This window comes from Polaromonas sp. CG_9.11 (genome assembly GCF_015752225.1).
Taxonomy (GTDB): domain Bacteria; phylum Pseudomonadota; class Gammaproteobacteria; order Burkholderiales; family Burkholderiaceae_C; genus Polaromonas.
The window spans coordinates 1-55816 of record NZ_JADOVE010000010.1; the positions used below are offsets into that span (position 1 = coordinate 1).

Sequence of the window (55816 nt, forward strand, 5' to 3'; positions counted from 1 at the left end):
TCGTTCTTCTTGGGTCAAGTGTTTATTGCGCATCGCGTTTCTTTCGACTGGCTGGTCTGAAGGACGCATGCTATATGCCCTTGGCCCACCCGTTTACTTAACGATGCAGTTTGTTCTTGAATCCGCGATTTGATTGGTTGGAAAAAATTCCGCCAGGCAACGGGTTTTGCGGCGCAGGCCGCATCGCTTGCGTGCTGATGCCGGCCTGATCGCCCCGCTTTAAACTCTGCCCATGCCTCCCATCCTTCAGCGCGCCACCTCCTTTGCCAGTGTGCAATTCCACCGCCTTGTCAGCCTGCTCAGCCAATACCCCGTCCGGGCCGCCCTGGCGCTTCCGGCGCTGATGCTGCTTTACGTGCTGGTGCTGATTCCGTTCACGCCGGGCATCGGCGACCTGCGCAAGGCCAAGTCCGAAACACCGTCGGTGCTGCTGGCGTCCAACGGCACGGTGCTGGCAGAGTACCGGCGCAGCAACCGGCGCTGGGTCACGCTGGACAAGATATCGCCGCATGTGGTCCATGCGCTGATCAGTACCGAAGACCACCGCTTCTACCAGCACCACGGCATCGACTTGCGTCGTACCGCCGGCGCGCTGGTGAGCACCTTGTCTGGCGAACTGCAGGGCGGCTCGACCATCACGCAGCAACTGGCGCGCAACCTGTATCCGGAGGAAATCGGCCGTGCCGCCACCATCACCCGCAAGGTCAAGGAAGCGATCACTGCGCTGAAGATCGAGGCGGTGTATTCCAAGGACGAAATCCTGGAAACCTACCTCAACACCGTGCCTTTCCTCTACAACGCTTTCGGCATCGAGATGGCGGCGCGCACCTACTTCGACAAGTCGGCCGACAAGCTCGACGTGCTGGAAAGCGCCACGCTGATCGGCATGCTCAAGGGCACCAGCTACTACAACCCGGTGCTCAACCCCGACCGCGCGCGCAAGCGCCGCAACCTGGTGCTGGGGCAGATGGCCAAGCATGGCAAGCTCGACCCGGCCCGGCTCGACGCGCTGGAAAAACGGCCGTTGCGGCTGGATTTCGAACGCCAGGTCGAACCCCTGGGCATCGCCCCCCACGTCGCCCAGCACCTGCGCAAATGGCTGATTGCCTGGGCCGACAGCAAGGGCTATGACATCCATGCCGACGGCCTGCGGGTGCGCACCACGATTGACGCCAACATCCAGAAGCTGGCCAACCAGGCGGTGGCGCGGCAGCTGGCGCAGTTGCAAAAGCTGGCGGACGGCCAGCGCAAGGCCGGCGCCGAGCGCGCCCTGCTGCAGGCCGGCTTCCTGGCGCTGGACCCGCGCAGCGGCGCGGTGCGGGCGTGGGTCGGCAGCCGGGATTTTGCGCAGGAGCAGTTCGACCACGTCAGCCAGGCGCGCCGCCAGCCCGGCTCGACCTTCAAGCCTTTCGTGTACGGCGCAGCCTTCATGCAGGGCCTGAGCCCGTCGTATGCCTTCATTGACCAGCCGGTCGCCATCTCGTCGGGTGGCGGTGACGTGTGGTCGCCCAGCGATGCCACGCCGCCCACCGGCCAGCCCACCACGCTGCGCGATGGCCTGGTGTATTCCAAGAACACCATCACCGCCCAGCTGGTGCAGAAAATCGGCCCGGCCAGCGTCGGCCAGCTGGCCCAGGCCCTGGGCGTGCGCCAGAGCAAGCTCGACCTGGTGCCTTCGCTCGCGCTGGGCACCAGTCCGGTCACGCTGCTGGAAATGGTCGCCGCCTACGGCAGCATCGCCAACGGCGGCCACTACCTGCTGCCGGTGCTGGTGGCCAGTGTCGAAGACCACCAGGGCAAACTGCTGGAAACCTTCGCACCGGTCAGGGAACCGTCGCCGGCGATGCCGCGCGCCGATTCCCTGACGCTGGTGGACGTGATGCGCGGCGTGATCGACCAGGGCACCGGCAGCGCGATTCGCCAGCGCTACGGCATTCAGGCCGACGTGGCCGGCAAGACCGGCACCACGCAGGACAACACTGACGGCTGGTTCATCATGATGAATCCGCAACTCGTGGCCGGCGCCCGGGTCGGCTTTAACGACAACAGCGCAACGATGGGCAACTGGGGGCAGGGCGCACGCAGCGCATTGCCCATGGTCGGCGAGGTGTTCCAGGGTGCGTTTCGCAACCGCTGGCTCGACCAGAACGCCGAGTTCGACATACCGCGCCGGCGGCCCACACCGCCGCCGGCGCCACCCCAGCAGCAGCAGCGCAACGATCCGCTGGCAGACATCGTCAATGGCCTGTTCGGCAAGATATTGAAGCAGCTCCAATAGCCGTCCCCGCAAGGTCCGTCCATGTCCTCCAGCGTTTCAAACGCGGCTCCGGCCATCAGCCCGGCCACGCGCCGCTCCATCCTGCTGCTGTCGTTTGCCACCTTCGCCAGCATGGCGGCGCAGCGCATCTGCGACGCCATGCTGCCCGAACTGTCGCGCGTGTTTGCCGTCGGGCTGGCGCAGGCGGCGCAGGTGGTGTCGGTATTTGCCATCACCTACGGCGCCGCGCAGCTTTTCTATGGCCCGCTGGGCGACCGCATCGGCAAGTTCCGCGTCATCACCTTTGCCACACTCGGTTGCAGCATTGGCAGCGCGCTGGCGGTGGCGGCCGGCACGCTGGACATGCTGGTGTTTGCGCGCCTGCTGATGGCGCTGGGCGCCGCCGCCCTGATTCCGCTGTCCATGGCCTGGGTCGGCGACGCGGTGCCCTCCGACCAGCTCCAGGAAATGCTGACGCGCACCGGGCTGGGCAGCACCCTGGGCATCGTCGGCGGCCAGCTGGTCGGCGGCGTGCTGACCGATGCGCTGGGCTGGCGTTGGGCCTTCGTGTTCATGACGGTGCTGTTCGGCGCGGTGGGTTCGCTGCTCTGGCGGGACCTGCGCCGTCAGCGCACGCCGGCCGCGACGGCCCAAGCCCCTGCCGGGGCGGCAGCGCTGCGCCATGGTTTCGTCACGCAGGCGGTGCTGATCGTGACCGGCCCCTGGTCGCGCATCATCTTGCTGATGGCGCTGGTCGAGGGCGCTGCGGGCTTTGGCGTGCTGGCGATATGGGCATCGCACCTGCACCGCTCGCTGGGCTTGTCGCTGTCGCTGGCTGGTGCCATCGTGGCGCTGTTCGGCCTGGGCGGCATGCTCTACATGGCGGTCGGTCGCCACCTGATTCGCCGTTTCGGCCAGCAGGGGCTGGTGCTGTTCGGTGGTGGCATTGTGGGCGTGTGCGCGCTGGTGCTGGCCTACACGCCGCACTGGGGGCCGGCGCTGCCGGCCAGCCTGCTGGCGGGCTTTGGCTTTTTCATGTTCCACAACACCATGCAGGCCAACGCCACGCAGATGGCGCCGCATGCGCGTGGCACGGCGGTGTCGCTGTTTTCCTCGTCCCTGTTCCTGGGCCAGTCGATCGGCGTGGTGCTGGCCGCCAGCCTGATCGACCGGATCGGAACCGGTGCGGTGATTGCACTGGGCGGCGCGGTGATGGCGCTGGAAGGGGTGTACTTTGCCTGGGTGCTGCGGCGGCGCGAGCGGCTGGCCAAAGGCTGATTCCGTTTGCCGATCAGTCCAACAGATCGTTGCTGGGCCTTGGCCGTTACCGCACTGGCTGCGGCTTCGCGTCTGATCTCGGATTGATCTGGCAACGCAAGGGCGCCAGCGCGCTGGCGAATATCTGTTTTAACCCAAACGCACAATTTAAGGCATCAAATATGCAGTTTGCGCAAAGCCCCCTTGCTTTTGCAGCTATGAATTAAATAGCTGCGTGCATTGCTTACCGGCGGCCCATTTCCGGTTCCGCAGCCAGCGTCAGGTCGTCTTCCGTCATGCTGGTGAAGTGGTCCAGCGCCGCTGCATGCAGCGGCGAGTCAACAGCGTTCACAACCCTGTCCAGTGCAGCGTAATGCGCCATGTGGCCGACGCCGGGTACGAGAAACAACTCGCTTTGCGGCAGTTCATCGTGCAGCCGGACCGAATGGGCTTGCGGATCAACGACCACGTCATCTTCTCCGGCAATCAGCGTGACCGGCAGGACGAGTTCGCCGTAGCGTTTCGACAGCGTATTGGCCGCAGGGACCATGAAGGCGGCATCCTCGGCATTGGCGCGCAGCTGCACGGGCCGCAGCATCATCTCGCGCGAAAGGGTCGGAAAGAAATTGTCAGGCAGCTCCCTGGGCACAAACATGCTCTGGGCCATTTTCCTGAGCATGAGCCGCCCCGAAATCGCCGTGACCGTGTAGCGCATCACATCGCCCACGACAGGCAGGGCGACCGGCGCGGTCAGCAGGGCATCGACGCGAAAGCTGGGGTAGAAGTAGCCGCCCACCAGCACCAGGCTGCGCACGTTTTGCGCATGCCTCAGCGCCATGGCCACCGCCACCATCGTGCCCATCGAATGGCCGACGACGACCGGCCGCTCGATGCCAAGGCGTTCCAGTGCGGCGCGGAGCAGGTCGGCTTGCGCGGATGGCGTCCAGAGCCGGTCGCGTGGCCGGCTGCTGTGGCCGAAACCGGGCCGGTCGAAGGCAATCACGCGGTGGTTGCGGGCCAGCCGATCCATCAGGCCGCTGGCAATGAAGTCCGCATGCGTCACGGTATTGCCGTGGATCAGCACGACCGGCGGGCCTTCGCCGCGCTCGACATAGTGCAGGTCAACGCCGTCAATGTCGATGAAGTCGCCGGCGGGCGGGTTGTCGCGCTCGGCACGGCGCGCGCGGGCTTCGACCCAGGCGGCGGTTGCAGCCGCGCCGACAACAGTGGCAATGGCAACCGCGCCGGAACGGGACAAGGTCAGGGGTTTCGTGCTGGAACTGAAACGGTTCATAAAAACTTTCAGGGGTATTGAAAAAAATTACGCCTTGCCGGAATGCAAAACTACAAAATAAAGATTAACGGGAATTGGCGTTTACCCGCGTGACAATGTGTTTTGTTACTACTCGAGCACGTGCCGCAAGCTGCCCAAAAAAAGCATGTGGCATGCCTCCAATGCGGCCTTTGCCTACGCCCGGGTGCGCCACGCGGATTTAATGTTCAGCCTTTGACAAATGAAAAGGAGAAAAAAATGGCGAATGACTTTCTGGGGCAGATCCTGGGCAGTGTGCTTGGCAATGCCAGGTCCGGCCAGCAACGCCCGGTGGGCGGCGGTGGACTCGGTGACCTGCTGGGCGGGCTGATGGGTGGCGGTGCAGGGAAGGCCGGTGGCGGCTCGGGTGGCCTGGGTGACTTGCTCGGCGGAATGTTGGGCGGCCGCGCGGGGCAGGGCGCAAACCGCCCCGGCGGATTGGACGGCAACGTGGCCGGCATGGGACAGGGCGGCACGGGCCTGGGCAACAAGGGCAGCGCGCTGATGCTGCTGCTGCTGCCGCTGGCGATGCAATGGGTGCAGCGCAATGGCGGCATTGGCGGGGTGCTGGAGCGATTCCAGAACAAGGGTTACAGCCAGCAGGCCGCCTCCTGGGTTTCAACGGGAGCAAACGAGGAACTGCAGCCGCAGGCGGTCAATGACGTGGTCGGCGCTGATGAGCTTTCCCGGCTGTCGCAGCAGCTGGGTGTCAGCCAGGAAGAAGTCTCCTCGGGCATGGCGCAAATCCTGCCTGAAATGATGAACCAGCTGACACCACAAGGCGGCGTGCCGGATGACGGCGACGAAGTGCTCAACCGTGGAACGTCGATGCTGGAGCAACTCATGAACGCTGCGCAGCGCCGCTGACGCTGTCGATTCACGGGGCGAAGTGCAAAAGCGTGCCGACCCGCGCCGCCCTAGAATCGCGGCCATGAAAACGCCTCTGCCCCGCTTCGAGCACTACGCCGCCTCCCTTGCCGGGCGGATGTCCCGCCTGACCCGGCGGGACTGGGTCTGGGGTGTGCTGGCCTTGCCTGTCCTGCTGATGCTTTACGCACTGGTCCAGCTTCCGTTCACGCCCAGCATTTCCGACCTGCGCAAGGCCAAGTCCGAAAAGGCGTCGGTGTTGATGACCTCCGACGGCCAGGAACTGGCTGTGTTCAGGCACGCGAATCGTGAATGGGTCAGTTTGGCCGGGATTTCGCCCAAGGTCATCGACGCGCTCATTGCCACCGAGGACCGGCGGTTTTACCAGCACCATGGCATGGACCTGAAGCGGACGGCTTCGGCGCTGTTTCAGACCGTCAGGGGCGATTTGCAAGGCGGCTCGACCATCACGCAGCAGCTGGCGCGCAACCTGTTCCCCGATGAAATCGGCCGTGCGGCCAGCCTGACGCGCAAAATCCGCGAAGCCATCACCGCCCTGAAGATCGAGTCGGTCTATTCCAAGGACGAGATACTGGAAACCTATCTCAACACGGTTCCTTTTCTCTACAACGCGCACGGCATCGAGATGGCGGCGCGCACCTATTTCGACAAGTCGGCCGGCCAGCTCGATGTGCTGGAAAGCGCCACGCTGGTGGGCATGCTCAAGGGCACCAGCTATTACAACCCGGTACAAAATCCCGAGCGGTCGGCGCAGCGCCGAAACACCGTGCTTGCGCAGATGGTGAAGACTGGCACGCTGCCAGAAGCCAGTCTGGCTGCCCTGCAGAAAAAGCCGCTCAAGATTGATTTCGAGCGGCAGACCGAGACGCTGGGTGCAGCGCCCCACCTGGCCCAGCAGCTCAAGCGCTGGCTGATTGAATGGGCCGACCGCAACAGCTACAACATGTATGCCGATGGACTGGTGGTGCGCACCACGGTCGATTCGCGCCTGCAGGATATGGCCAACAAGGCCGTGACACGCCAGGCTGACAGGCTGCAACGGCAAGCCAGCGCGGCGTGGAGCTTGAACACCGGCTGGAAGGCGAGACAAAACCTGGTGCAGTCTTTCGTGCGCGCCACGCCCGACTACAAGGCCGCGCTGGATTCGGGCCAGACGCCGGCACTGGCGCTGCAGCAACTGCTGGCTGACGCGGGTTTCATGCACAAGCTGCATGACAACAAGACGCGCCTGCAGGCCGGCTTCATGGCACTGGACCCGCGCAATGGGCAGGTGCGGGCCTGGGTCGGCAGCCGGGATTTTGCGCAGGACCAGTTCGACCATGTGCAACAGGCGCGGCGCCAGCCCGGTTCGACCTTCAAGCCTTTTGTCTATGGCGCGGCGTTCGAGGATGGCGCCAAGCCGAGCGATTCCTTGGTCGATCAGGTCGTGTCAATTTCGCTGGGCAATGGCGCTTTCTGGCGGCCCAGCGATGGTGGCGGCCCGAGCGGCTCCGCCATGAGCCTGCGCCAGGGACTGATGTATTCCAAGAACACCATCACCGCCCAGGTCATGCAGCAGGTCGGGCCTACCCATGTCGCTGCATTGGCCCGCTCCATGGGGGTGCGTGACAGCCGGCTGGAAGAAGTGCCATCGCTGGCGCTGGGAACCAGCCCCGTGACGTTGAAGGAAATGGTGACGGCCTACGGCACGATTGCCAACAACGGCAACTTCATCGAGCCGGTGCTGGTCACGCAAATTGAAGACCGCCACGGCAAAGTGCTGGAGGCATTTGCGCCAAAGACGCCCGAGATGGCCCTGCCCGCCGAAGTGGCGCAAACCCTGCTTGATACCCTGCGAGGCGTGATTGACCAGGGAACAGGCACCGGCATCCGCAGCCAGTTCGGCATTCAGGCCGATGTGGCGGGAAAGACCGGCACGACGCAGGACAATACCGACGGCTGGTTCATCCTGATGCATCCGCAACTGGTGGCAGGCGCCTGGGTCGGCTTCAACGACAACCGCATCACCATGGGCAATGCCTGGGGGCCAGGCGCCCGGAGTGCGCTGCCGATGGTGGGGGAATTCTTCCAGCAGGCCCTGCGGGCCAAGGTGCTGGACCCGGCGCTGCTGTTTGACGCGCCAAAATTCGGCGGTTCTGCCAGGCGGTGGAACACTCTGGACGGATCAGAAGAAGCCGAGACCCTGCCGGCAGAGGAAAGCGGCATGCAAAACGGTGACCTGTCGTCTCAAGGTGCCGTGCAGTCAGACCCTGTTTACAGGGACGACCGGCCCTACAGGCTTTATCGGGACGAGTCCGGCGCGATAACGCCTGAAAACCTGCCGCCCCCGCCCATGACTCGCTACCTCACGGTTCCGCCCCCCGCGCAAGACCGCCAGAGACTTCCGCTGGAAGGGCAGGCCATGCCCAGGGCGTATGAATTGTTGCCGCCCGAGAGACGCCGGCCGCGCCCTGAGGAGCTTGCGCCGCAAACCGTTCAAGGAGACCCTGATTACCCGGCCTTTCCCTACGGTGCCCAGCCTGTCCAGCGCTGAACGGTGGGCAGCCATGACATCCGGGGCTTGGCGTGCATTGGTTTTGGCCAATCAACATAATTTTTGAATCAAATAGGCCTCAGGCGCAGACATGGTGTGCGCCAGTAGCTATAAATACAGTAGCACGAAACGGTCGTGCAACTTTGGTATTGCGGAGAAACAGCCGGATGGTTTCGCCCTTCCCTTGGTTGCATTCAGTGCGCAATCAGTTGATACATCTGAAATCGGCCTGCTGGTTACCCTATTGCGGATGAGCTGGTGCACTGCGGATTCATAATCGCTGCTTTTCAAGCAGTTTGAAGCCCGTCCGCTTCCTGCCTCTTTGCACAGTTCATCAGGCCCTGCTCTAACCTGAAACACCTGGAAATACGGGTGATTTGAAAAATGAAAATATTAACAATCGTGTGCTGCTTGTGGTGCTGCACGTTGGCACAGGCCGGGACCGAGTGGTTCAACGTCGTGGGCGACGCGGCCGACGAAAGCGTCAACACCATCGAGGTTGACCCGACCCCGGTTTCCATCACGGCCGAGACACGGATCATGCGGGTGCGGGTAAGCCGTTCGCAAGACCGCGTCAACTGGGACGGCGTTCCCTACCGCTCACTTGTCGCGGACGTTCTCTTTGATTGTCCCCGCAGTTCGGCCCGCTACCTGTCGATAGACTATTACCGCCTGCCGGCCTGGAAGGGCGAGCCCTACCTGAGGCGGGTGTACTCGCAGATGGAACCGCGCATGATGCTGTTTCGCGATGTCGAGCCCAACCCCCACCAGCGAATCATCCGGGCCGCCTGCCGTACCTCGAACATCATCAACAACTGAAATGCCTGGAACAGGTCCTTTCTTTGGCCAGCGGAGGGCTGAAGACAGGCAACGTGCATCCAGCAACCCTCCGACCATGAAAAAAGCCTTATCAGCCACCGGCCTCGTCTATTCGACCGACGCCGGACGAATGTGTCCCGACTGCCGCCAGCCGGCATCGGCCTGCGTATGCGGTCTTGCAAAAGCGCTGCCCAGGTCGGACGGCGTGGCGCGCGTTTCCAGAAGCACCAAGGGCCGCGGTGGAAAGACCGTCACGCTGGTGAAGGGCCTGGCGCTCGGCGAGCCGGCGCTGGTGCAACTTGGCAAGCAGCTCAAGGCCGCTTGTGGCTCGGGCGGAACGGTCAAGGACGGGGTGATCGAAGTGCAGGGCGACCACTGCGAACAGGTGATGCAGGCACTGTCCAAACAGGGCTTTACCGCCAAAAGGGCAGGCGGCTGAAGATGAGTCCCGATGACCTCCCGCTGCTGTTGACGCGTGTCATGCCCTTCGGAAAATACAAGGGAACGCCGATTGCCGACCTTCCGGGCAACTACCTGAACTGGTTTGCCCGCGAAGGCTTCCCCAAAGGGGAAACTGGCCGCCTGCTGGCGTTGATGCAGGAAATCGACCACAACGGACTCTCGTCACTGCTGGATCCGCTGCGCAAGCGCTGAAGGCAGCCACGGACCCACTGACCGGCCAGTTGCGCCCGCGCGAACGGCTCGGGTGCCTATCGCTAGTGCAGCGGGCAGCTGCAGCCGGGTGCGTCGTCCTGTGTCGTTGCGGCCGATCGATCGAGCCTGGCGTTCATCGCGCCACCGTCGCCTCGACAATCGCGGCGAGTACTTTGCGCACGTTGTCTGCGGCGGGGCACTCGGGGGCGCCATGCCGGTGAATCAGCCAGGCCGGATCGTTGTAGCCGAGCCAGACCTGCCCGTCGGCGTCGGTCCAGATCAGGGCCTTCATCGGCAGGTCGATGCCGACGGTTGGCGCGCACTGCATCAGCGGCGTGCCGGCCTGTGGATTGCCGAAGATAACCACCTCGTTCGGACGCAGTGTCTGACCGATGCGCTGGGCCGCGGCCGCGTGGTCAATGCGCGCGGTAACGTTGAGGTTGCGCTGGCGCACCTGGGTTTCGAGGCGGCTCACCGTCTCAGCCTGGCTGTGCGAACTCTTCACGCTCACCATGCCGTGCGGGCCGTACGCACCCTGCGTTCCGGGGTAGCTCTGACCCAGGGCGCCACAGCCGGCCAGCAAAACCAGTGTGGCGAGTAACGAGCTCATGCGGGTGGGGGTCATGTGGATCTCCTGAAGTGGGGTGATGAAACCAAGTGCATAGGTTGAATGCTGGCTTGCTGTACGCCGCTGGCGTGTAGGCCGGTGGCAACTCCGCCGGAGCGAGGCCGATACAGTTCCTGCAAGTGGCCAGGCGTCAAGGCGCTGAGGGCGACATCCCACTGTAGCTCGCCATCGGCGATCCCGATCACGCGCGAGGCCAGCACAGGCAGCAGTTCGGGGTCGTGGACTACGCTGACGAGGGTACGTCCCGCTGGCTCCGTCAGCGCCAGCAGCGCGTCGCAGACCTGGCGCGTGGCGCTCGGGTCCAGCGCCGAGGTCGGCTCGTCGGCGAGAACCAGCCGCGGCTGCTGCAGCTGCAGGCGCGCCAGCGCGACCTTCTGCCGCTCGCCGCCGGACAGGCGATCAGCCCGCGTGCCCGCCCGCTCGCCCAGCGCCAGCGCCGACAGCGCCAGGTCCGCCTCGCGCGCCAGCGCCGGGGGGTACAGACGCAGCCAGCTACGCCAGGCGTCGATGCCGTGCAGCCGGGCCAGTGCGCCGATGATGACGTTTTCGCGGGCGCTAAGCCGTGGCACCAGGTGCAGGCCCTGCATCAGTAAACCGATTTCCTGCCGCGCCAGGTCATGCGCCGGACGCCCCAGCACCCGGACCTCGCCGGCCATGGCATCGATCAGGCCGGCCAGCAGGCGCAGCAGCGTGCTCTTGCCCGCACCGTTCGGACCGACGATGGCCACGCGCTCGCCGTGGCGCACCTCCAGCCGTGGCACGCTCAGCAAGGTACGGCCGGCGGCCTGCACCCGCACGTGTTCGAGCAGGACCGCGAAGGGGCCGTCGTCATGCGGCAGCGGGTTCGTAATGTTCACTGCAACGCCTCCCGGATGCGTCGCGACAGGGTGTCGAACGCCATGACCAGCGCCACCACCACCAGCAGGATGGTCGCCAGCCGGCTCCACTGGAACAGGCTCACCGCCTCGCTGATCAGCAGCCCGAGGCCGCCGGCACCAATCAGACCCAAAATGGTCGAGTCGCGGATGTTGAATTCCCACACGTACAGGTGGTGGCTGACAAACTGCGGCAGCACCGATGGCCACACACCGTGGAAGAAAACCTGCGCGGCAGAAGCCCCCGTCGCCCGAACCGCATCGATCGACCCCATGTCGAGCGCTTCGATGCTTTCGGCGAACAGCTTGCCGTAAGTGCCCATCGAGTGCAACGCAATGGCCAGAATGCCGGCGGTTGGACCGAGCCCGACGATGCCCACCAGCACCAGCCCGAACACCAGGGTGTGGATGGAACGCGCCACGTCGAGCACGCCCTTGGCCGCCCACGCCACAGCGCGGGGAGCGCGCAGGTTGCGCGCTGCCGCCATCGACAGCGGCAGGGCCAGCGCCGCCGCCAGTAAGGAGCCCAAGGTCGCGATCTGGAAGGTGGTCCAGGCAGCGCGCCCGAGGCCGGCGAGAAAGCTCGCCTCCACCTCGCGGCGGTTTTCCACGCGCAGCACCGTGCCGTCATCGCTGCGGTACTCCAGGCGCTCGGGGCCAAACCACACATCCAGAAAGCTCGGTCGTGAAAAGTCACCCAGGGACTTCAGGAGGTTGTCCCAGGGGTTGCGGCCCAGCGAGAGATCCCCGGCCGCCGCCAGCGTCCACAGGCAACCCAGCACCAGGGCGGCATATACCGCAGCCAGCGCCAGGAAGCCAAGGCGGCCACGCGCCTCCGAGGCGCTTGCCGAGACGATCACCGCACGCATCGCCTGCTCACTTGGCGCTCAGCGTGCCGGTGGCCAGGCCGGCGTCCCGGATCGGCTTGTAAAAGGCGTTGTCGGTGTTGACGAAGCCGGTGTAGTTGGCCGGCAGCAGCGTGGCTTGTGCCGTGAGCAACGGCCCCACTTCAACCAACGCGGCTTGCAGCCGGCGCACGAAAACCTTGTCCTGGAACAGCGCCGCGCTGACCGCCACGGCGTCGTTGGGCAGCGGCGCCGACTCCCAGATGATCTTGCTGCGGTCGGGGCGAATCAATCCTTGGTCGATCATCGCGGTGCGGTTGCGGTTGTAGTCGGCACCGGCGTCGATCTGCCCGGCCGTTACCTGGGTCTGGATCGCCTGATGCTTGGTGTAGACCACGCGGCCGAAGTGCTTTTCGGGATCGATCCCCTGCTGCATGAAGAAGTGCCGGGGAATCAGGTAGCCCGAAGTGGAGCCCTTGTCGCCGAACGCGAAGCTGCGGCCCTTGCCTTTGGGGCCGAGCAGATCGTGGATGCTATTCAATCCTGAGTCCGGGTGCGTGACGATCATCGCGAAGTATTCCGGCTTGCCCTGGTACAGGATGGTGGATACCACTTGCGCGTTGGCAAAGTGGTTGGCCAGCACGTAGCCCCAGGGGCCCATCAGGGCGATGTCGGTCTCGCCATTGGCCAGGCTCTTGGCCAGACCCTCCCAGCTGTCCACCGTGCGCAGTTCAACCGGGCGGCCCAGGCGTTGCGACAGATGCTGCGCCAACGGGCGGTAGGTGGCGTCGTTCTTCTCGCGGTCCGGCTGAAACATGCCCACGCCAAACTTCAGCGGTGTACCCTGTGCCCGGACCAGCGCGGGCAGGGTGAGGGCGGCGGCCGTGCCGGCGAGGCCGGTCAGGAGGTTGCGGCGTGAGTGGTTCATGGCGTGTCGCTTTCTAAGGCAGTTTAAGAAGAAATTGGAGGCATGGCAAAGCGCGCAATAAAACACCGGTCAATCTGGTCTTTCCGGCGCCAGGCCCAGGCCGAAGATCGCGCCCGCAGCCAAGGTCAGGATCATCGCACCGGGGATCGACAGAGCGGCCGCCGCCCCATAGATGGCGAAGAAGCCCACCGCCGTGGACAGCGGCTGGGCCTGGTGCCGGCTGTCCAGCGTGAGCAGCATCCCCGATGCCGAAGTGACGATAGACCAGCACTGCAGCGACTGCGGCGAGGCCGGCACCCATCCACGTCCCGGTTTGACGATCGGACGCATCAGCGTATGCGCGTGGGTGCGAACTTCAGCACCGACTCCTGCGGCTCGGACGGCTCCAACGCGCCACTGCAGCTGCTGCCCTGGCCGGCGGTGCAGCCGTAGCAGTGGTCTGCGATGCGGATGTCTTCGTCATCGGGGTCGTGCGTGAGCAGGTCGCGCAAGTGCGGGCGCTCGATGTCCCCAAGTCGGGCGTGCAGGCCCAGCATTTGGTTGAAGTCGCAGTCGTACAGGTCGCCCTGCCAGTCCACGCTGACCATGCTGCGGCACATCACCGTGTCCAGGTTCTCGGCCTCATAAGCGCCGCGCAGCAGCTGCATGTAGCTGGCGAAGGTGCCCTTGCTCACCAGCGTGCTGCCGAAGCGCTGCACCGGCATGTTGGTCAGCGCAAACAGGTGGTTAAAGCGGATGCTGAAGTGCTGAAGCAGCTCGCGCTTGTAGTCGGCGTGCAGCTCGCCCTGCGGCGGCGGCAGCGACGCACCTTGCGGGTTGTAGACAAGGTTCAGTACCAGGCTGCTGCCGTCCTGGCCGTAACCCAGTGCATTGAGCTGGCGCAAGCCGGCGATGCTGCGGTCGAACACGCCGTCGCCGCGCTGGCGGTCAACGTGGGCCGGCGAGTAGCATGGCAGGGAGGCCGTCACCTCCACGCCCTGCGCCGCGAGAAAGGCTGCGAGGTCGTCCTGCCCCGGTTCCGAGAGGATGGTAAGGTTGCAGCGGTCAATCACGCGCACACCCAGGGCGCGGGCGCCGCACACCAGTTCGCGGAAGTGCGGGCTCAACTCTGGCGCACCGCCGGTCAGGTCCAGTGTGGAGATGCCGCGCGCACGCAGTACCTCCAGCACCAGGCCCGCGTGCCCGGCGTCCATCATCTCGGTGCGCTGCGGACTGGCGGCCACGTGGCAGTGCAGGCAGCTCTGGTTGCATTTGTAGCCCAGGTTGACCTGCAGGGTGTCAAGCAAGCGTCGGCGGATCGGCGGGAAGTCGGTGGCAGCGAGCAGGGGGAGGGTGGCGTGCATGGTGTGGTGTTATTTTTAAGAGTGGTTCATTGGCTGGTGTTGAAGCGGCGCTTCACCGCTTCTCGCAGGCGGCCTGTTCGGTTACCCAGTGCAAGTCGGCAAATCCGGCGCGCGCCGTCTCGCCGGTGTTGTCGGTGTCGGCGGTGATAGCCAGCTGGACCGGCGTGGCCGATGCGCCGTAAAGCCGGACAATGTCGCGCCCGACGTCGCGCCGCTCCTGCACCCAGCCGCCCGCATCGGCTGCACCGCTGCGCAGCACGACCATGGTGGTGCGGTCGGTATAGGCATTGGGCCGCTCAGTGCCCACGGGCTGGCGGTTATCCCAGACATAGTTGATTGCCGCATCCGGCACCGAAGCCCCCCAGATCGAGCGGGCAATGCGCAGCTGCGTGCGCAGGCCCAGGCTTTTTTCGGCGTCGGGCAGGGCCAGGCTGACATAGAGCCGGGCCGCATAGTCATCACCACTGCGCTGCGTCAGGTCGGCCGACTTCAGCGGCGCGTCGACCCGCCAGCGCCAGCACAACACCGGCGTGCGTGCCAGGTCCACCATCACCGGCCGGGCCAGCAGCGACATGCTTGCGGATGACTGCACCTCCAGCGCGGCCACGCCGTCCCACTCTCGCACGGTAAACGTGTTGGGCTGAAGTTTGGTGCTCAGACGAACCTCTTGCCAGGGCGCCAGGCCGCGGTCGAAGCGGCCGACCCAGATCGGGCCTTCGCCGGGGCTTGCAAAGGCATTACTGGAAAGCGGCGTCGCGGCCATCAAAACCAGCAGCGCTGTAATGGATGAGTGTGAGTTTATGAACTTCATGATGTGTAGCTTTCATGTCGTTGGCGGAGAGGGTTTGGTTACAGCAGTGCAGAATGGCGCCTTTTGCACGGCTGCTGTAACCAAAGTACGATTTCCAACGACATGTCGGTTGACGAGACCCCCCATGACAACTTCGAACGCGACCTGAAACCGCTTTGGATCCTCGCCCAGCATGGCGACGAGGCCGCCTATCGTGAATCGCTGCAACGCATCGCGGGCCGGCTGCGTGCGTATCTGCGCCGCCGTCTGCAGGATTTGCCGGATGAAGTGGAGGACTTGGTGCAGGAAACCCTGCTGGCGCTGCATGTGCAACGGGGCACGTATGAAGAAACGGTGGTGGTCAGCGCGTGGGTGCTGGCGATTGCGCAACATAAGCTGGTGGACTTGTGGCGCCGGCGAGGGCGCCGTGACAAGTTACACGACGCGCTGGATGAGGTGGACGAGTCGGGCTTGGTGGCCCAACCATATGACGGTGAAGCGCAGCGGGATTTGAATAAGCTGCTTGAAGCGTTGCCGCGAGCACAACGGCAGGCCATCATACTGGTCAAAGTTGAGGGGCTTTCGGTTGCCGAGGCTGCCCAGCTTACAGGCGCCTCGGAATCGGCTATCAAAGTGCAGGTGCACCGCGGACTGAAGCGGCTGACCCAACTGGTGAGGAAAGACAGACGATGAAGACCGATGCATTGATCGACATGCTCGCGCGTGGCGCTGGTGCGGCGCCCCGTGCCGTGGCGCTGCGGCGGCTGGCACCTGCTGCGGTAGCCGGGCTTATGGCAAGCTCCCTGCTTGCAGTGGGTATATACGGGCCATTGCCTTCGTGGATGTTTGCTACCTCGGCCCCATGGATCAAGTTGGTGTACTCGGGATTGCTGGTGGCAGCGGCCTTGTGGCTTGCTGCCCGCGCAGCTTTGCCGGTGGTCCGCATGACTGGACCATGGCGGGCGGTGGGAATTGTCGTACTGGCCATGTTATTTGTGGGCGGAGCAGTGATGTTCTTCGGCATCGTTCCTGGCCAGCGTATGGAGTCGTTGATGGGTCAGACCTGGAGGCAATGCCCGTGGAATGTGCTGGTGCTGTCATTGCCGGCATTGGCGCTGATCTTGTGGGCAATGCGCGGCCTCGCCCCAACCCGACCGTGCCTGGCCGGCTTCGCTTCCGGACTGCTGGCCGGTGCGCTGGGCGCGTTTGGCTATTCCCTGTCGTGCCCTGAAGCTTCCCCGGCTTTTATCGCCGCTTGGTACTCGCTGGGGGTAGTGCTCACCGGGGCGGTGGGGGCGGCCTTTGGGCCCCGGCTGTTACGATGGTGATGTATTGGAAATGAAACAGTCTGCACGCCAACGAAAAAACGAACAGTGTTCACTGCCCGGGCTGGTGGCGATGGGATAGCAAATCTGGACCACGCTGTCTTTCACGATGACCCGGTCAACCAGAAGTTCGATCAATTGGCACTTTGGCGCGAAGCCGTCGCTCGCTAATGCACTCTGGACACCTGCACAGAACGCCTGAATGCTGATGGCAAGGCTGGCGATCTCGGTATGCACCCGAGCTCAACCCGGATGAGCATGTCTGGAATGAGTTGCGTGAGAAGTTCTTTCATAAACGCACTTTTCACAGTCTGAAATCGTTGGAAGACCAGCTGGAGCTGGCGCTCGGCACACTGGAGCTTGACCTCCCCGGCAGAGTCGGCTCCATCGTCTCGTAGACGTGGATTGTTGCCTCGCTTTTTAATTCATTTATGAATTAAAAATGGAATAAATTGATCAAAATCAATTCACCAGCACGATCGGCTCCAGCACATCACCTTGGGGAAGAACACGGCCGATGATGCCAGCGTTTTCGTAGCCCAACTCTCGCAGGGCAGCCACGCATGATTCAGCACGATCTGCTGGCACGCTGGCCAGCAGGCCGCCGGCAGTTTGCGGATCAAAGATCAGAGGGTAGCGCGGATGATTGATCCAGGCGGGCTGGTCGCGCAGGGCACGGCGCAGGCGCACGTTGGCCGGCTGCAGCGAGCTGACGATGCCCGCCGCCACCGTGTCAAGTGCCCCGTCGAGCATCGGGAGGGCCGACAAGCTGATCTCAGCGTCCACCCCGGACGATTTAGTCATTTCCACCAGATGCCCCAGCAGGCCAAAACCGGTTAGGTCGGTACAGGCAGTGGCGCGGTGCGCCCGCAGACATTGCGCACCGAGCCGGTTGGACTGCATCATGGACTGCAGGGCAGCGTCAATCCAGCGGCCGCGCGCTTGCAAGCGGGCGTGGGCCGCAAACAGCGTGCCGGTGCCTATGGGCTTGGTCAGGATCAGTACGTCGCCGCTTTGCATGCCGCCCTTGCGCGTCAAGTGGGCCAGGTTGTCGTCAATCAGCCCGTTGATGGCAAAGCCCAGCGCCAGTTCGTGTCCCTCGCCAGTGTGGCCGCCCACCAGGGCACAGCCGGCTTCGTTGAGCACTTCCACCGCGCCGGTCATCATCTGAAACAGCACATCTTCCACCTTGGCTTCTAGACCTGGCGGCACGGTGGCAATGGCGGTGGCAGACTGTGCCTCGCCGCCCATGGCAAAGATGTCGCCCAGTGCATGGTTGGCGGCGATTTTTCCAAAGATGTAGGGGTCGTCCACAAAGGATCGGAAGAAGTCCACCGAGTGCATCATGGCTTTACCCGGTGGCACCCGCACCACGGCGGCATCGTCGGGTGAGTGCAGGCCTACCAGCACGTCATCGCGCTCGACAATGTGCAGGTTGCCTAGTGCGCGTGTGAGCACGCTGGCCCCCACCTTGGCACCACAGCCACCGCAGCGCATGGCAATTGCGGAAATTGCCTGCATGGACTCTTCTTGGTTTAGCGCCAGCCCCGAGCCAGCAGCGCCAATGGCGGGTACTGCGTGCGAGCTCATCGATTCAAAATCGGAAAACTTGCGCATGAAGCGCCGGTCAATCCAGTCTTTCCAAAGCCAGACCCACTGCCCTGCAAAGCCCAACGTGCCACGCGAAGCCACGGCATAACGGTCGCCGGTGCTTATCAGCGCCAGCCAGCTGCTTTGAGGGTGGTAGGGTTTAAGTTTTTTGCCCGCCACGCTCAGGCGCAAATTGTCGGCCAGCGGTCGCCCTTGGCGCACTGCAAACACGCCCGCCTTGGGCAGCGGATAATTTTCCATGGTGGCAATGTCACCAGCCGCGAAGACAAGGGGGTCGCTGATACTTTGCAGGCAGTCGTTAACGACCAGGAAGCCATTGACATCGAGCGCCAGCCCGGTATCTTGCAGCCAAGGCGCACCGCCGGCTTGGGTGACCCACATGATCTCGTCGGCCTGCACGACCTGGCCGTTGGCGCACACCAGCCGGTTTGCCTCAACCTGAATGACTTCGCTGCCCAGGTGCACCATTACGCCGCGCTCGGCCAGCACACGCATGAAGTGCTGTCGCACCCTTGGGTTGTGGGTGGGCAAGATGGTCGGTTCTGCGCCCAGCAGATGAAATTGAAGCAGGTCAGCATCCCGACCCAAGGCTTTGAATTCGCGCAGCAGGCGGTATTGCATGGCCAGCAGCAGCTCCACGCCGCCAGCACCTGCGCCCACCACGGCCACACGCAAAACACCCTGAGAGTGTTGCTGCACCCTGCCAAGTAAGGCCAGCCAGCGCTGGTTGAACTGATGTATGGGTTTGACGGGCACAACATGCTGCTGCGCGCCAGGCACTCCTGCAAGCTGCGGTGTCGAGCCAATATTAATGGATAGTCGGTCATAGGGCACTGGCGGGCGGTTGCGGCACAGTACTTGTCTTCCAGCACGATCGAGCCCCATAACCTCATCGCGGTACAGCCGGGCACCGGCAAACACCGCCAATCGGCTCAGGTCTATGTGGACTGCGTCATAGTCGTAGTGCCCGGCGACATAGCCTGGCAGCATGCCCGAATAAGGGGTATGCACGTCGGTACAGATCAGGGTCAAACGCAAGCCGGGTTCCGGCTGCATGGCAAAGCGCTTGAGCACGCCCACGTGGCTATGACCACCGCCTACCAAAATAATGTCACGGGCGATCGCTTGCGTTTGTGGTTTCATCAAGTGATTGTGTACGATGAAATGCCCGGAAGCTTAATTGCGCTGCATGCAAACAGGTTGTGACAGGTTCTGAAAGAGAGGTGGCTCCGGATATTCAGACAGCGCGATAAGTGTGGAAACTGCTCCTTGAAGGCGAGTCTATCGCCTGTGAAAACAGGAGCAAAAATGTCCAAGATAATCTGCCGCACGCACTCAGCCGTATTTAAGGCCAAGGTGGCCATGGCCGCTTTGAAGGGCGACAAAATGCTGGCCGAGTTGGCGCAGCAATTTGACGTTCACCCCCACCAGATCAGCGACTTGAAGAATCAGTTTCTCAAGGGGGCAGCCGACCGGTTTGGGGGCGATCATCGCAGCGCCGAGCCTGTGATCGATCTGGAGGCGTTGCACGCCCGGATCGATCAGCTGACGTATGGAGAATGATTTTTTGGAAGGCGCGCTCACCAAGATCGGCTTGCTGAGCGCAAAGCGATGATCAATCATGACCTTGCGGTGAAGCGGCAAGCCCGGACCGTGAAAATCGCTTGAAGCTCGGCGTGCTACGCGCCGCGTCCGGTGAGCGATGCTGACAATACGGTGTTGTAGCGTTTATTCCTGAATTTAAAGATGGAGCGCGTTTGGCAGAAAGACGATGCCAATCGCGCAGAAGCCATTACCGACATTGCAGACTACATCGTTAAATTTCATAACGCTGTGCGTCTGCATTCAACCCAAATCTGGGCAACTTTTCACCCATTGCTTTCGAGCATCAATCAGCATCCTTCAAACTTTTCGAGCTGTCCGAAATAACTTGACCACCACAATTGATGCAATTGGGCAAGCGCGCGAACCGATGCGCGCGGAGCGCCCAGTTCCATGCCGGTACGGGCAGCAGCGTCAAGCATGCAGCCACGACATTGACTGCACCAGGACTGACCTCGACATGGGCCGCTTCATCGGCCGACATCTGCACACTGTGTCGCCGGCGGAGCCGGCGACCACAAAGCGCTTGCCAGTGGTAAAAAACTTCAACCTCCTGCCCGATATGAGCAGAATGACCCTGTGATTGCTATTAAGCGAAACAAGTAGATGTTTGCAGGCTCCTTGCACACGGGCCGCCGCGCAGCTCCAGTGATGAGGCTTATTCAAAGCGCCAAGCTTAACGGTCATCACGCCTATGATTTTGGTATGTTAGCGGGTTCAAAGCACCTTGCTCAGGAAGCGGCGCGTGCGGTCTTGAAGGGGATTGTCAAAAATCTCAGCAGGCGTTCCCTCTTCAACGATCACGCCTTCATCGATGAAAATCACCCGGTCGGCCACTTGGCGTGCAAAGCCCATCTCGTGGGTCACCACCACCATGGTCATGCCTTCCTCGGCCAGGGCCTGCATTACCGCCAGTACTTCGCCAACCATTTCGGGGTCCAACGCGGACGTGGGTTCGTCAAACAGCATGATGCGCGGTTGCATCGCCAGCGCCCGGGCAATCGCCACCCGCTGCTGCTGCCCGCCGGACAACTGGCTGGGATAGGCGTTGATCTTATCGATCAGCCCGACTTTTTCCAGTAACGCGCAGGCGCGAACCCGCGCCTGCGCTTGCGTGAGACCGCGCACCTTGGATGGCGCCAGGGTGATGTTCTCCAGCACAGTCTTGTGAGGAAAGAGGTTGAATCGCTGAAACACCATGCCAATTTCGGAACGCAGCCCATCGACATCTGTTTTTGGTTCGTGCACCGACACGCCGTGCACGAGCACCTCGCCGCCCGAGGCATCCTCCAAACCATTGAGGCAGCGTAGAAACGTGCTCTTGCCAGAGCCTGACGGACCGATGACGCACACCACCTCGGTCGCCTTGATGGCGCAGTCAATGCCTCGCAATACCGCCAGCTTGCCAAACAGTTTGGTCAGCCCCTTAACGCGAATCACCTCGTCCATAGCGTGCCTCCAGTCGTTTCACGCCATAAGCCAGGCCCAGCGTTAGTATCCAATACATCAGCGAAATCGTGAGATACGGTTCCCAGTAGCGAGAATAGGCGCCAGCCACGGTACGCGCCGCATAGGCGAGTTCGGCCAGTCCAATGGCCGAGATTAGTGAAGAGTCCTTGAGTAGCGAAATCGCATTGTTGCCCAGCGGTGGCAGCATTCGGCGGAAAGCCTGCGGCAGGACGATGTGGTACATCGTCCGGGGAAACGACATGCCCAGCGAGCGGGATGCCTCGACCTGGCCGCGGTCAATCGACTGGATGCCGGCCCGGAAAATCTCTGAAATGTAGGCGCCAGAATTGAGCGTCAGGGCCACCACGCCAGACAGGAAGGCGCCATAGTTTTGCTTTAGGTCGCGTGCCGTCTCCCCTGAAATCAGCAGGCCGTCCGTCGGATTGATGAACAGCGGCAGCAAGGCAAAGTGAATCAGCAAGATCTGCACGAACAGCGGCGTGCCCCGAAAAAAGCTGACATACACCGCTGCCGGCCACTGCAGCAGGTATTTGCACAATTGCTTTGCCGGCGCATGGCGCGCTTCGGCCACGCGCGCCAGCCCAACGGCCAGGCCCAGCGCCGTGCCCTGCACGATGCAAATCAGCGTGACGGCTATGGTCATTTGCAGACCGCGCCAGAACAGGCCGGTATATTGGGAAACGATGTCGGCCCGAAACCAGCCGAACCAGAGAACTTGCTCCATAGTGGGTCCGGCCAGCATTCAGCAAACGCGAGGCATGGGTGCAGCTTTGTTCATGCTATTCCTGCATTGCACCTGAAAGCGTCTGCCAAATGCCACGCAAAGGGTGTGGAGAAAAGCCGAAATTGTGTACAGGAGGTTCATGATTGATTTGAATGGGTAAAAGTAAAGGCAGGCGGCCAGACAGTAGGCAATGCAAAAAATCGGGATGTGTGCTTGAAACGCTGCAGAACATGTTAACGCGTGCTGGCGCCATGCCAGTCGTTGAATCCGGTTGCCGTTCGCCTCCATCTCATTCATGATAAAAAATGGTTTTTTGTTCCAGTATTGACGATGAAATGTGTCTTAAAGACGGCAACCCGCTGACCCAGAAGTAGCCCCGCAAATCTGAACAGCGCTATAGGTGCAAACTTCGGGCATAAGGCATGGCCGAAGACGTCTGGACATGAAAAATTTTTCGATGGTCAAGAAATCAGCGCGTCGTACACGGCGTACGCATACGCCTGCGTTCAAGGCGCAAGCAGCATTGGCAGCATTGCGTGAGGACAAGACAATGGCTGAGCTTTGCAGCCAGTTTGAACTGCACCCCAACCAGATTACCGACTCAAAGCGGCAGCTGCTTGAAAATGCCGCCAACGTCTTTGGTGGAACAGTTGGACAGGAAAAACCCGTTTGGTGCCACTGCATGCCAAGATAGGCCAACTCACGCTAGAGAATGATTTTTTAGAATACGCGTTCACCAAGGCGGGATTGCTGAGCGCAAAGCTATTGAATGGACCGTCGCCTCCAGTCCATCACGCGCCAGGCCAAGCTGCTCAAGCTCATCCGGGGCACGGTGTACTACCTGCCCGAGCCTGTAAGCCCAGCTGATCTGGCGCTCATGCGCCAGATCAGCTGGGCTGCATCTGGAGCATCCCTTCATGGGCACCAGAATGCTGCGCTACCAACTCAGTCGTGAAGGCATTCACGTAGAGCGACGTCACATCTGAACGCCCATGCTGCGCATGGGCATCGAGGCTCTGGCGCCGCAACCCGGCACCAGGAAGGCTGCCCCTGGAAACGAATAGCGTTTATCGGCCGCTGCCACGATGCAGGCCAAGCTCACCGCGGCTGATCAGCGGCAGATAAACCTGTTGGACTGAACCGCCGCCCTGGACGGTGGCAAGAAGAGGGGATTGAAAGCTTCGCTGTGCCAGCCGGATCAGTTCAAGAGGGCGCTGGCGCTGCAAACGGGCATGGTGCAAGGACGCCGCTCACGCAACGCGGCCTCGACCCTGGGATGGCATGGTCGTTTTGGACGATTGGCGCAGAGGTTTGACAATGCCGCGCGCAGCACGGCCGGCAACGACAGGTCGCGCCATGCAAGAGTCTGTGCAGAGAGACGAAGTCTGTGCGTCATGGTGGCCCCCGACCTTGTGGCCATACCGTGGTGGTGCCGGGCGCTGGCAACTGCTTGGCGCCTGGCAGTGCCCGGCTGACATGCAGGCGTCCCGTCCCGCAGCACGGGCACAGGTCCACATCGAGCCTGGCCACCCTGGCCATGAAGGCTTTGACCGGCTCGACGACCCGAGGGTCGATAACTGGCATCTGATGTGCCAGGCGTGCAGCACCCAGCTTGACTGCCTTGCAGCTCGAAGCGAGCACCCCATAGTGGCGAATGCGCTTGAGGCCGCTGGGCAGCACATGCTGCAGGACGCGGCGCACGAACTCCACGCCGGGCAGCCGAACGGTGCGTTTTCCTCCATGCGCATCGGCGCGGACTTTGAAGGCGACTTCGTTTGGACCGATCGAGGAGATGCGCTCATTGCTGATGGGCGTGCGGTGTGTGTAGCGGCTCAGGTAGTCCAGCACCTGCGCCGGCCCGCCCAGGGGTGTCTTGGCATACACCACCCAGTCATGACGGTAAAGCTGCCGGTGCCGCTCGCGCCAGTCGGCCGCCCGTCCTTGCGGGTCGCGTCCAATCTTTCCGGCTTTGCGCGCGCTGGAAAGCGCGGCCATGAACTTTCCCCGAAATACCCTGGACAGCGCATGCACCGGAAACAAGAAGCCGCTCTGGCGCGCGGGCGCTGACCACTGGCCGTCTTGGGCCAGCACCCCGCAGGCCATCACCGCATGCAGGTGAAGATGGGTTGCCAGGTCCTGCGTCCAGGTGTGCAGCACCAGGCTGAAGGCGGGCATGCCAGCGGCCACACTCATCCATTTGGGATTGGCAGCAAACTCGGCCAGTGTTTGCGCTGTGCTGGCAAACAAGGTATCGATGACCCAGCGCGGATGGGCGCCATACAAGCTGTTCAGACTGTGCGGCAAGGTGCACACCAGATGCGCGTACGGCACCGGCAGCACCTCGGCCAGACGCCCCTGCAGCCAGGCGCCTTTGGCCCGCGCGCCGCACTGCGGGCAGCAGCGGTGACGGCACGAGTGGTATTGCCAGTGGCGGTGAGGGCAGGTATTACAGGCGAGCAGCTGGCCGCCCAGCGCTGGCGTGCGGCAAGCCACGATGGCCCGCCAGGCTTTGGCCTGCGCAGTGCTCAGGGGGTGATCGACCAGATACGCCGGCCCAAACTGGCGCAGCGCATCGGCCAGGGTGGCGATCATGGCGCGCCAAGCTCAGTGACTGGGCTGCGGTACGGTTGTCTGGGGTGCGCAAGGCAGCTGCGCCAGCAGTGCCAACGCGGCATTGTTGGTACTGCCATCGATGTCGCAGCCGCGTAGGTGACACAGCTCATTGAGGCGCAGGCCGCTGGCATAGGCCGTCATCAGAAAGGTACGCGCTTTGATCGGCATCGGCGCGCCCAGCAAGGCGACCACCTCGGCACGCGAGAGCAACTCGGGCAGGCGCTGCGGGATTCGTCCCAGCGGGATCTTGACGCGGCGCTCGGGCTGGCCCAGAACGTCGCAGACCAGAAACCGGATGGCGCATGAGGTCGTGTTGACGGTCGAGCGCGAGCGGTGGCGCTCCTGGCGAGGTAACGTGTTTGTCGAGCGCGTGTGGCGCAGCGTGCAATACGAGCGGGTGTACCTCAAGGTCCATGACAGCGTGAGTGCCGCCAGAGCCGATATTGCCGAATACATGGCTCGTTGCAACACCGGCAGGCCCCATTCGTGTCTGGATCCCGTCACGCCCAAGCAGGCTTACCTGAACTTGCTGCCCAAACTGGCTGAGGCTGCATAAAATGACATATTGGGTGTGCCCCGAGTTGCCCGCCGCGGCTGTGCGTTCGTCGCAAGAGACGTACGCCGCCGTGTACAACTCTGCACCTTTGGCAACCTACCCGGAGGCTACTTATAAATCGGGGAAAGTTGTTCTAACAAGCGGGATCAGTTCTGTTCACCCAAATGCTAGAAATTCCAACGCCCAATTCGGCAAGCAATTCTGCAACCCGAGATGACCGTCCGCTTAAAAGCGCTCAATTGCTGGAAATGTTCCATGGGCTTTACGCGACCTTCACTATCTGCACCTTGGAGGGTAAGGTCGTGTGTTGTGCAGACGTTTTTGGCAAACAGGAAGGCAGCAAGGCCAGCCGTGAGATGAAGAAGGCACTGCTGCTCGATTGCGGTATTGTGCCTACATCGTGACGAGTTCCTTCAGTGTGCACGCAGCCAGCACGCTACGTGAAAATTGTTTCTGGGCGAACTGCCTGACGTGCCTGTCGGTCATCAGGCAACCCGTGGAGGGGACAGCGACTTTCATGCCAACGTGGCTGCCTTTAGGCAACAGGCCAAACTGGCCTGGACTGCGTTCCTGATGGTTCGGGTTTGCAGACTTTAAGGCATCGTGGGCCACGCCTGAACCACTTATTTCGTTTCCAGATCCATCTGAGATTAGACACGAAGCCGGAGAACAGGCTACAGCACGCCAAGGCGAAGCAACGACATATCGGGTAGATTTGGAAATGGAATTATGAAGATTGAAAACCCAAGCGGTAAAGATGGGCAAAAGCGCCATCCATGGCCAGCAATTCCTTGTGCGTGCCCGACTCGATGATCCTCCCTGCATCCATCATGATGATGCGGTCAGCATTCTGGATAGTTGACAGGCGGTGCGCAATGACCAGCGAGGTACGCCCTGCGGTCAGCCGCAGGATGGCCTCCTGCACGGCAATTTCCGATTCGGTGTCCAGCGCCGAGGTGGCTTCATCCAGGATCAGGATCGGCGCGTCCTTGTAGAGTGCGCGTGCAATGGCCAGCCGCTGGCGCTGGCCACCCGATAACTGCATCGCATTGTGGCCGAGCACGGTCTCCAGGCCTTCAGGAAGTCCGGCCAGCAAGGACGCAAGGTTTGCGGCTTCGAGGCAGTCCCTGACCCGGGCCGCATCGGCTGGCTGCCCAAGGGCCACGTTGTCGGCAATGCTGCTGTTGAGCATCACCACATGCTGGCTGACCACCGCAAACTGCGAACGCAGGCATGCCAGGTCCCAGCCGCGAATCTCCTCGCCGTCGAGGGTGATGAGTCCCTCGGTGATTTCGACAAAACGGGGCAGCAGGTTCACCAAGGTGGTCTTGCCGGAACCCGAAGCCCCCACGATGGCAAGCGTTTCACCGGCAGAAATTGACAGGTTGAAGCCCTGAAGGACGGGTACCGCATCAGCCTTGTACGCAACGCTTACGCCCGAAAATTCAATGTCGCCAACAGCTCTTGCCTTGACAAAACGACCGCTGGTTTCGTCAGGGGTCAATTCCATGAGGTCCAGTCCGCGCTCCACGGCCGCAAGCCCTCGGGTGATGGGCGTGGCGGCGTCCGACAGGCTTTTGATGGGCGCGATCAGCAGCAGCATGGCAGTGACAAAAGCCACGAAACCACCGACGGTTGTGGTGTTTTCCGCGCTTTGCATCAGCGCAATCGAAATCACGGCCGACAGCGCCATGGCGGCAAGCACCTGGGTGATGGCACTCATGCCGGCATAGGCTACCGTTGATTTCATCGACAAGCCGCGCAGCAAATGGCTCAGGTTGTCAAAACGCTTGGCCTGGGACGCCTGCGCGCCATGCAGGCGAATATCCCGGTGCGCCATGACATTTTCTTCCACCACATAGGCCAAACTGTCCGTAGCTGTCTGGCTCTCTTTGGTCAAGCGGTACAGGCGTTTGGACAGGACCTGAATGACCAGGGCCACCGCAGGAAACAGAAAACCGACGATCAGCGTGAGTTTCCAGTTCAGGTAAACCAGATAGCCGATGAGCGCCAGCAGGGTCAGCACGTCCCGCGCCAGCCGCATGACTGCATTGATCAGCGCTGACGAGCCGTTGAACACTTCATACACGACCGTGTTGGCAATCGCGCTGGAGCTCTGGTCTGAAAACAGGTTCAGCCGGGCGCTGAGCAACTTGCCAAACATGGCCTTGCGCAGTTCCAGCAAGCCATCGTTGGTCACCTTGGCCAAAGCGAACTGCGCCAGAAATCCCGAAAGCCCGCGGATGATGAACAGCAGCATCAGCGTGAGGGGTACCAGCCAGAGGTTCAGGTCATCCTGCTGGAATCCGCGGTCCAGCAAGGGCTTGAGCAAGGCGGGCACAAAAGGCTCGGTTGCCGAGGCGACGATGGTGGCGCCAATGGCCAGCGCCCATCCTGCCCGCGAGCCGCTGAAATATGGCCACACCCGAGAAATTCTACTGAATATGGTTTTTTTTTTTGCTACAGCAGCAGCGCTTTCCTGATGGGTCTTTATCACGTGGTTTGCTTGCAATTAACAGGTGAATTTTATGGTTGCCAATATGTTGTGCGCAAGTATAGTTCTCCCCAGTCAAGCATTAGAATCGAAAGCAAATGTCATCGCCCTCCACTCAAAACCTTGCATCTATCTTCCCTTCCCCAGTTCATTTCGATGCTTTTGTAGAGCGGAGTGCCTGGCCTAAGTGGGTTTTGTTAACGATATGTGGACTGTTGATAGCCGCTCCAGCTTCGACCAAAGTGGCCGGAGCAGCTTGGTTCCTAATTGTCTTGTTCGGATTGTGGGCTGCACTTCGCATTCCTATTTCACTTCCGATAAATCATCCTTTGGTGCATTTGAGTCTGCTATGGTTTGCTACATGTCTCTTCGCCTTGATACTCAAAGCTATTGCAACCTATTACTGGGCCGACCCTTGGGGGGACAGACATGTTGAAGTTCGTTTGCTGCTTTGCGCGGCAGCAACTTTTGCGTTGCTGCGCCGTTTATGTCTTTATTCTCAGCAGAAAATTTGGCTGACTCACTCACTGGCGCTTGCCTGTTGGGTCGCTCTTGGAGTGAGTTGTATATATGGCCGCGAGACACCGAGCAATGCTATACCTTGGGCTGCGGGAGTTAGTTTTTTTGTATGCATACTCCTGCCTTTATCAATGCTGTCAAATATTAAGCGTTGGCAGAGAACGGGCTGGTTTTTTTCTTCATTAGCCGGTGTTGTTGCTATATTACTAAGTCAATCACGTGGAAGCTACGGCATTGTGCTTTGGGTAATTTTATTTAGTAGTGTAGTTGTTATTAAAAAGTTTATAAAGCAGCGAAAAAATTCTGATGTCGTGTGGTTGAATTTTGGTTATTATTTGAGTGGTGCCGCTGCAACAATTGTTTTTGCGATTTTAATTCTTGTAAGCTTCCCACGTATTTATGAAGTGCCGTTACTTCGTGTGCAAGATGCAATACTTGAAGTCAGAGGTTTGAGTACACAACCCTCTTTTTCTAGTAAGGAAATAAATACCTCTGTCGGTGCACGCATTCATATGTGGCGTGCCGCACTAAAAGAAATTGCTAATGCCCCGTTATTAGGGCATGGAAGCAAGGCCCGAATTGCCTGGATTCATCAGCTGGGCATAACTGATGGTTCAGACACCATAAAAAGTGTTCATCATTTGCATAGCGATATTTTGACGACTCTGTTTGATCATGGCATGCTTGGGCTATTTAGTTATCTAAGTTTTGGCATCTCACTAGCCTGGATTGCATTAAAGGGAATGCGAACCCATGCAATACTATCATGGAGTCTGATTGGAATGCTTTTGATGCATTTGACTTCAGGTTTGACCAATGTAAATTTTGGGCACAACTATTATGGCGTGATGTTTGCCTTGAGTTTATTTATTGCATGGATTCAATCAATGGATCAGGAGGTATGCATTTAAATATTAAAAAAAACCTGTGAGATAGATTTTTTCCAATAAATAAAAATCAGTTACTCTCTCGCGCTAATTGCCCCAAAGTAATAAATTTTATTAAATCATTTTTCAATTATCTTAATTTTAATGCGCCTAGATTATTTAGTTATTATAAATATCAACTAGAAAGTTTTTTGTTGACTACATTGTCTGTTTTGATCATCACTAAAAACGAGGCGCTCAACATTGAAGCATGCTTGCGTTCAGTAGCCTTTGTGGATCGGGTAATCGTTATGGATTGTGGTAGTACGGATAACACAGTTGATATTGCGCGAAACCTCGGTGCCGAGGTCAGCATCAACACCGATTGGCAGGGATTTGGCATGCAAAAAAACCGTGCCCTGGCGCTTGCCAGTTCGGACTGGGTGCTGTCCATTGATGCCGACGAGCGATTGAGCAAAGAACTCCAAGCCGAAATCCAGCAGGTTCTTGAACACCCCGTCGCGGATGCCTATTGTTTTCCGCGGCTGTCGAGTTACTGCGGCCAGTACATCCGCCATTCTGGCTGGTACCCAGACCCTGTCACACGTCTTTTTCGCCGTGGTGCTGCCCGGTTTTCAGATGACATCATTCATGAAAGACTGCTCGTCAAGGGTCAGGTCAGCACGTTGCGTAACCGCTTGCTGCATGAAAGCTTCCCAGATTTTGAAACGGTTCTGGACAAGGTTAATCGCTATTCCAGCGCAGGCGCCCAGCGCCTGCTGAGCAAAGGCAAGTCGTCGTCGTTTCCAAAGGCGCTGGGACATGGTTTGTGGGCATTCATTCGTACCTACTTTTTGCAAAGGGGTTTTCTGGATGGATGGATGGGCCTTGCGCTGGCCATCTCCAATGCCGAAGGAACTTACTACCGATATTTGAAGCTGTGGCTGCTGTTGCTTGATCAAAAGGCATCGCCTCCGTCATCATGAAAATCAGCTTCATTGTCTTGACTTACAACCGAACAGATGCATTGCTGGCTGTTTTACGCTCCCTGGCCCAGCAGTGCAATCAAGACCATCAGGTTGTCATTGCCGACGATGGTTCACGACAGGAACAGGTGCAGATGCTGTTGGACCACTGTCCCGCATTTCAGTGTCCGGTTCTTCATGTGTGGCATCCTGATGTCGGTTTTACCATTGCACGCGCGCGCAACCTGGCGGCAAGTCATGCCACAGGTGAGTACCTGGTTTTCCTTGACGGCGACTGCGTTCCAAATCTTACCTTTGCGGCACAACACGAGCGCCTTGCGCAAGCCGGTCATTTTGTCAACGGCAGCCGGGTGCTTTTGAGCCAGCGCCTGACAGCCGACGTGATCAATAACGCGCTCGACCTGCCCAGCCAGCCCGCGCATTTTTGGCTGCGTGCAAGACTGCGCGGAGATAGCAACAAACTGTTGCATCTCCTGCGCTGGCCCAGGCATTTATTCCGGGTAAAAAAGAACTACAAGTGGCGTGGCATCCGCGGTTGCAACCTTGGCGTATGGACCGGGGATTTCTTGGGTGTCAATGGATTCGACGAATCGTTCGAAGGCTGGGGCCATGAGGATGCTGATTTTGTACTGCGGCTCAGCCATCTCGGAATACGAAGGAAAAATGGATTCCTGGCGACCGAGGTCTTTCATCTTTGGCATCCAGAAAGCAAACGTGACAGTGAGTCGGCCAATAAAAACCGCGTCATGGCACGTATGAACACCCATTTAATCCTTGCCGAAAAAGGTTTTTGGGAACTCGACTCGTCGACATTCGTCAAATTGACCCAATTACAGTGATAAAAACCAGATATATGAGCCTTACACCGCCCTTAAACCGCCGAACTGTTTTCAGTCTGTTGGCCGCAGGCACACTCTTGCCTTTGTCAGCGCTCTCGCAGTTTCGTGTTGAAGTCTCGGGTGTGGGCATGACCCAGCTTCCCATCGCCATCGCTTCCTTCAAAGGCGAAGCGCAATCTCCCCAAAAAATCGGCAGCATTGTCAAGGCTGATCTGGAGCGTAGTGGCATGTTTCGCGGCGTAGATGCAGCGGGTGTTGTGGCAGACGAAAACACCCGTCCGGATCTGGCAAGCTGGCGCCAAAAGGGTGCCGATGCCATGGTCACTGGCAGCGTTTCACCGCTTGCCGACGGGCGATTCGAAGTTCGTCTTCGCTTGTGGGATGTCGTTCGCGAGCAAGACCTGGGCGGTCAAAGCTACACCGTCGCAAAATCCGATCTGCGGCTTTCGGCGCATCGTGTTTCTGATTTTGTGTATGAAAAGTTGACCGGTGAAAAAGGCATTTTTTCAACACGGATTGCCTATGTGACCAAGGCGGGTCAGCGCTATACGCTATGGGTTGCGGATTCCGATGGAGAAAGTGCGCAGTCAGCCCTTGCCAGTCCCGAGCCCATCATTTCCCCGGCCTGGTCGCCCAACGGCGCCCAACTGGCTTATGTGTCTTTCGAGTCCCGCAAGCCGGTGATTTACTCGCACGAGGTAGCCACTGGAAAGCGACGCCTGCTGGCGAACTTTCGCGGCTCCAACAGCGCCCCTGCATGGTCACCTGACGGCAGCCAATTGGTCGCCACACTCAGTCAGGCAGGGGGGTCGCAAATTTACGCCCTGGGTCTCAATGGCGGCGAACCCAAGCGGTTGACCCAGACATCCAGCATCGACACCGAGCCTGCGTTTTCCCCTGATGGACGTACGATCTATTTCGTCAGCGACCGGGGCGGCTCTCCGCAGATTTACCGCATGAACCCTGCCGGTGGAAATGCCGATCGTGTGACATTTACCGGCAACTACAACATCTCACCGGCGCTCAGTCCTGACGGTCGATGGCTGGCATTTATCTCAAGAATTGGCGGCGCGTTCAAACTGCATGTCATGGAACTCTCGAGCGGAACGACTACGGCTATCACGGATACCGCTGCGGACGAAAGTCCGAGCTTCGCTCCGAACAGCCGATTGATCGTTTATGCAACACAGCAACAGGGAAAAGAGGCGTTAATGACCACGACGCTTGACGGCAAGATAAAAGCGCGTCTGTCAGGCGCCGGCGGTGACATCCGCGAGCCGGACTGGGGACCATTTCAGCGATAGGCAATAATTCCGGATCTATTTTGTTCAGCAGGGGTAATCAATGCAGCGCTTTTTCTCTTCCATCATTTCGTATCTTGTCCTGGCAACCGCACTGGCGGCTTGTGGCTCCAATGTCAAACTGCAGGACGTTCCCGTTGAAGACAGATCCGCCAGTTCGTCGCAGGCCGATGCCGATGCCGCAGCGGCCGCAGCGGCTGCAGCCAGGGGCGTTGTGCCCTTGCAGATTGGCGCTTCTGATGCCTCCGGTGCGGGTCCAGCCAATACCGCAAGAATTGTTTATTTCGATTTCGACAGCTTTGTGGTCAAGCCTGAGTTCCAGAGCGTCATCGAAGCGCACGCAAGATACCTCACCGCCAACAAGTCGCGCCGCATGGCCATCGAGGGGCATACCGACGAAAGTGGAGGCAGAGAATACAACCTGGCCTTGGGTCAGAAACGCGCTGAAGCTGTACGTCGTGCGCTTGGATTGTTGGGTGTCACGGACTCCCAGGCGGAAGCCGTCAGTTTCGGCAAGGAAAAGCCTGCCGCTGGCGGATTCGATCAGGAATCCATGTCACGAAATCGCCGTGCTGAACTCAATTACCGCTAACCGGGCGAACCCACGGTGAATCTACCCAGAGTTTTTTCTGCTGTGCTGTCCTGCATGCTGGCATTCAATGCCAGCGCGGCTTTGTTTGAAGATGATGACGCCCGCAGGGCAATTCTAGATTTGCGGCAAAAGGTCGATGCTTCGCAGTTGCGCACGACCGAAGAGCTTCGCAGAGGCAATGAAGAAAATGTGCAACTTCGGCGCAGTTTGCTGGACCTGTCCAACCAAATTGAATCCCTGCGCAGTGAAATGGCTGTGTTACGTGGACAAAATGAACAGTTGACGCGTGGAGTTGCCGACGTTCGGCGTTTGCAAAAGGACGTAGCCCAAGGCGTGGAAGAGCGTCTGCGAAAGATCGAGCCTGGCAAGGTGTCTATGGATGGAAGGGAGTTTGAGGCAGAGCCTGCTGAAAAGCAGGAATTCGAAGCTGCCTTGGCCAACCTGCGAAAAGGTGATTTTGCCGCTGCGCAGGCGGCTTACACGGCTTTCTTGAAGCGTTACCCGCAAAGCGGCTACAAATCAGCGTCCTTGTTCTGGTTGGCCAATGCGCAATATGCCTTGCGTGACTACAAGACGGCAGCAGGAAACTTTCACATGCTGGCAACTTCCGACCCTCAGCATCCTCGGGCGCCAGAAGCGCTTTTGTCAATGGCCAATTGCCAGGTCGAACTCAAAGATACAAAGGCTGCACGCAAAACCCTGGAAGAGCTTATTACTTCCTTTCCACAATCCGAGGCTGCATCTGCTGCCAAGGAGCGTCTTGTGAAACTCAAGTAACAACGTATTTTTTGGGCGTGGCTTTCCTTTGAATTGATGGCAGTTTCGTGTAACTGCCGTCCTGATTCACCACGATGCCTGGCCTGTAAGAAGAAACAAAAAACGATGAACGAGCCCGACTTGATCGCCATAGACCTTGAGCGCCGCTTTGGAGGACTTGCACGTCTTTACGGGGTCGCCGGCGCTGCGCGTATCCGGGCAGCACACGTCGTCGTCGTGGGCCTGGGCGGCGTCGGCTCATGGGCGGCCGAAGCCTTGGCGCGCAGCGGCGTGGCCCGTCTGACGTTGATTGACCTGGATCACATTGCAGAGTCCAACATCAATCGACAGCTTCATGCACTTGATACCACCTTGGGACAGTCCAAGGTGCAAGCCATGCGCGAACGTATTGCGCATATCAATCCAGTATGCCGGGTTGACTGCATTGAGGAGTTCGTCGATGCGGAAAACTGGCCTGACCTTGTTTCTTTTGATCTTCAAGCCGATGGCTGCAATACGGCTTTTATTGACGCCTGTGACCAGGTAAAGGCCAAGACTGCGCTGGCAGCGTGGGCGCTGAAGAACAAAGCCCGTCTGATCAGTGTCGGGGCCGCAGGGGGAAAGCGGCTTGCGCACCTGGTAGACATCGAAGACCTGTCGGCTGTAACACACGACCCGTTGCTGGCGCAAATCCGTTCCCGCTTGCGCAAGGATCACCAAGCAGCCCGGACTGGCAGGATGAATGTGGTGTGCGTGTTTAGCCGTGAACCGATCACGAGGCCTTCCATTGCGCGAGACACCGAAGAACTTTCCGACAACATGGCAGAAAACGAGAGCTTGTCCACGTCACTGCCAACACCATCTGATGGCAGCTTGAATTGTCATGGATATGGTTCCATCGTGACCGTGACATCGACCTTTGGCATGTGCGCTGCCGGTTGGGTTCTCAACAAAATTTCGGGTTAATTCAGAAAATGGTTTAAAGAACGTTATAATTTGAGGCTGTGCTGTAAACGCATAGTACTAACAAGATGAAAATCTTGGGACGTTAGCTCAGTTGGTAGAGCAGCGGACTTTTAATCCGTTTGTCGTGGGTTCGACCCCCGCACGTCCCACCAAATTTTTTGGGTTCTTAGCTCAGCTGGTAGAGCAGCGGACTCTTAATCCGTAGGTCGCGAGTTCGAATCTCGCAGAACCCACCAGCCGAAAGTCCCAAAGGCACTAGCCCCGTAGCTTCTTAATTGATAGCGCGGGGCTTTTTAATTGGTGGCTTCAATTTCTCATGTAGCCACCGTTGCTGGGTTTTGTACCGTGTGACCACTATGTAGCCAGACACATCAGACAAAAAAACCCAGCGGGTTAGGCTGGGTGTCTTGATGTTCGGCCAATCTCAGGTACGGGCAACCTGAAGTTTTCTGTAGTCGCGCCATTTCTACAGCAAATTCGGAAAAGTGTCCTTAAAGTACTTCGCTGGCGAAATCGGCCAGACGCGAGCGCTCGCCACGCGCGAGAGTGATGTGCCCGCCATGCGGCCAACCTTTGAAGCGGTCGACGGCAAACGTCATGCCCGACGATCCTTCGGTCAGGTAGGGCGTGTCGATCTGCGCCAGATTGCCCATGCAGACGATCTTGGTGCCGGGCCCGGCGCGGGTGATGAGGGTCTTCATCTGCTTGGGCGTCAGGTTCTGCGCTTCATCAATGATGACGTACTTGTTCATAAAGGTCCGACCGCGCATGAAGTTCATGCTCTTAACCTTGATGCGCGAACGGATCAGTTCATTGGTCGCAGCGCGGCCCCATTCGCCTGCGCCGCCGTCGGTTTTGCCAAGAACTTCCAGGTTGTCGTCAAGGGCGCCCATCCACGGCCCCATTTTTTCTTCCTCGGTGCCGGGAAGGAAGCCGATGTCTTCGCCAACTGACACTGTGGCGCGGGTCATGATTATTTCCGTGTAACGCCGGTCATCAAGCACCTGCGTCAGCCCGCTCGCCAAAGCCATGAGGGTCTTGCCGGTGCCTGCCGTGCCGGCCAGGGTAACAAAGTCCACTTCCGGGTCCATCAGTAGATTCATGGCGAAATTTTGTTCGCGGTTGCGCATTGTGACGCCCCAGACCGAGTTCTTCAGGTGGGTGAAATCCTTCAGGGTCTTCAGGACCGCTGTCTTTCCCTGGATTTCCGTGACCCGGGCATACAGCGATGGTTCGCCGGGAGACTCGAAAAACACGAACTGGTTGATTAGCAGGCTCGGCACAATTGGGCCGGTAATTCGATAGAAGGTGTGGATGCCTTGCTGCCAGCTTTCAATGGTTTTGCTCTGGCGCGTCCAGAAGTCAAGCGGCAAGGCAAGCGAGCCTGCATACAGCAGGTCGCCATCTTCAAGAACCTTGTCGTTCTGGTAGTCGTCGGTATTAAGCCCCAGGGCACGCGCCTTGACGCGCATGTTGATGTCCTTGGAGACCAACACGACCTCGCGTGATGCATATTCCTTGCGCAGGGCCTCGACTACACCAAGGATCTGGTTGTCAGCCTTGCCCTGTGGCAAGCTCATGGGCAAGGTGTAGTCGAGCACCTTGGTCTGGAAAAACAGGCAGCCGCTGGCTTCAGGGTGCCCGGTGGTGTTCAGCTTCAGGCCCTTGCCAATGTCTGCGCCGTTCGCTCCGGCGAGGCCATCAAGCGTACGGCTGGTCTGGCGCGCATTGCGCGCCACTTCCGTCATGCCCTTCTTGTGGCCGTCGAGTTCTTCCAGCACTATCATCGGCAGGAAAATATCGTGCTCCTCGAAGCGGAACAGGCACATCGGGTCGTGCATCAGGACATTGGTGTCGAGTACGAAGAGTTTGGGCTGGCTGGACGGCCGGGTCTTTTTGGGCCTGAAGGCGGGCTGTGCATGCGGCACGCTCTCTTTTCGAGAGCTAATTACCCTCGTATTCACTGCGGGACGGACCTTTTTCTCTGCATAAACGATGGGTTGTTCAAGTTCTGTGACGACACTGCTTTGCAGCAGCCCGATGGCTACAGGCTGGCTGGTCAACTCCACCGGTTTTGAGGCTTTTCGTGGTGCTTTTGCGGACGCGCCTGCCAGTGCATCGAGCACGTCTGGTGAAAGGAGGGCAGCACGTTTGGTCGGGGCGGGGGGCAGGGGCATGGTGCTTAAAACTCTTTACATGAAGTTTCAGAAATAAAAAAAGCCGCCCCGGAGCCGGGGCGGTTTTTTTAGAACGCAGTCGCTTGGGTCAATTGCATGAACTCATTATGCACAACTCAAATGACCGCCATCCCTACAGACACGAGACAGGTTTTAGGCCTCTTTCTTGAGGCCCTTGACCGCCTTCAGGACTTCCTCGACATGGCCGGGAACCTTCAGGCCACGCCACTCTTCCTTTAACAGGCCGTCTGGGCCCACCAGGAAGGTGCTGCGCTCGATGCCCTTGACTTTTTTTCCGTACATGATCTTGTTCTTGACCACGCCAAACATGTGGCACATCTTTTCTTCGGTATCGGCGATAAGTTCAAAGGGGAGTTCCAGCTTGGACTTGAATTCATCATGGGATTTCATGTTGTCGCGCGAAACGCCAAAGACGGTTGCACCGGCCTTGAGAAAATCCTTGTAATGGTCTCTAAACTGCATCGCTTCGGTGGTGCAGCCCGGCGTGTTATCTTTTGGGTAGAAAAACAGCACGACCACTTTGCCCAGGTGCGTTTGGTTTGAAACTTTAAGGCCGCCGGTGGCGAACGCTTCAAATTCGGGAAGAAGTTTATTAACGACGACTGCCATACTAAGGGTACCCTGACGAAAGTAGTTGTAATTAGCCGCGGCCTTTGCCAGTGAAGACAGATATCCTTCATTGGGTGCGGTGCCAAGTGCAACCCTATATTTTACGCTGAAAGGAACAGCGCCCGGCTCTCACGCTGCATTGGAATCAATCAGCAGGGCTGCAATCACATGGCGGCCTTCGCCGGCCAGAATGTTGTAGGTACGACAGGCTGCAAGGGTGTCCATGGTTTCCAGGCCAATCCGCTGCTCCATCAGGCCACGCAAAAAGGCTGGAGGAGGAAACCGCAGGCGCGTGCCGCTGCCGAAAATCACCAGTTCTGGCTCCATGTCCGCCAGCACCGCAAAGTGCTCGGCGGTCAGTTGCCCAAAGCCTTGACAATTCCATGCCAGCTTTTCTCCTCGTGAGCCGATCACGACGCTGTAGTCAATTTTTTCAGCAACACCGTTGTTGCCGAGGCCGATCCATCCGGTACCGTAGGCAAGAATGGATTGAACATCAAGACGATCTGGTTGAAGTTTCATACGCTATTGAAGTTTATGGCTTTTGCTCAAACAACCGGGCTGGCCACTGCCGCCAAGCTGTGGCGTTGAAGGTAAAAATCGGTGTTTTATGTGGTCAAATTATAGTTTCCGCCAAAGACCAGGGTGGCGGCACCGGTTTTTCTCTTTTGGCGCGTCCCATCAGTAAAGCTGACCATGCCCAACCTTTTATCAATAGCGACATGAAACCGATCACCAAGTCTGCAAAACTGGCCAACGTGCTTTACGACATTCGTGGTCCGATCATGGACGCGGCCAAGCAGATGGAGGAAGAAGGACAAAAGCTCATCAAGCTCAACCTGGGCAACCTGGCCGTCTTCGGTTTCGATGCGCCTGAGGAAGTCCAGCAGGACATGATCCGCAACCTGCCGGCCTCTAGCGGCTATTCGGACAGCAAGGGTATTTTTGCAGCCCGCAAGGCGGTGATGCACGAGACGCAAAAGCAGGGCATCAAGGGCGTGTTGCTGGACGATATCTACCTCGGAAATGGCGCCAGCGAGCTGATCTCGATGGCTACCAACGCCTTGCTCGACAACGGTGACGAGCTGCTGCTGCCTTCACCCGATTATCCGCTGTGGACTGCTTCAGTGAGCCTGGCAGGCGGAACGCCTGTGCACTACATCTGCGACGAGAGCAACGGCTGGATGCCCAGCCTGGAAGACATCCGCGCCAAAATCACACCCCGGACAAAGGGCATCGTCGTCATCAACCCGAACAACCCGACTGGCGCGCTGTACTCGGATTCACTGCTCAAAAGCATTGTCGAGATCGCGCGTGAACACAACCTGGTGATCCTGGCCGACGAGGTGTATGACAAGGTGCTGTACGACGACGCCCGGCACACCGCGCTGGCCAGCTTGTCCACCGACGTGTTGACGCTGACCTTCAATTCGCTGTCCAAGAGCTACCGCTCCTGTGGCTACCGGGCTGGCTGGCTGGTGGTCTCCGGCCCCAAAAAAAGGGCGCAGGACTATATAGAAGGCCTGAACATGCTGGCCAACATGAAACTGTGCTCTAACGTGCCGGGCCAGTGGGCGATTCAGACAGCCTTGGGTGGCTACCAGAGCATCAATGACCTGACCTGCCCGGGCGGTCGGCTGCGGCGCCAGCGCGACCTGGCGTATGCGCTGATCACCGCCATTCCGGGCGTGAGTTGTGTCAAGCCAAGCGCCGCGTTGTACATGTTTCCCAAGCTGGATCCAGAGGTCTATCCGATTACCGACGACCGGCAGTTTTTCCTTGAGTTGCTCAAGGAAACCAAGGTCATGCTGGTGCAGGGAACCGGTTTCAACTGGGCCGCGCCCGACCATTTCCGCATTGTATTTTTGCCGCACGAGGCAGACCTGCGCGAAGCGATCAACCGCATTGCCCTGTTCCTTGAAAAATACCGCAACAAGCTGATCTGAGTTTTTTTTATTTCCCGATGCGCCCTTTCAACGGCCAGTTCGCATAACCACGACACGCAGGACACCAGGTGAACCTAAAAACGACGACGAATTTGAGCCCCATCCGGGTAGGCCTTCTGGGTGTTGGAACCGTGGGCAGTGGCACCTTCAATGTGCTCAAGCGCAACCAGGCAGAAATTCGCCGCCGCGCTGGTCGGGGCATCGAGATCACCATGGTGGCCGACCTTGACATGGCGCGCGCCCAGGCTTTGGTGGGCGACGGCGTGCAGGTGGTGGACGACGCGCGCCAGGTGGTGGCCAGCCCGGACATCGACATCGTGATCGAACTCATCGGCGGCTACGGCATTGCCAAGGCGCTGGTGCTCGAAGCGATTGAGTCGGGCAAGCATGTCGTGACCGCCAACAAGGCGCTGCTAGCCGTGCATGGCACCGAGATTTTTGCCGCTGCGCAGCGCAAAGGTGTGATGGTCGCTTTCGAGGCGGCGGTGGCTGGCGGCATTCCGATCATCAAGGCGCTGCGAGAAGGCCTGACCGGCAATTCCATCCAGTGGATTGCCGGCATCATCAACGGCACGACCAACTTCATCCTGTCCGAAATGCGCGACAAGGGCCTGGACTTTGGTGTGGTGCTCAAGGAAGCGCAGCGCCTGGGCTACGCCGAAGCCGACCCGACCTTCGACATCGAAGGCGTGGACGCCGCGCACAAGGCGACGCTGATGAGCGCGATTGCCTTCGGCATTCCGGTGCAGTTCGACAAGGCCTATGTCGAGGGCATCACGAGCCTGGCGGCGCAGGACATTCGCTATGCCGAGCAACTGGGCTACCGCATCAAGCTGCTGGGCATCACCAAACGCGTGGCGGGGGGTATCGAGTTGCGTGTTCACCCGAGCCTGATTCCGGCCAAGCGCCTGCTGGCCAATGTCGAGGGCGCAATGAACGCCGTTGTGGTGCACGGCGATGCTGTCGGCACCACGCTGTACTACGGCAAAGGCGCCGGCAGCGAGCCAACCGCCAGCGCGGTGATTGCCGACCTGGTCGATATTGCCCGGCTGCACACCGCCGACCCGGAGCACCGCGTGCCGCACCTGGCTTTCCAGCCCAATGAAATGAGCGACCTGGCCATCGTGCCGATGAGCGAGGTGGTCACCAGCTATTACCTGCGACTGAACGTGGCCGACGAAGCCGGCGTGCTGGCCAATGTCACCGGCATCCTGGCATCGTTCGGCATCAGCATTGACGCGGTATTGCAGCGCGAAGCCGACGAAGTGGGCGGCGAAGGCTCGACCCAGACCGACCTGATCATCCTCACGCATGACTGCGTCGAGGCCAAAATGAACCAAGCCATCGCGCAGATGCAGGCACTGCCCACTGTGCTGGCGCCCATCACCCGCATTCGCAAGGAGGAACTGGCCTGATGCATTACATCTCCACCCGTGCTTCGTCGGGCAACCTGCCAGAGCGCAAGCGCTTTTGTGAAATCCTGCTCGAAGGCCTGGCGCCCGACGGCGGTCTGTACCTGCCTGAGTACTATCCGCAGGTCAATGACGACATGCTCACCCAATGGCGCCGCCTGAGCTATGCCGAGCTGGCGTTCGAAGTGATTTCGCTGTACATCGACGACATCCCGGCCGCCGACCTGAAGGCTATTTGCAACAAGACCTATACCCAGCAAGTCTTTGGCAGCAAGGAAATCGTGCCGCTTCGCCCCCTGGGCGACGGCCTGTACCTCGAAGCCCTGTCCAACGGGCCGACGCTGGCCTTCAAGGACATGGCCATGCAGCTGCTGGGCAACCTGTTCGAGTACGAACTGGCGCGGCGCGGCGAAGAACTGAATATTTTGGGCGCGACCAGCGGCGACACCGGCAGCGCCGCCGAATATGCCATGCGTGGCAAAAAAGGCGTCCGGGTTTTCATGACCTCGCCGAACGGCCGCATGAGCCCCTTCCAGCAAGCGCAAATGTTCAGCCTGCAGGACGAGAACATCCACAACATTGCCATCGACGGCGTGTTCGACGACTGCCAGGACATCGTCAAGGCCGTGTCCAACGACCTCGCTTTCAAGCGCCAGTACAAGATCGGCACGGTCAACTCGATCAACTGGGCGCGCCTGATGGCGCAGGTGGTGTACTACTTCGCCGGCTACTTTCAGGCCACCACGTCGAACGCAGAAAAAGTCAGCTTCACCGTGCCGTCGGGCAATTTCGGCAATGTCTGCGCCGGCCATGTGGCGCGCAGCATGGGGCTGCCGATCGACCGGCTGGTCGTGGCCACCAACGAGAACGACGTGCTTGACGAATTTTTCCGCACCGGCATCTACCGCGTTCGGACGAGTGCCGACACCATGGAGACCTCCAGCCCGTCAATGGACATTTCCAAGGCTTCGAACTTCGAGCGCTTTGTGTTCGATTTGCTGGGCCGCGACGGCGGCCGGGTGCGCGCGCTGTTTCACGACCAGATTGCCAGCCAGGGGAGTTTCGAGCTGGGTGCCGACCCGGTGTTTGCCATGGCCGCAGGTCGTTACGGTTTTGTCAGCGGCAAGAGCCTGCACGCCGACCGGCTGGCGACGATTCGGGACACCTGGCAGCGTTTTGGCACGATGGTTGACACCCACACCGCTGACGGCGTGAAGGTGGCGCGCGAGCATTTGCAGCCCGGCGTTCCGATGATCGTGCTGGAAACCGCATTGCCGATCAAGTTCGCCGCCACCATTGAAGAGGCGCTGGGCCAGCCGCCCGTGCGGCCTGCGGGCTTCGAGGGCATCGAAGCCCTGCCCAAGCGGGTCAAGCTGCTGCCGGCCGATGCCGCGGCGATCAAGCAGTACATTACCGAAAATGTGCATTAAATTGGCCGCGTGCGCACGTTCCACGGGCATAGATAGCTATTTATTTGATAGCATTTTGTGCTGTATGGAGGCTGCCCGATGAAGGTCATCGGATTTGCCGGCTACTCGGGCTCGGGCAAGACCACGCTGGTCGAAAAGCTGATTCCCGCGCTCAAGCTGCGCGGCCTGCGGGTGTCGGTCATCAAGCATGCACACCACAAGTTTGACATCGACCATCCCGGCAAGGACACCTTCCGCCACCGCGAAGCCGGCGCCTTCGAGGTGGTCGTGGCATCGAGCAACCGGCTGGCGCTGATACGCGAGTTTGAGCAGCCCGCCGAACTCACGGTGCACCATTTGATCGCCGAGTTGTACGAAGGCGTGGACTGGGTGCTGGTCGAAGGCTTCAAGCACAGCGACCTGCTCAAGATCGAGGTCTGGCGGGCTTCGTCCGGCAAGCCGACGCGCTACCGCGACGACGATTACGTGGTGGCGATCGCCACCGATTCCCCCGGCCAGTTGCCGGTGGCCACCTTGCGTCCGGTGCTGGATTTGAACGACACCGACGCCGTGGCCGATTTCCTGGTCAACAATCAGGACCGGTTTGATTATTCGTTTGAGGACCGGCTCGGCTGAGTCGTTTTTCTTTGTTCCGGACACCCCGCCATGCGTTCAGTTCCCACTCCTTCCAGCCTTTTTACCTCTGCACGTCCCGAGCGCGCCCAGCTGAAGCCGCTTGACCTGGCGCTGGCCGAACTGCTGGCTTTCGCCGTGCCGCTGGCGCCCGCCGAAAGTATCTCGACGTTCGATGCCGATGGCCGCGTCCTGGCGCAGGACCTGCTGTCTGCCCTTGACGTGCCGGCGCATGACAACAGCTCGATGGATGGCTACGCGGTGCGCTGCGCCGACTGGCTTGGCGTCGGCACGCTGTCGCCCGTCAGCCAGCGCATTCCGGCCGGCAGCAGCGGGCATGCGCTGGCGGCGGCAAGCGCTGCGCGAATCTTTACCGGCGCGCCGATGCCGCCGGGCGCCGATGCAGTGGTGATGCAGGAAGACTGCGAAGCCGTCGAGGGCGGTATCCGCATCGCCACGCAGCCCCGGCCTGGCCAGTGGATACGGCGCCGTGGCGAAGACGTGGCCGCCGGCGCAGTCGTGCTGGAACGCGGAACACGCCTTTCGCCTGCGTCCCTCGGGCTGGCCGCGAGCATTGGATTTGACCGGCTCCAGGTCGCGCCACGGGTTCGGGTGGCGCTGTTTTCCACTGGCGACGAGCTGGTGATGCCCGGCGATGTGGCGCCTGCCGACATGAAGCCCGGCGCAATTTACAACTCCAACCGTTTTTTCCTGAAGGCCTTGCTGCAGCGGCTGGGCTGCACCGTGACCGACCTGGGCATCGTGCCCGACCGGCTTGAAGCGACGATCGACGCGCTCCAGGACGCCAGCCAGCACCATGACCTGATCCTGACCAGCGGCGGCGTGTCGGTGGGCGAGGAAGACCACATCAAGCCTGCGGTGCAGGCGCTGGGAACACTCAACTTGTGGCAGATTGCGATCAAGCCGGGTAAACCTTTTGCCTATGGAAAAGTGGGCGCTGCCCATTTCATCGGCCTGCCGGGCAACCCGGTGTCGAGCTTCGTGACCTTCTTGCTGCTGGTGCGTCCTTTCATCCTCACGCTGCAGGGGGCAACCGGGTTTGCGCCTGAATCACTAGCGCTTCGCGCTGATTTTGATTGGCCAAAAGCCGACAAACGCCGTGAATTCCTGCGCGTCAGGCTGAATGCAGCAGGCGCGCTGGACCTGTTCGGCAACCAGAGTTCGGGCGTGCTGACCTCGGCGGTCTGGGGCGACGGGCTGGTGGACAACCCGGCGGGCCAGACCATTTCGCACGGCGACACGGTGCGTTTCATCCCGTTTTCGGCGCTGCTGTCGTGAAAGCCTCTTGCACATGAACGTCACCATCAAGTACTTTGCCTCGATCCGCGAGGCCATCGGGCACAGCAGCGAGTCGCGCGAGACGTCCGCCTTGAACCTGGCGGACCTGCGTGACGAACTGCTGGCCGCCAGCCCGGCGCATGCCGCCAGCCTGGCGCGCGGCCGGGCGGTTCGCATGGCCGTGAACCAGGTCATGACCGGCGAAGCGGCGCTGCTGACCGATGGTTGCGAAATCGCGTTTTTCCCCCCGGTGACCGGAGGCTGAGCAGCATGGCGGCGCGTGTCACAGTCCAGACCGGCGACTTTAATTTGTCCGACGAGGTTGAAGCGCTGCGCAGCGGCGACCAGCGCGTCGGCGCCGTGTGCACCTTCACCGGCACGGTGCGCGACCGCAATGACGGCTTGAGCGTCAGCAGCATGGAACTGGAGCACTACCCCGGCATGACCGAAAAAGCCATCGAGGCGATGATCGACGAGGCGATGGCGCGCTTTGACATCTTTGCCGCGCGGGTGGTCCACCGGGTCGGACTGCTCCAGCCGCTTGACCAGGTGGTGATGGTGGCCGTCACCTCGGCGCACCGGGGCGAAAGTTTCAAGGCGTGCGAATTCCTGATGGACTACCTCAAGACCCAGGCGCCGTTCTGGAAAAAGGAAGAAACGCCAGAGGGCGCGCGCTGGGTCGATGCGCGGGTGAGCGACGATGCCGCGCTGGCCAAATGGGGCATCAGCGCGTCGAACGCCTGAACTGCGTGATCCGGGCTTGACCTTCATCAAGCAAAAGCCAGCCGGAGCGACTTGCGGCATTCCTGCTGCTTGTAAAGCGCCACAAAAGCCCCAAGATTCGCAGGGTCTGAATTGATTCAAGTTCCACCGGAGACCTCATGCGACAAGACAAACTCACCACCAAGTTCCAGGAAGCCCTGAGCGAAGCCCAGACCCTGGCCTTGACCAACGACAACAACTACATCGAGCCGGCGCATCTGCTGGCCGCCATGCTGCGCCAGGACGACGGTCCGCGCGCGTTGCTTGAGCGCGCCGGCGTCAACCTCAAGGGCTTGATGCAGGCCGCCGACGCCGCCGTCAAGAAGCTGCCCCAGGTGCAGGGCCAGGAGCAGGTCCAGGTCGGCCAGGAACTCGCCCGGCTGCTGCAGGCCACCGAGAAGGAAGCCATCAAGCGCAGCGACCAGTTCATTGCCGGCGAACTCTTTTTGCTGGCGCTGACCGACAGCAAGGCCGACGTGGGCAAGATCGCCCGCGAGAACGGCCTGACCCGCAAGGCGCTCGAAGCGGCCATTGACGCAGTGCGCGGCGGCCAGAATGTCAACAGCGCGGACGCCGAAGGCCAGCGCGAAGCCCTGACCAAGTACACCATCGACCTGACCGAGCGCGCTCGCTTGGGCAAGCTCGACCCGGTGATCGGCCGCGACGACGAGATTCGCCGCGCCATCCAGGTGCTGCAGCGCCGCACCAAGAACAACCCGGTGCTGATCGGCGAGCCCGGCGTCGGCAAGACCGCCATTGTCGAAGGCCTGGCCCAGCGCATCGTCGCCGGCGAGGTACCTGATTCGCTCAAGGGCAAGCGCGTGTTGAGCCTGGACATGGCGGCCTTGCTGGCCGGCGCCAAGTTTCGCGGCGAGTTCGAGGAACGCCTGAAAAACGTGCTCAAGGAACTGGCCAAGGACGAGGGTCAGACGATTGTGTTCATTGACGAGCTGCACACGATGGTCGGCGCTGGCAAGGCCGAAGGCGCGATGGACGCCGGCAACATGCTCAAACCCGCGCTGGCGCGTGGCGAACTGCACTGTGTCGGCGCCACCACGCTGGACGAATACCGCAAGTACATCGAAAAAGATGCCGCGCTGGAGCGCCGCTTCCAGAAGATCCTGGTCGGCGAGCCGACCGTGGAAGCCACTATTGCCATCCTGCGCGGCTTGCAAGAAAAATACGAGGCGCACCACGGCGTGCAAATCACCGACCCGGCCATCGTCGCCGCTGCCGAACTGAGTCACCGCTACATCACCGACCGGTTTTTGCCCGACAAGGCGATTGATTTGATCGACGAAGCGGCTGCCAAGGTCCGGATCGAGATTGATTCCAAACCGGAAATTCTGGACAAGCTGGACCGCCGCCTGATTCAATTGCAGATTGAACGCGAGGCCGTGCGCCGTGAAAAAGATGAATCCTCGCTCAAGCGCTTTGGCCTGATTGAAGAGGAAATCGGGAAGCTGCAAAAGGAAATTGCCGACCTCGATGAAATCTGGCAGGCCGAAAAGGCGGAAGACCAAGGCTCCAAAGGTCTGCTGGAAGAGCGTGACAGCATTCGCTTCCAGATTGAAGAGTTCACCCGCAAGGGCGACTTCAACAAGGTGGCCGAACTGCAGTACGGCAAGCTGCCCGACCTGGAAAAACGCCTGAAGGCGGCGCAGGACAGCGAAGCGAAAAAGGACGCCAGCCATGCGCCCAAGCTGCTGCGCACGCAGGTCGGCGCCGAGGAAATCGCCGAAGTGGTCAGCCGCGCCACCGGTATTCCGGTGGCCAAGATGATGCAGGGCGAGCGCGAAAAGCTGCTGCAAATGGAAGTCAAGCTGCACGATCGCGTGGTCGGCCAGGACGAGGCAATTGCTGCCGTGGCCAACGCCATTCGCCGCTCGCGCTCGGGCCTTTCGGACCCGAACCGCCCCACGGGATCCTTTCTGTTTCTCGGCCCCACCGGCGTTGGCAAGACTGAGCTGTGCAAGGCACTGGCCGGTTTCCTGTTCGACAGCGAAGACCACCTGATCCGCGTCGACATGAGCGAGTTCATGGAAAAGCATTCAGTCGCCCGCCTGATTGGCGCGCCGCCAGGCTATGTGGGCTACGAGGAGGGCGGCCACCTGACCGAGGCCGTGCGCCGCAAGCCCTACAGCGTGCTGCTGCTCGACGAGATTGAAAAAGCCCATCCGGACGTGTTCAACGTGCTGCTGCAGGTGCTTGACGATGGCCGGCTGACCGACGGGCAGGGCCGCACGGTCGATTTCAAGAACACCGTGATCGTCATGACCAGCAACATCGGCTCGCCGATCATCCAGTCGATGGTCGGCAAGCCTTACGAGGAGGTCAAGGATGCAGTGACCGACGAGCTGAAAAACTATTTCCGGCCGGAGTTCCTGAACCGGATCGACGAAACGGTGGTATTCCATTCTCTGGACGCGAAAAACATTGAATCAATTGCACGTATTCAGCTCAAGGTGTTGCTCGAACGCCTGGCCAAGATGGAGCTGACGCTGGAGGTATCGGAAGCGGCCATTGCCGAACTGGCCAAGGTGGGCTTTGACCCGGTGTTTGGCGCGCGGCCGCTCAAGCGCGCCATTCAGCAGCGGATTGAAAACCCGCTGTCCAAATTGCTGCTCGAAGGCCGCTTTCCGCCAAAAAGCACGATTCCCGTCGATGTGGACCCGATCCGCGAACCCGGCGTGTTCAAGTTCACGGTGGCGGAGCAAGCGTGAAAAAAGGGCGCAAGCTGCTATTTTTTAAATAGCGTCTTGCGCCCGCCACGCATGCGGCAAAGGCAATTTTTGCCTTTAATTGAAGGTCACCGCTTCACTTTGCGCCTTGTCAGTCCTGCGAAGGCAGGAATCTCGTGAGGTAACGCGAAAAAAGTTGGAGGCCGTTTTTCTGGCGACCCGGCTTGGCGGGCATGAGGGAGCCTTTCAAAGTCCTGATTGCAGACCTGCCCTTGAGGTCGCAATTGCCCCCGCCTGATGACGCGGGTGGGACGATTCAATCTCGGGCAGCTTGAACAGCGACGCGCCTACCGCCGCCACGCGGACAAACGCCAACATATCGACGCCAAAGCGCACCGCGCCAATCAGGTGGCTGGCCAGCGCCAGGTCGGCCAAACTCAGCGTTTCGTTGTGGCAGCGCGTGGCGCCTTCGGGCAGCAGTGCTTCGTAAGCAGTCAAGCCTTCACGATACCAGTGCGCCGCCCATTCCCGGCCTGCTGTCGCGTCAGCGCCAAACTGTACGGCCAGACGCTTCTGTACGCGCGGCACGGCCAGCGGATGGGTGTCGGCCGCAGCCAATAAAAACATCGCCCGCACACGTGCCCGACCGGCGGCATCCGGCGGCAGCAGCGGCGTGTTTGGGTAGCTTTCTTCCAGCCACTCCAGGATGGCCAGGCTTTGTGTCAACGGTTCGGGCGTGCCGCCTTCGAGCGCGGGCACGGCGCCGGCCGGGTTCAGGGCCCGAAACGCTGGAAGATTTTGATGGCCGTTGGCCAGGTCGTGCATGCGTTCCTCAAAGGCTACGCCTTTGAGCTTGAGGGCAGCGCGCACTCGGTAGGCTGCCAGCGAGAGCCAATAACCATGAAGAACGAGCATGAAGGTTCCTGTGAAACAACGGTGTGGTTTGTGGCGAAAGCGCCCGCCAGACGCGGCGCTGGCCGGATTATGTCGCAGCCTTCGCTTTGCTGCAGCCTGGCTCCGGCACACAAATGCGGCGTTCGTTCTGCAGCGTAGGCGTGGCGCGCGGCCTGCGGTTTGGACTGGAACGAGGTCACGAACACTGCCAAATGGCTTGGAAAAAATGCGTGAGCAAGAATTTGAAAAAACGTTTGCCGGTGGTTGAAAGCGCGCTTCGAACCAAAGCACCGCACCCCACCGAACCGGTACCAACACTTTTGCCCGTCTGCGCGCCGCATTGACTGCACAGGAGTTGGCCTTCCTTGGCCATGCAAACTGCTGCGCAGTCAATCCGCTTGTCCAACGCGCGCCATGCAATTCAGCAGCCTGCACCCGGCGCGAGCGCCTGGCTGTTCACGAACCCTTCCCGTTGCGCAACCGAGCGCGGATCGGGCGACCATACTTCCAGCAAAAAGTCCGCTTCCTCGTGTCGCGCCAGCCGGGGCCAGCCCAGCTGCACTGCCAGTGCGCGGTGCACATCGTCACCGTTCAACGTGTAGCCTTCAACCGGGTGGCGCCAATGGCAGGCCAGCAAAGTTCCATCGGCCTCAAGCGCAAGCTTTATCTGACCAATCAGTTTGGCCAGTTGCGGGTGATCCAGGTAAAAGCCGATCTCGCTGAACACGATCAGATCAAAACTACCCGGCGGCCAGCTGTCAGGCACCCAGCCCTGCAAAAAGCGGACTTGCGCCAAGCCATGTAGTCGCTGGCGCGCCCGGTCGAGCGCTGCCGGTACGCCATCAGACACCAGCAACTGATCGCAGCGCGGCGCCAGCGCGGCGGCCAGTTCACCATTGGCGCAGCCAGGCTCGTAACCGCGCCGATAGTGCTGACGCGGCAGGGCCGCCAACGTCAGGTCGCGCTTGCGCGCTTCGTACCAGCGGGTTTTGAAGCCCCACGGATCATCCGCCTGCTGAAACAGCCTGGTGAATTCTTCTCTGTCCGGGTTCATGCTGTAGCCCCGACGGGCATGAAATATTCAAAGCCGCGCAGCATCCGCGCCAGGGCAAAGCCAGGCAGCACGGCAGGCGCGCCGGTGTCTTGCGGCGTCAGTTGCGTGTGGTGGGCGGCCAAAGCTGCGATTTTTTGGCGCAGCGTGTTTTCGGGTAGCGCCAACCGTCGCATCAGCGACCATGGCACACGCGCGTCGCCGGGTCGGGACCAATGCCACATCCATACCGGCGCCTGCCAGTGACGGCAGCCCAGCTGGCTGCAAACACGGCTGGTGGCCTGGCCTGCGGCTTCATGGTCAGGATGGCCGTCCAGCTGCCAGGTTGAAAAAACCACGTCCCCCGGCAACAGCAACCCGGCCAGTCGCTGCGCCAGCATTTCGCTGCAGTCGCTCAGTGCGCCGTCGGGCAGCGACAAGCGGCTGTGGCAGTGCGGTGGCAAGCCCAGTTGGCCCAGGCCGGCCAGGCTTTCGCAGATACGGGCTTGAGCCAGCTGGCGTGGCGGCCATTGCTGCGAGCCTGAATGGCTGGCTTCGCCGTCAGTCAAGGCGATCACGAGGATGGGGCTGCCGCGCGCGGCCAGCAATTCCAGCAAACCGCCAAAACCAATCACTTCATCGTCCGGATGCGGTGCAACCACCACGGCGCGGCAGGGCGGCGGCACCAGTTCGTCCAGCGAAACCACAGGCAGCTGGCACAGGCCGGGCCACGCCTGCCACTGGGTCTCCAGCGTGCCTTGACCGGTGATCTGCCGGTCGAACACTACAGCGCCCATGACTGGGGACCTTGCGCGGCAATACGTTTGCCCAAGGCCGCAAAATCGCGTTCGGCATGGCTTTGGCGCAGAAAGACCGGCAGGTCGCATGCCATGCGCGCAAAGCTGGCGTCCTTGCAAAAAGGGGCGGCACCCAGCGCTCGGCCGGTTTCGGCCAGCACCTGGTCCGCGCTGGCTTCGGCGCTCAGGCGTACCCTCAGGGCCAGAACGCTGGCGTCGGCCGTGGGCTGTGCGTCGATCCAGGCCGCTGTCTCACGCAGCAGCGCCGTGGTGTGCTGCAACGCCAGGTCAACTTTGCCCAAGGCGATCTGGCGCAAAAGAAGGCGCTCGCCTGGGCCGTCCTGGGCCGCGGCCTGCCACAGCGCGTACGCCAGTGCCTGCGCACCGCCCAGCCAGCAGGCTGCAATGCCTGCGCCACCGTGCCAGAAGCCGGGCCGGGCCAGGTAGGCGCCGGCCTGGCCGACCAGTTGCGCCCGGGCGGAGGAGAAAACCACATCGATGCTCGCGCTGGCGGCCATGCCGATGGCCGGCCAGGCTTCGTTGAGCAACTGCACGCCGGGCTGGTGCATGGCCACACTGGCCAAAAATGGTCCGGTACCGTCGTTGCGCCAGACCGTGAGCAGCCCGTGCGACACCGATCTGGCCCCCGAGCACCAGGCCTTCCGGCCATCAAGCCACACGCTGTGCCCGCCATCGACGCCTTCATTAGGATGGAAAACCACCTTGGCATCGGGCGCCTCGGCGGCCCACATGCCCCAGCTAGAGCCGGGCGGCGCGGGGGGCGCATTCAACTCGCGCCTGATGGCCAGCGCATCGGTGTGGCCCTCAAACAGCTTGGCCAGCGACAAGTCCTGCGCCGCCACCTGCGCCAGCGCCTGCCAGCGCTCGAGTGTTCGGCCGCTGCCTGGCGCAGGCAGATCGGCCAGGCCGGTATGGATGATTTCGTGCAGCTTGCGGGCAACCTCTTGCTCATGAAACGGTACTGGAACCCCCTCGTTGAGGGCAGGCGCGCAGTCGGGGCTGTTGACTAGGCGCATGCAGCCGCCTCGCCGGCCAGGCCGGCTTCGGGAAACCCCTGGAGCAAGGTAGCGCCAAAGCCGCCAGCGGCGCGGAAATTCTTGCGGGCGCTGGTCACCACGCGCGGCGCGGCCGACCAGGCGATTGAAGCGCCGCGCGCCTGCAGCGCCTGCACCAGCGCCACGTCTTCGCTGCAGGCCAGCGGCGGGAATCCGCCAGCGTCGCGGTAAGCCTGGGCGCTGACGCCCAGGTTGGCACCGTGAATATGCCGGTGACCATGCGCGTCGTTGTAGCTGGCCTTGAAACGCAGCGCCAGATGTGGCGCATGACCGCTCCAGTCGTTGACGGCCACCGTACCGCAAACCGCGTCGCTGCGCTGGTCGAGCTGCTCGGCCAGCCAGTCGGGCGAAACCAGCGTGTCAGCATCGGTAAAGGCCAGCCAGCGCACGCCCATCTCAAGGCAGCGTTGGGCACCGGTCGCACGGGCAATGCCGACATTGCGCGCCTGCACCTGGAGGGTTGGAATGCCAAAACTGGCTGCGATGCACGCGCTGCCATCGGTGCAACTGTCCAGTACGACCAAGGTATGCACTGTCTCACGGTGCAGTTTGGGCGAAGCCGCAGCCTTGACAACAGCCTGCAAGCAGCTGGCAAGCCAGGCCTCTTCGTTGTGCACCGGTATGACTATGCCCAGCATGGCGGGCATGCACGATCAGGCGTGGCGCTGCGGGAAAACAGTGAAAAGTCATGAAACGGATGCATCCGTTTTGCCGGATGCGGCAGCTTTGCGGCGGAGCCCGAGGCGGGCGATTGAAGATAGGTCATCGAAGTATCAAGGTAAAAAATTCAGCTGAACCAATTCAAGAAAACGCAAGAAGATGCCCCTAAAGCTAATGCATCGGTTTGGGTCTGCAAGTAAGAGTCCGCCGTATCAGTTGGTCAGCGCCAATAACCCAGGAGCTGCAGGTTTTGGGTAACCGGAGTAGTCCATGCCGCTGAGGTCAGGGCGGTTGTGCCGGCAGCTTGCCAAGGGCCTGATGACAGTTCCGCCTGCCTGTATGCCCATGTTTGGTTTTGCAAATTCGCAGTTTTTGCATCGGGTTGGTCGGTGCCAAGCCCGCCGAGCGCCATGAGAGGAGCGGCCTGGTGCATGAAGATTGATATTCAGGCGCGTTCGCGGCGCATGGGCAGCACGACAAACAGGGGTGCGCCCTATAGCGGGGTAACGATGCCAGGGGGGAGTTCAGAAGTGGCAACAGTCCGCGCCAGCACGTAGGCCAGTAGCGGATTGAAAATCCTTGCTGTCCAAACTGGTGTTCGAAGGACAATTTTTACCCGAGCGCGTCCTCAGTGCGGATGTGGACCAGTTCCTGGAGTCCGGCGTCTTTCGTTTGGGCAAGACTCAACGGGCTTGAAAGCGGGGCATGCCAGGGGCTGGTTATTTTGTTTTGATAGCGTCTGGCGCCCGCCAGTCGTGCCGAAGCGGCATTTTTTATTGGTAAAACTGTCCTGGCAATGTCTGCCAGGTGCTTGAGCCGCCCAGTTCAGCCGCCGCTGCCAGTCGAGAAGGTGAAACTGCGGCTGAAGGCCGTGCCGTTGTTGGTACCGCCGAGCATCACGGTATAGGCGGTGTCGGGCAGCAAGGGCGCGTCCGGCACAACATAGGCCTGGTGCGGCCCGAAGCAGCCAGTCAGGCACGGCCCGTGGGGGTCGTTGGCCGAGGTGACCGGCGTGCGCAGTGCCACGGACTCGCCGGTGGCGGCCCGGGTCATGGCCGCGCGCGTGATGGCCAGCCGGTTGCCTTCGCGCACCGCAATGTAGACAGTCGAGCCCAGCGGCGCCGTTCGCAGGTCGCGGCCCGGCACCGGATTGGGCGTTTCGTTGCTCAGCTGCGGGTTGACGTTGGCCGTGCCTTCGCAGGGATAGGTCAGCGCGTCGCTGCTGCCCAGTCGTTGCGGGCCGGCGCTGGCGGTGTAGGCCGCATTAACCTGTACAAAAACGCCGGGTTGGCCCTTGCCTGTGTCTTCACGGGAGCGCACCGCCACGCCGACATCGCGGTAGCCGCTCATCAGCCCGTTCAGGTGGTAGGGCGCATTCAGAAGCCCGCGAATGCCAAGCACACCGATGCCGGTTTTGGGCAGCGCTGCGTTGCTTGAAGTGAAAAAAGCAAATTCGTCGGTCACGCCGCCCAGGTCTGCATAGCCCTGCGCCCGTACGCGCGCGGCCGGGTCGGTGCCGGTAAAGCCTTCCGGAAATAGGGTGGCGTCTTCCAGGTGCGAATTCAGGCTGTTGACAATCAGGTAGTCGGCATGCGCCCGGGCCGCTGCATCCAGGGGTGCATTGGCCGCCAGCAGCCCGAAACCGCAGCGCCCGCGTTCGGCATTGAGGAACTGGTAAGCCGCCAACTCCTCGCTGATCGTCGAATTGGTGGGCGGCGTGGACGCCGTGGTCATGATGGATGGATTGGGTGACGGAGCTTGCGCGCCGGCTGGCTGCAAGCCCCCAACGCCCTCGCTTCCGCCGCCGCAAGCTGACAGCAGCGCCGCCAGCGCAAGCATCGGCGCGAGCCGGGCAGGTGTAGCTATGCGTGGCAGTCCGGGATTAAAAAAATGAAGGGTCATAAAATCCGGATATGTGAAAAACGGCCAACAGCAGGCATTAGCGCCAGCAATCCGCCACGATAAACGTGAACCAGTCCCCGCACTGTAAGCGTTTGTCGCCTGCCGCTACGGATTCAATAGCGGCAACTGGACACCAGGCAGGCAGCAGCGTACTTCTTGATATGAAAAGCGTAATGCCACATCGCGCTGGGCCCATTGATTTCAGGGTGTCCACGATGTACGACAGGTGTTTCCCCCGTGAAGGGAAGGCAGCCGATCAGCGGCCGCTGGCTTCGAGCCGTAACACCCGGGCGCGCAGCACCTCCAGCTCATCCAGCAGTTCCAGCGCCAGCGCGGCGCCGGCCAGGTTCACACCCAGGTCTCTTTCAAGCCGCAGCGCCACGCGGGCGCGGTGCAGATGCACGCCGGTAAAGCGCCATTCCCCGGGCGCAGTGCCGGCGGGCGTCAGCAGGCCCTCGTCCACGAGTTCGACAATGCGCTCGGCCTGCGCGGTGCAGGCGCGGCACAAATCGTCCAGGCGCAGTTCGCTCTGGTCTTCGAGGATCAGTCCGGTGAGGTGTACAAGTTGGAAGTGGGGGGTCATGGCTGGCCTTCCAGTTTGGCTCTGGGTTTGAAGGAAGCGAACTGTGTGGCCATGCCTTCGTAGAACGTTTTGCCAGTGTCGCTGTCTGCGGCCGGCATGGAAATTTGCAGCACGAAGTAAAAGTCGCCCGGCGTGCTGCCAGGCAGGCCGCGTCCCTTGAGGCGCAGCTTGCGCCCGGCCGCAGAGCCGGGCGGCACCGTGACCTCGACACGTCCGGTGGGCGTGGGTGCCTCAACTTCAGCGCCCAGCGCGGCTTCCCAGGGGGCCACGGGCAGGTCCAGGTAAACATCGCGCTGCTCTACCCGGTAGAGCGGGTGCGGGTTGAATTCCACGTCAAGGTACAGGTCGCCCGCACTGCCGCCACCCACGCCGGACGCGCCCTGGCCGGCCAGGCGGATGTGCTGTCCGGCACGGATCCCCTTGGGAACGCTGAAGCTGATCTGGTGCTCACGCGGGACGACATGGCCCTGGTCGTCCATTTCAGGCACGCGCAGGTTGATGGTGCGGGTGACGCCGCTGTAGGCGTCTTCCAGGTCGATGAGGATCTTGGCATGACGGTCTTCGCCGGCGGCGCTGAAGCGGGTCCCTTGGCCGCTGGCGCCCGCGCGGGTACTTCCGCCGGTGGAAAACCCCTGGCGGAACAGTGACTCGAAAAAGTCGCTGTAGTCGCCGCCGCCTTCGCCCGGGACATCGCGTGGTGCGCTGCGGCCGGCATGTTCGGCGCCGGCGTTCCAGCCAGGCGGCGGACGGAAGTCCTGGCCTTCCTTCCAGTGCTGGCCCAGCTGGTCGTAGGCGGTGCGCTTTTCCGGGTCTTTCAGCACTTCATAGGCCTCGCCGAGCTGCTTGAAGCGCGCCTCTGCGTCTTTTTCCTTGCTGACATCGGGATGGTATTGGCGCGACAGCTTGCGGTAGGCGCGCTTGATATCGTCCGGCGTGGCATCGCGGGCCAGGCCCATGACGGTGTAGTAATCCTTGAATTCCATGAAAGCCTTCCCCGTGCAGAAGCGACCCATGTCGGGCCAGCCAGCACCTTAGCGCAAAATCGCGCCGGTTTCGCTGTCCTGCTTCGTGCCGCTGTGTAGGTCATCGGCTTGTTCGGCTATTTCACCGGAATCGGCGTTGCAGCCGGCACCGGAACGGCGGTCACGCTGTTTTGAGGCGAGCCCTCGATCAGCCGGTCCGAGTAGGTCAGGTAGACCAGCGTGTTGCGCTTGGCATCGACCATGCGCACCACGCGCAGCCGCTTGAAGACCAGCGAAATGCGCTCGCTGAACATTTCTTCTTTCTTGTCGAGCGGCTTGCCATCGGCAAAGCTGATGACACCGGTCTGGCGGCAGGCAATCGACGCATCGGACTTGTCCTCGGCCAGGCCGAATGCGCCCTTGATGCCGCCGGTCTTGGCGCGCGACACGTAGCAGGTCACGCCGCTGACCTTGGGGTCATCGTAGGCATCGACGACGATCTTGTGGTCGGGGCCGATGAACTTGAAGACGGTATCGACTGCGCCGATTTCCTCGGCGCTGGACAGGCCGCAGCCGCTCAGGACCAGGGCGGCGGCCAGGGCGGCGCGGCGCCA

The 55816-nt window shown here is 60.7% G+C and carries 52 protein-coding genes, 2 tRNA genes and 4 pseudogenes (1 of these 58 cut by a window edge); 31 read left to right on the plus strand and 27 right to left on the minus strand.

From position 1 onward, the window contains the following. Positions 1-232: 232 nt before the first annotated feature. Together IWX85_RS09790 and IWX85_RS09795 are read left to right on the plus strand one after the other, a co-directional pair. Positions 233-2278 carry a penicillin-binding protein 1A gene (locus IWX85_RS09790; protein WP_196869607.1) on the plus strand — a complete coding sequence of 682 codons (2046 nt, stop codon included), beginning with the start codon at positions 233-235 and terminating at the stop codon, positions 2276-2278. Between the two features lie 21 nt (positions 2279-2299). After that, on the plus strand, positions 2300-3535 hold the full coding sequence (locus IWX85_RS09795) for an MFS transporter (RefSeq protein ID WP_036804487.1): 1236 nt from the start codon (positions 2300-2302) through the stop codon (positions 3533-3535). A 223-nt stretch (positions 3536-3758) separates the two neighbouring features. Here the strand turns inward: IWX85_RS09795 and IWX85_RS09800 are convergent, their stop codons facing one another. Then, a complete protein-coding gene (locus IWX85_RS09800; protein WP_081932322.1) occupies positions 3759-4808 on the minus strand; it encodes an alpha/beta fold hydrolase in 1050 nt (349 codons plus the stop codon). 237 nt (positions 4809-5045) lie between these two features. Between IWX85_RS09800 and IWX85_RS09805 the strand changes: the two genes are divergently transcribed. The 5 genes from IWX85_RS09805 (at position 5046) to IWX85_RS09825 (ending at position 9720) form a co-directional block, all read left to right on the plus strand. Then, positions 5046-5693 carry a YidB family protein gene (locus tag IWX85_RS09805; RefSeq protein WP_036812103.1) on the plus strand — a complete coding sequence of 216 codons (648 nt, stop codon included), beginning with the start codon at positions 5046-5048 and terminating at the stop codon, positions 5691-5693. Between the two features lie 64 nt (positions 5694-5757). Continuing rightward, a complete protein-coding gene (locus IWX85_RS09810) occupies positions 5758-8247 on the plus strand; it encodes a transglycosylase domain-containing protein (protein WP_196869608.1) in 2490 nt (829 codons plus the stop codon). 384 nt (positions 8248-8631) lie between these two features. Further along, entirely contained in the window at positions 8632-9066 is a 435-nt protein-coding gene (locus IWX85_RS09815; protein WP_036804485.1) for a surface-adhesin E family protein, read from the plus strand. A 76-nt stretch (positions 9067-9142) separates the two neighbouring features. Further along, the gene (locus IWX85_RS09820; protein WP_196869609.1) at positions 9143-9505 is read left to right on the plus strand and encodes a translation initiation factor Sui1; all 363 of its coding nucleotides are present in this window, start codon (positions 9143-9145) and stop codon (positions 9503-9505) included. Positions 9506-9507: 2 nt separating this feature from the next. Next, the gene (locus IWX85_RS09825; RefSeq protein WP_036804481.1) at positions 9508-9720 is read left to right on the plus strand and encodes a DUF3820 family protein; all 213 of its coding nucleotides are present in this window, start codon (positions 9508-9510) and stop codon (positions 9718-9720) included. Positions 9721-9853: 133 nt separating this feature from the next. Here IWX85_RS09825 and IWX85_RS09830 read toward each other — a convergent pair whose 3' ends face one another. The 7 genes from IWX85_RS09830 to IWX85_RS09860 all read right to left on the minus strand — a co-directional run bounded on the left by IWX85_RS09830 (position 9854) and on the right by IWX85_RS09860 (position 15150). Then, complete coding sequence (locus tag IWX85_RS09830) at positions 9854-10330, minus strand: DUF302 domain-containing protein (RefSeq protein WP_196869610.1); 477 nt, start codon at positions 10328-10330, stop codon at positions 9854-9856. 11 nt (positions 10331-10341) lie between these two features. Next, on the minus strand, positions 10342-11205 hold the full coding sequence (locus IWX85_RS09835; protein WP_196869611.1) for an ATP-binding cassette domain-containing protein: 864 nt from the start codon (positions 11203-11205) through the stop codon (positions 10342-10344). Next, positions 11202-12092, minus strand: a complete 891-nt coding sequence (phnE, locus tag IWX85_RS09840) for a phosphonate ABC transporter, permease protein PhnE (protein WP_196869612.1) — start codon at positions 12090-12092, stop codon at positions 11202-11204. The genes IWX85_RS09835 and phnE overlap by 4 nt, the downstream gene beginning before the upstream one ends. 7 nt (positions 12093-12099) lie before the next feature. Next, positions 12100-12996 carry a phosphate/phosphite/phosphonate ABC transporter substrate-binding protein gene (locus IWX85_RS09845; RefSeq protein WP_036804465.1) on the minus strand — a complete coding sequence of 299 codons (897 nt, stop codon included), beginning with the start codon at positions 12994-12996 and terminating at the stop codon, positions 12100-12102. A 69-nt stretch (positions 12997-13065) separates the two neighbouring features. Next, positions 13066-13326 (minus strand): hypothetical protein, encoded by a 261-nt coding sequence (locus IWX85_RS20415; RefSeq protein WP_231379666.1) that lies wholly within the window; start codon positions 13324-13326, stop codon positions 13066-13068. Beyond that, entirely contained in the window at positions 13326-14339 is a 1014-nt protein-coding gene (gene arsS / locus IWX85_RS09855) for an arsenosugar biosynthesis radical SAM (seleno)protein ArsS (protein ID WP_196869613.1), read from the minus strand. The genes IWX85_RS20415 and arsS overlap by 1 nt, the downstream gene beginning before the upstream one ends. 52 nt (positions 14340-14391) lie before the next feature. Further along, entirely contained in the window at positions 14392-15150 is a 759-nt protein-coding gene (locus IWX85_RS09860) for a DUF3047 domain-containing protein (protein ID WP_231379667.1), read from the minus strand. A 102-nt stretch (positions 15151-15252) separates the two neighbouring features. On the opposite strand from IWX85_RS09860, the gene IWX85_RS09865 reads away from it, so the two are divergent. Both IWX85_RS09865 and IWX85_RS09870 read left to right on the plus strand, forming a co-directional pair. Next, a complete protein-coding gene (locus IWX85_RS09865) occupies positions 15253-15822 on the plus strand; it encodes a sigma-70 family RNA polymerase sigma factor (protein WP_196869614.1) in 570 nt (189 codons plus the stop codon). Next, a complete protein-coding gene (locus IWX85_RS09870; protein WP_196869615.1) occupies positions 15819-16457 on the plus strand; it encodes an NrsF family protein in 639 nt (212 codons plus the stop codon). Before IWX85_RS09865 ends, IWX85_RS09870 begins: the two co-directional genes overlap by 4 nt. Here IWX85_RS09870 and IWX85_RS20420 read toward each other — a convergent pair. Then, positions 16446-16691: a hypothetical protein gene (locus tag IWX85_RS20420; RefSeq protein WP_231379668.1), complete on the minus strand. Its 246-nt coding sequence runs from the start codon at positions 16689-16691 to the stop codon at positions 16446-16448. The genes IWX85_RS09870 and IWX85_RS20420 overlap by 12 nt on opposite strands. 225 nt (positions 16692-16916) lie before the next feature. Further along, positions 16917-19208, minus strand: a complete 2292-nt coding sequence (gene selD, locus IWX85_RS09880; protein ID WP_196869616.1) for a selenide, water dikinase SelD — start codon at positions 19206-19208, stop codon at positions 16917-16919. 165 nt (positions 19209-19373) lie between these two features. Between selD and IWX85_RS20950 the strand changes: the two are divergent. Both IWX85_RS20950 and IWX85_RS20955 read left to right on the plus strand, forming a co-directional pair. Beyond that, positions 19374-19730: pseudogene (locus tag IWX85_RS20950) on the plus strand (transposase); the annotation flags it as partial. A gap of 60 nt (positions 19731-19790) precedes the next feature. Next, a pseudogene (locus tag IWX85_RS20955) lies at positions 19791-19913 on the plus strand (IS3 family transposase); the annotation flags it as partial. A 471-nt stretch (positions 19914-20384) separates the two neighbouring features. Here the strand turns inward: IWX85_RS20955 and IWX85_RS09895 are convergent. Continuing rightward, positions 20385-21107 carry an amino acid ABC transporter ATP-binding protein gene (locus tag IWX85_RS09895; protein WP_196869688.1) on the minus strand — a complete coding sequence of 241 codons (723 nt, stop codon included), beginning with the start codon at positions 21105-21107 and terminating at the stop codon, positions 20385-20387. After that, a complete protein-coding gene (locus IWX85_RS09900; RefSeq protein WP_196869619.1) occupies positions 21094-21861 on the minus strand; it encodes an amino acid ABC transporter permease in 768 nt (255 codons plus the stop codon). Before IWX85_RS09900 ends, IWX85_RS09895 begins: the two co-directional genes overlap by 14 nt. 457 nt (positions 21862-22318) lie before the next feature. Here IWX85_RS09900 and IWX85_RS20430 point away from each other — a divergent pair. After that, a pseudogene (locus tag IWX85_RS20430) lies at positions 22319-22922 on the plus strand (transposase); the annotation flags it as partial. Positions 22923-23253: 331 nt separating this feature from the next. Here the strand turns inward: IWX85_RS20430 and IWX85_RS09915 are convergent. Then, positions 23254-24453 (minus strand): IS91 family transposase, encoded by a 1200-nt coding sequence (locus IWX85_RS09915; RefSeq protein ID WP_231379670.1) that lies wholly within the window; start codon positions 24451-24453, stop codon positions 23254-23256. Positions 24454-24465: 12 nt separating this feature from the next. Next, on the minus strand, positions 24466-24684 hold the full coding sequence (locus IWX85_RS20435; protein WP_231379671.1) for a hypothetical protein: 219 nt from the start codon (positions 24682-24684) through the stop codon (positions 24466-24468). Positions 24685-24814: 130 nt separating this feature from the next. Here IWX85_RS20435 and IWX85_RS09925 point away from each other — a divergent pair. After that, positions 24815-25030: pseudogene (locus tag IWX85_RS09925) on the plus strand (integrase core domain-containing protein); the annotation flags it as partial. 164 nt (positions 25031-25194) lie between these two features. Continuing rightward, positions 25195-25434, plus strand: coding sequence for a hypothetical protein (locus IWX85_RS09930; RefSeq protein ID WP_196869623.1), 240 nt, complete (start codon positions 25195-25197; stop codon positions 25432-25434). Positions 25435-25757: 323 nt separating this feature from the next. On the opposite strand, the gene msbA is transcribed toward IWX85_RS09930, so the two are convergent. Beyond that, positions 25758-27455, minus strand: a complete 1698-nt coding sequence (gene msbA / locus IWX85_RS09935; protein ID WP_370584255.1) for a lipid A export permease/ATP-binding protein MsbA — start codon at positions 27453-27455, stop codon at positions 25758-25760. 167 nt (positions 27456-27622) lie between these two features. Between msbA and IWX85_RS09940 the strand changes: the two genes are divergently transcribed. The 9 genes from IWX85_RS09940 (at position 27623) to IWX85_RS09980 (ending at position 34585) form a co-directional block, all read left to right on the plus strand. Next, complete coding sequence (locus IWX85_RS09940) at positions 27623-28954, plus strand: O-antigen ligase (protein ID WP_196869625.1); 1332 nt, start codon at positions 27623-27625, stop codon at positions 28952-28954. A 170-nt stretch (positions 28955-29124) separates the two neighbouring features. Further along, a complete protein-coding gene (locus IWX85_RS09945) occupies positions 29125-29895 on the plus strand; it encodes a glycosyltransferase family 2 protein (protein ID WP_036804450.1) in 771 nt (256 codons plus the stop codon). After that, positions 29892-30734 (plus strand): glycosyltransferase family 2 protein, encoded by an 843-nt coding sequence (locus IWX85_RS09950; RefSeq protein ID WP_196869626.1) that lies wholly within the window; start codon positions 29892-29894, stop codon positions 30732-30734. Before IWX85_RS09945 ends, IWX85_RS09950 begins: the two co-directional genes overlap by 4 nt. A gap of 14 nt (positions 30735-30748) precedes the next feature. Beyond that, the gene (tolB, locus tag IWX85_RS09955; RefSeq protein WP_196869627.1) at positions 30749-32038 is read left to right on the plus strand and encodes a Tol-Pal system beta propeller repeat protein TolB; all 1290 of its coding nucleotides are present in this window, start codon (positions 30749-30751) and stop codon (positions 32036-32038) included. 40 nt (positions 32039-32078) lie between these two features. After that, complete coding sequence (locus IWX85_RS09960; RefSeq protein ID WP_196869628.1) at positions 32079-32627, plus strand: OmpA family protein; 549 nt, start codon at positions 32079-32081, stop codon at positions 32625-32627. Between the two features lie 54 nt (positions 32628-32681). Next, a complete protein-coding gene (gene ybgF, locus IWX85_RS09965; protein WP_196869690.1) occupies positions 32682-33404 on the plus strand; it encodes a tol-pal system protein YbgF in 723 nt (240 codons plus the stop codon). Positions 33405-33509: 105 nt separating this feature from the next. Beyond that, positions 33510-34349, plus strand: a complete 840-nt coding sequence (locus IWX85_RS09970) for a ThiF family adenylyltransferase (protein ID WP_036804438.1) — start codon at positions 33510-33512, stop codon at positions 34347-34349. A 76-nt stretch (positions 34350-34425) separates the two neighbouring features. Then, positions 34426-34501 (plus strand) — tRNA-Lys (locus IWX85_RS09975). 8 nt (positions 34502-34509) lie between these two features. Beyond that, a tRNA-Lys gene (locus tag IWX85_RS09980) sits at positions 34510-34585 on the plus strand. 255 nt (positions 34586-34840) lie between these two features. Here IWX85_RS09980 and IWX85_RS09985 read toward each other — a convergent pair. From IWX85_RS09985 to IWX85_RS09995, 3 genes are all read right to left on the minus strand, one after another. Beyond that, a complete protein-coding gene (locus IWX85_RS09985; protein ID WP_036804426.1) occupies positions 34841-36526 on the minus strand; it encodes a PhoH family protein in 1686 nt (561 codons plus the stop codon). A 153-nt stretch (positions 36527-36679) separates the two neighbouring features. Further along, positions 36680-37156 carry a peroxiredoxin gene (locus IWX85_RS09990; protein WP_036804424.1) on the minus strand — a complete coding sequence of 159 codons (477 nt, stop codon included), beginning with the start codon at positions 37154-37156 and terminating at the stop codon, positions 36680-36682. A gap of 129 nt (positions 37157-37285) precedes the next feature. Further along, positions 37286-37678: an Mth938-like domain-containing protein gene (locus IWX85_RS09995; protein ID WP_196869629.1), complete on the minus strand. Its 393-nt coding sequence runs from the start codon at positions 37676-37678 to the stop codon at positions 37286-37288. A 200-nt stretch (positions 37679-37878) separates the two neighbouring features. On the opposite strand from IWX85_RS09995, the gene IWX85_RS10000 reads away from it, so the two are divergent. From IWX85_RS10000 to clpB, 8 genes are all read left to right on the plus strand, one after another. Next, a complete protein-coding gene (locus IWX85_RS10000; protein ID WP_196869630.1) occupies positions 37879-39102 on the plus strand; it encodes a pyridoxal phosphate-dependent aminotransferase in 1224 nt (407 codons plus the stop codon). Positions 39103-39194: 92 nt separating this feature from the next. Next, positions 39195-40517 (plus strand): homoserine dehydrogenase, encoded by a 1323-nt coding sequence (locus IWX85_RS10005; RefSeq protein WP_196869691.1) that lies wholly within the window; start codon positions 39195-39197, stop codon positions 40515-40517. After that, on the plus strand, positions 40517-41944 hold the full coding sequence (gene thrC / locus IWX85_RS10010; RefSeq protein WP_196869631.1) for a threonine synthase: 1428 nt from the start codon (positions 40517-40519) through the stop codon (positions 41942-41944). Before IWX85_RS10005 ends, thrC begins: the two co-directional genes overlap by 1 nt. Positions 41945-42022: 78 nt before the next feature. Continuing rightward, a complete protein-coding gene (gene mobB, locus IWX85_RS10015) occupies positions 42023-42559 on the plus strand; it encodes a molybdopterin-guanine dinucleotide biosynthesis protein B (RefSeq protein WP_036804414.1) in 537 nt (178 codons plus the stop codon). A 30-nt stretch (positions 42560-42589) separates the two neighbouring features. Then, positions 42590-43855, plus strand: coding sequence for a gephyrin-like molybdotransferase Glp (gene glp / locus IWX85_RS10020; RefSeq protein ID WP_196869632.1), 1266 nt, complete (start codon positions 42590-42592; stop codon positions 43853-43855). Between the two features lie 13 nt (positions 43856-43868). Further along, entirely contained in the window at positions 43869-44120 is a 252-nt protein-coding gene (locus tag IWX85_RS10025) for a MoaD/ThiS family protein (RefSeq protein WP_036804412.1), read from the plus strand. A 5-nt stretch (positions 44121-44125) separates the two neighbouring features. Continuing rightward, positions 44126-44599, plus strand: a complete 474-nt coding sequence (gene moaE / locus IWX85_RS10030) for a molybdopterin synthase catalytic subunit MoaE (RefSeq protein WP_196869633.1) — start codon at positions 44126-44128, stop codon at positions 44597-44599. Positions 44600-44736: 137 nt separating this feature from the next. Continuing rightward, the gene (clpB, locus tag IWX85_RS10035) at positions 44737-47340 is read left to right on the plus strand and encodes an ATP-dependent chaperone ClpB (RefSeq protein WP_196869634.1); all 2604 of its coding nucleotides are present in this window, start codon (positions 44737-44739) and stop codon (positions 47338-47340) included. A 204-nt stretch (positions 47341-47544) separates the two neighbouring features. Here the strand turns inward: clpB and maiA are convergent, their stop codons facing one another. The 9 genes from maiA to IWX85_RS10080 form a co-directional block, all read right to left on the minus strand. Further along, positions 47545-48213, minus strand: a complete 669-nt coding sequence (gene maiA / locus IWX85_RS10040) for a maleylacetoacetate isomerase (RefSeq protein ID WP_196869635.1) — start codon at positions 48211-48213, stop codon at positions 47545-47547. 400 nt (positions 48214-48613) lie between these two features. Next, entirely contained in the window at positions 48614-49246 is a 633-nt protein-coding gene (locus tag IWX85_RS10045; protein ID WP_196869636.1) for an SAM-dependent methyltransferase, read from the minus strand. Next, positions 49243-50019: a PIG-L deacetylase family protein gene (locus IWX85_RS10050; RefSeq protein WP_036804397.1), complete on the minus strand. Its 777-nt coding sequence runs from the start codon at positions 50017-50019 to the stop codon at positions 49243-49245. The genes IWX85_RS10045 and IWX85_RS10050 overlap by 4 nt, the downstream gene beginning before the upstream one ends. Then, positions 50007-51056 (minus strand): acyl-CoA dehydrogenase, encoded by a 1050-nt coding sequence (locus tag IWX85_RS10055; protein WP_196869637.1) that lies wholly within the window; start codon positions 51054-51056, stop codon positions 50007-50009. Before IWX85_RS10055 ends, IWX85_RS10050 begins: the two co-directional genes overlap by 13 nt. Beyond that, positions 51047-51733, minus strand: coding sequence for a glycosyltransferase family 2 protein (locus IWX85_RS10060; RefSeq protein WP_036812065.1), 687 nt, complete (start codon positions 51731-51733; stop codon positions 51047-51049). The genes IWX85_RS10055 and IWX85_RS10060 overlap by 10 nt, the downstream gene beginning before the upstream one ends. Positions 51734-52580: 847 nt before the next feature. Continuing rightward, complete coding sequence (locus IWX85_RS10065; protein ID WP_196869638.1) at positions 52581-53657, minus strand: CAP domain-containing protein; 1077 nt, start codon at positions 53655-53657, stop codon at positions 52581-52583. Between the two features lie 256 nt (positions 53658-53913). Continuing rightward, entirely contained in the window at positions 53914-54240 is a 327-nt protein-coding gene (locus IWX85_RS10070; RefSeq protein ID WP_196869639.1) for a chaperone modulator CbpM, read from the minus strand. Further along, entirely contained in the window at positions 54237-55223 is a 987-nt protein-coding gene (locus IWX85_RS10075) for a DnaJ C-terminal domain-containing protein (protein ID WP_196869640.1), read from the minus strand. Before IWX85_RS10075 ends, IWX85_RS10070 begins: the two co-directional genes overlap by 4 nt. Positions 55224-55339: 116 nt before the next feature. Continuing rightward, on the minus strand, positions 55340-55816 hold the 3' portion of the coding sequence (locus IWX85_RS10080; RefSeq protein WP_231379672.1) for a CreA family protein. 45 nt of this gene lie beyond the right edge of the window; 477 of the gene's 522 nt are visible here — the last part of the coding sequence; its start codon lies off the right edge, out of view; the stop codon is at positions 55340-55342.

What these genes read in the sequence shown, in the direction of transcription:
- IWX85_RS09790 (WP_196869607.1), top strand. Translation starts at nt 233, where the DNA reads ATGCCTCCCATCCTTCAGCGCGCCACCTCCTTTGCCAGTGTGCAATTC.
- IWX85_RS09795 (WP_036804487.1), top strand. Translation starts at nt 2,300, where the DNA reads ATGTCCTCCAGCGTTTCAAACGCGGCTCCGGCCATCAGCCCGGCCACG.
- IWX85_RS09800 (WP_081932322.1), bottom strand. Translation starts at nt 4,808, where the DNA reads ATGAACCGTTTCAGTTCCAGCACGAAACCCCTGACCTTGTCCCGTTCC.
- IWX85_RS09805 (WP_036812103.1), top strand. Translation starts at nt 5,046, where the DNA reads ATGGCGAATGACTTTCTGGGGCAGATCCTGGGCAGTGTGCTTGGCAAT.
- IWX85_RS09810 (WP_196869608.1), top strand. Translation starts at nt 5,758, where the DNA reads ATGAAAACGCCTCTGCCCCGCTTCGAGCACTACGCCGCCTCCCTTGCC.
- IWX85_RS09815 (WP_036804485.1), top strand. Translation starts at nt 8,632, where the DNA reads ATGAAAATATTAACAATCGTGTGCTGCTTGTGGTGCTGCACGTTGGCA.
- IWX85_RS09820 (WP_196869609.1), top strand. Translation starts at nt 9,143, where the DNA reads ATGAAAAAAGCCTTATCAGCCACCGGCCTCGTCTATTCGACCGACGCC.
- IWX85_RS09825 (WP_036804481.1), top strand. Translation starts at nt 9,508, where the DNA reads ATGAGTCCCGATGACCTCCCGCTGCTGTTGACGCGTGTCATGCCCTTC.
- IWX85_RS09830 (WP_196869610.1), bottom strand. Translation starts at nt 10,330, where the DNA reads ATGAGCTCGTTACTCGCCACACTGGTTTTGCTGGCCGGCTGTGGCGCC.
- phnE (WP_196869612.1), bottom strand. Translation starts at nt 12,092, where the DNA reads ATGCGTGCGGTGATCGTCTCGGCAAGCGCCTCGGAGGCGCGTGGCCGC.
- IWX85_RS09845 (WP_036804465.1), bottom strand. Translation starts at nt 12,996, where the DNA reads ATGAACCACTCACGCCGCAACCTCCTGACCGGCCTCGCCGGCACGGCC.
- IWX85_RS20415 (WP_231379666.1), bottom strand. Translation starts at nt 13,326, where the DNA reads ATGCGTCCGATCGTCAAACCGGGACGTGGATGGGTGCCGGCCTCGCCG.
- arsS (WP_196869613.1), bottom strand. Translation starts at nt 14,339, where the DNA reads ATGCACGCCACCCTCCCCCTGCTCGCTGCCACCGACTTCCCGCCGATC.
- IWX85_RS09860 (WP_231379667.1), bottom strand. Translation starts at nt 15,150, where the DNA reads ATGAAGTTCATAAACTCACACTCATCCATTACAGCGCTGCTGGTTTTG.
- IWX85_RS09865 (WP_196869614.1), top strand. Translation starts at nt 15,253, where the DNA reads ATGTCGGTTGACGAGACCCCCCATGACAACTTCGAACGCGACCTGAAA.
- IWX85_RS09870 (WP_196869615.1), top strand. Translation starts at nt 15,819, where the DNA reads ATGAAGACCGATGCATTGATCGACATGCTCGCGCGTGGCGCTGGTGCG.
- selD (WP_196869616.1), bottom strand. Translation starts at nt 19,208, where the DNA reads ATGAAACCACAAACGCAAGCGATCGCCCGTGACATTATTTTGGTAGGC.
- IWX85_RS09900 (WP_196869619.1), bottom strand. Translation starts at nt 21,861, where the DNA reads ATGGAGCAAGTTCTCTGGTTCGGCTGGTTTCGGGCCGACATCGTTTCC.
- IWX85_RS09915 (WP_231379670.1), bottom strand. Translation starts at nt 24,453, where the DNA reads ATGATCGCCACCCTGGCCGATGCGCTGCGCCAGTTTGGGCCGGCGTAT.
- IWX85_RS09930 (WP_196869623.1), top strand. Translation starts at nt 25,195, where the DNA reads ATGCTAGAAATTCCAACGCCCAATTCGGCAAGCAATTCTGCAACCCGA.
- IWX85_RS09940 (WP_196869625.1), top strand. Translation starts at nt 27,623, where the DNA reads ATGTCATCGCCCTCCACTCAAAACCTTGCATCTATCTTCCCTTCCCCA.
- IWX85_RS09950 (WP_196869626.1), top strand. Translation starts at nt 29,892, where the DNA reads ATGAAAATCAGCTTCATTGTCTTGACTTACAACCGAACAGATGCATTG.
- tolB (WP_196869627.1), top strand. Translation starts at nt 30,749, where the DNA reads ATGAGCCTTACACCGCCCTTAAACCGCCGAACTGTTTTCAGTCTGTTG.
- IWX85_RS09960 (WP_196869628.1), top strand. Translation starts at nt 32,079, where the DNA reads ATGCAGCGCTTTTTCTCTTCCATCATTTCGTATCTTGTCCTGGCAACC.
- ybgF (WP_196869690.1), top strand. Translation starts at nt 32,682, where the DNA reads ATGCTGGCATTCAATGCCAGCGCGGCTTTGTTTGAAGATGATGACGCC.
- IWX85_RS09970 (WP_036804438.1), top strand. Translation starts at nt 33,510, where the DNA reads ATGAACGAGCCCGACTTGATCGCCATAGACCTTGAGCGCCGCTTTGGA.
- IWX85_RS09985 (WP_036804426.1), bottom strand. Translation starts at nt 36,526, where the DNA reads ATGCCCCTGCCCCCCGCCCCGACCAAACGTGCTGCCCTCCTTTCACCA.
- IWX85_RS09990 (WP_036804424.1), bottom strand. Translation starts at nt 37,156, where the DNA reads ATGGCAGTCGTCGTTAATAAACTTCTTCCCGAATTTGAAGCGTTCGCC.
- IWX85_RS09995 (WP_196869629.1), bottom strand. Translation starts at nt 37,678, where the DNA reads ATGAAACTTCAACCAGATCGTCTTGATGTTCAATCCATTCTTGCCTAC.
- IWX85_RS10000 (WP_196869630.1), top strand. Translation starts at nt 37,879, where the DNA reads ATGAAACCGATCACCAAGTCTGCAAAACTGGCCAACGTGCTTTACGAC.
- thrC (WP_196869631.1), top strand. Translation starts at nt 40,517, where the DNA reads ATGCATTACATCTCCACCCGTGCTTCGTCGGGCAACCTGCCAGAGCGC.
- mobB (WP_036804414.1), top strand. Translation starts at nt 42,023, where the DNA reads ATGAAGGTCATCGGATTTGCCGGCTACTCGGGCTCGGGCAAGACCACG.
- glp (WP_196869632.1), top strand. Translation starts at nt 42,590, where the DNA reads ATGCGTTCAGTTCCCACTCCTTCCAGCCTTTTTACCTCTGCACGTCCC.
- IWX85_RS10025 (WP_036804412.1), top strand. Translation starts at nt 43,869, where the DNA reads ATGAACGTCACCATCAAGTACTTTGCCTCGATCCGCGAGGCCATCGGG.
- moaE (WP_196869633.1), top strand. Translation starts at nt 44,126, where the DNA reads ATGGCGGCGCGTGTCACAGTCCAGACCGGCGACTTTAATTTGTCCGAC.
- clpB (WP_196869634.1), top strand. Translation starts at nt 44,737, where the DNA reads ATGCGACAAGACAAACTCACCACCAAGTTCCAGGAAGCCCTGAGCGAA.
- maiA (WP_196869635.1), bottom strand. Translation starts at nt 48,213, where the DNA reads ATGCTCGTTCTTCATGGTTATTGGCTCTCGCTGGCAGCCTACCGAGTG.
- IWX85_RS10045 (WP_196869636.1), bottom strand. Translation starts at nt 49,246, where the DNA reads ATGAACCCGGACAGAGAAGAATTCACCAGGCTGTTTCAGCAGGCGGAT.
- IWX85_RS10050 (WP_036804397.1), bottom strand. Translation starts at nt 50,019, where the DNA reads ATGGGCGCTGTAGTGTTCGACCGGCAGATCACCGGTCAAGGCACGCTG.
- IWX85_RS10055 (WP_196869637.1), bottom strand. Translation starts at nt 51,056, where the DNA reads ATGCGCCTAGTCAACAGCCCCGACTGCGCGCCTGCCCTCAACGAGGGG.
- IWX85_RS10060 (WP_036812065.1), bottom strand. Translation starts at nt 51,733, where the DNA reads ATGCTGGGCATAGTCATACCGGTGCACAACGAAGAGGCCTGGCTTGCC.
- IWX85_RS10065 (WP_196869638.1), bottom strand. Translation starts at nt 53,657, where the DNA reads ATGACCCTTCATTTTTTTAATCCCGGACTGCCACGCATAGCTACACCT.
- IWX85_RS10070 (WP_196869639.1), bottom strand. Translation starts at nt 54,240, where the DNA reads ATGACCCCCCACTTCCAACTTGTACACCTCACCGGACTGATCCTCGAA.
- IWX85_RS10075 (WP_196869640.1), bottom strand. Translation starts at nt 55,223, where the DNA reads ATGGAATTCAAGGATTACTACACCGTCATGGGCCTGGCCCGCGATGCC.